This window comes from Gilvimarinus algae, assembly GCF_030518215.1.
Taxonomy (GTDB): Bacteria; Pseudomonadota; Gammaproteobacteria; order Pseudomonadales; family Cellvibrionaceae; genus Gilvimarinus; species Gilvimarinus algae.
The window spans coordinates 226,926-282,689 of the sequence record NZ_JAULRT010000035.1 but is presented as its reverse complement, the minus strand read 5'-3'; the positions used below and the strand labels follow the sequence as shown (position 1 = coordinate 282,689).

The following is a 55,764-nucleotide window of genomic DNA, read 5'->3' as shown; positions in this document are numbered from 1 at the left end:
ATAGAAACCGGTGGAGGCAATGGCAAAGGCAACCACCGGCTGGGCCCGATTGATCCAGCGAACCCAGGATCTGTGTTGGTTCACGGTTGCCCAGCCACTGAGCACCAGATAGCAGGTGAATACCCCCGCCATGGCGGCGATCAGCAGAGGCATTTGCAAAGCGATGACCGTACCGGCACAGGCCATGGACAGCATGCTCAGGACAAAGACTTTTCCGGCCCCCCGGTGCGGGCGCGAGCCTTTGACTGAAAAAAGCGCGAGGGCGCCGGATAAAACCGCGAGTGTGCCGGTGACAACATGAAAGAGCATTAACGTGGACATGGTTGTGCCTTTGGTAAGTCCCGCTGTGAATAATCCCTGAGACGCGCAATAATGCGCACAGGATGCACGGCGTCGCCGTTTTTCGGTCTACGCTGCTGGCAGAGAACGACGTTTGGACGTTGACGAGGAGTGATAGCGATGAAGCGGATGCTGTGGGTGTTAGTGGCGCTGGTGATGTCGGCCTGTGGCGGCAATAACGATCCGGTGCTCAATGCGGTCAATGATGAAATTCTCGATCTCGAGTACGAGAGCTTTTACGTGGACCGAACGGACGTCTATCCGGGGGAAACCATCTGGATCGAATGGCGCGCGGAAGGGGCTTTATATTTTGATGCCCGGCTCTATGTCAGCAAGGACGATCGCATCGATGAGGCCGATGTGTTGGTGGTGGATGAAGACTGCGGCGTCGAGCGGGGCGATCATTGTACCAGCGATGAGTATGTGGATTTTTTCTGCCACTATCAGTCCGACAATTCTTTTACCTGCCGCGAAGACGGTGAGATTTTGCAGCGCAATAACCTCACCGACTTCTTTGACGCCTTGCCGCAGGATGCGTTTTTGATTTTGCAGCTGTGCAATGGCAATGACTGCGAGCGCCGTTCCTGGCCTATGCTGTTTCGTTAATCGCGCGGCGGCTCAGTACTGGTTGTGTCAGTCCAGTTGCGAGCCGGCCCACTTGACGACATCCTTACCTAAGTCTGACACGCACTTTTCAATCGCGCCGCAAACAGTCACGCCGCCGCTGCCCAAGTCGAGCACATTGGAACTCGGGTTAAACTCATTGAGGGTGGCAATGGCGCAGCTTTGACGGGCCTGCACAAACCCCTCGCTAAAGCGGCTGGTGTCAATCAGCGCGGCGGTGACCTTGACGCTCGGCAGGTTGCTGTGCGAACGGGTACCGTAGCTGTGCTCATCACTGCCGAGTACCAGCGCTTCAATATCAATGGCCATCACCGGTATGCCCTGGTTGTAGATGTCGCCCTGGGCATTTGTGGCTTGAATGTTCAGCTGTTGTTCCTGGCCGCGCTCCAGAATTTTTTCTACCAGCAGTTTGTCGACCTCGCAGGGAAATTCCTCTTGCGCGTACTTATAACCTTCGACATTAAAGCCAATGTTTTCGTTGAGATAGATATCGGGCTTGTTGGCGGCCATAACCATAGAAGGTGCAATAAGGGCGAGCATCAATGAGCAGCCGGACAGCGAGCGAAAGATACGATAAGTCATAGTAAAAGCCTCAGTGTTACCAAGCGAATAGGCGTTAGCGCCTGCCACTGCACTATAGCGATTGCGACGGCGGCGGTGCTGACCCTGCCATGAAAAGCCTGTTACCTTTTTCTTACCTTGGTAAGCGTTTGTTTTTCATGGGTTTTTTGGCGGTGTGTGGTTCGCTCTGGGTTTGCCTGAAACCTTGCCGCTGGGGCAAAATGAACAGCGGGTAAACACTCGTTCATAATAATCAGCCATGGTAAGCAACGCCAATGGATCGACAAGAAGAAAGAGGCTTTAGTCTCGGTGAACTCACCGCCTTGCCCGCTCGCAATGAGATCATCCTCGGCGGGCGCAGCGAGCATGTACAGCCCAAAGTGATGGCGGTTTTTCTCTACTTGGCCGAACAATATCCGCGAGTGGTCAGTAACGATGAGCTGCTGGCCGAAGTCTGGTCGGGGCGCGTTGTGACCCACAGTTCGGTACAAAAAAGCATTAACTTTTTGCGCAAGGCCATCGCCGATTTGGCAGGCGATGAAGCCTACATCACCCACTACTCAAAAAAGGGCTACACCCTGACCAAGGCGCCGGTGTTTGCGCAGGCCGGCGCCAATGCTCTTGCCCCGCCTTTGGCTCGCCCCTATGCGCGTTTGCGGGCGGCGCTGCGCGCGCATCCCTTGGGGTATACCTTGGCTGGCGTGGCACTGTTTGTGTTGGCGCTGATGTATCTGCTGTTGGCGAGCGATCGTATCGTCTGGCAGCGCGCGCACAGCGTGTCACTGAGCCAGTACCAGGCACTGACCAGTGAGCAGGGCGCTGAGTTTGGCGCTGCCCCTCACCCGAACAATCGTCACTTTGCCTATATTCGCAGCGAACCCGAGGAAACCGTGATTCGGGTGGCTGAACACGGCAGCGAACCCTGGCCGGTGGCCAGCAGTGAGGGGGACTGGCAGTTACTCTCCTGGTCGCCCAGCGGACGTTACTTGGCGGCCGTTGAACGTGTTTACCTCGATGAGCGCAGCCGCACGCCGGGGTTTTATGGCCGCGGCGATGGCCTGTACAACTTGCAGGTGTTTGAATTGGATTTGGCCACTGGTCAGACGCTGGACAAACATCGCCTGAGTCAGTGGCAGGGTCATATTCGCAGCCTCAGTTGGTGGAGTGAGGACGCGCTGGAATTGGTGGCCAGCCAGGGCAGTGGCGCCATCAGCCAGCGCTATCGGTATCACCTGGGTCAGCAGCGTCTCGAGCGGGTCAAGGAGCTGGAGTTTGCGCAGAACCCTTTGGCGAGCGCTATTCATGACGGCAGAACGGCGTTGATGAATCGTCAGGACGGTCGCGTGCGTGTGCATTTTCTCAACCGCGAGCAGGAGAGGTTTGCCTCTGAGCTGCTGGCGACCGATCGGGCAGACATCAGTTGGCTGAGCGACGGCAGTGCTGTTTTGCTGTCTTCGCCCGACTTACCTTATTGGCTGGTGCTCTATCGCGACGGCGAGCGAGCCGTTATTCAGCCGCCGGCGCCCGCCGGCTCTGTGCTGCAAGCGCCGCGCTACAGCGCCGATGGCCAGCGAATCTACGCCAGTGCGCTCTCCCCGCGAACCACACTGCGCCAGCAGACGCCGGTTACGGATACAGCGCTCACCCGCGGCGCTCATTGGAATTACGCGGCCCGATGGTCCCCCGACGCCGGGGCGCTGGCCTATGTGTCGGTGCGCAACGGCGAGCATCAGATTTGGTTGATGCAAAATGGCGAGGAGCGGCTTTTGACCAAAGCGCCGGACGCCGACACCGTCGACGAGCTGATCTGGTCTGGCGATGGCAAAGCACTGGTCTTTAAGGCCGCTGGCCGTTTGTACCGCTATGCACTCAGCTCGGCCGAGCGCGGGGTGTTGTTGCAGGAGGCGGCCACGCTGACACCGGTTGCCGAACCGGTGGGCGGCGAGACACTGCTGGTGAAAAAAACCATTGCCGATGAAGACAATCTATGGCGTGTTGATCTGGCCAGTGCCGAGCAGCGCCAGCTCACCTTTGGCTCTGTGGGTGCGGCATTGGCAGACGCCCAGGGCCGCCTGTATTTTCAATACATTGGGCAGGCGGGGCTCTGGCGCATAACGGCCGCCGATCAGGAGCCCGAGCTTATCGAAAAAGCCCTGCCCGCGAACAGTGAGTTGTTGCACCTTGGCGATGAGGGCGTTTACTTCCTGACGGGCGGGCCGTGTCGCGAGTCCGCTATTCAGTTTATGGCGTTTAGCGATGCTCAGGTGCGGGACTTTTTAAGCCGCTCGCAAAGTGGCTTGGAGACGCAGAGCTTTCATCCGGAAGCCGGCGCGGTCTACCGCCAGTGTGAAACGCCGGATTCGGACATACTTCTGCTCACCGATTAGGCGGTTGTATCGGCGCGGTTAAGGATGTCCCCGGTCGAGGTGTGAGTCAGCAACGTGGTAAACGCGCAGGGTTTGTGCACGCCGTAACCCTGAACGGCGCTGACGCCCATCTTGCGCAAAATTTCCAGTGCCTCTTGGGTTTCGACAAATTCGGCGATGGTGGTTTTCCCCAGGGTTTGACCGACTTCGTTGATGGCTTTGACCATGGCAAGATCGGTTTTGTCCTTGGCAATATCCCGGACAAAAACACCGTCGATTTTCAGGGTATTTACCGGCAGCCGGCGCAGATAGCTGAACGACGAAAGACCGGTGCCAAAATCATCCAGCGCGAAGCTGCAGCCGAGCTCGCCCAAGGTGTTCATCAGGGCAATGGCGTCCACCAGATTGTTGACGGCGGCGGTCTCCGTGACTTCAAAGCAAATTTTGTGTGGCGGTACTGGGTACTTGTCAAAGCAGTCGGCCACGTAGATAAAAAAATCCGGTTGATCCAGCGAGACGCCCGATAAATTGATATGGCACTTGTTAAGTGCGGCCAAGTGCTCGGGGTGCCGAGCCAGTTGCGCGAGGGTGTGATTGATGACCCAGCGGTCGATTTGATGGGCGGCGCCAAAACGCTCGGCGGCGGGTAGAAACGCCGCCGGTGGCACTGTTTCGCCGGCTTCGTTTTTCAGACGCACCAGCACTTCGTAGTGCAGTTCTGAGTGGCCGTCGTTAATGGGTAAAATCAGTTGGGCGTCCAGTGTCAGCCGGTTGTCATTAATCGCTTCGCGTATGCGCGCAACCCACTGCATCTCGCCTTCGCGCTCGCGTTGCTGAATATCGTCGTCGCGGGAGACGTAAACGCGATTGCGGCCATTTTCCTTGGCGATGTAACAGGCGATGTCGGCGGCGCGCATCAGCGACTCTGTGTCTCGGTCAGCTTTTGAAATAGACACCACTCCGATGCTACAGCTGACATCGTACTGACGGCCGTCCCAACTGAAGCGAAAGCTCTCCAGTGCCGCGCGCAATTTTTCGGCAATTTTACCGGCGGTTTGTAAATTGCAATTTTCCAGAATCATGGCGAACTCGTCGCCGCCGAGGCGGGCGAGCATATCGCAGTCGCGCAGAGAGCTGCGAAACAGATCCACCACTTGCTGCAATAAGCGGTCGCCGGCAAAGTGGCCGGAGGTGTCGTTCACCACTTTGAACTGATCCAGATCAATAAAACACAGCGCGTGGGTGGCAGCTTCGCTGCGGGCGCGCTTGAGTGAATCGGTGAGTCGCCGTTCAAACGCCCGGCGGTTGTAGAGCCCGGTCAGGGCATCGTGGGTCGCCTGAAAACTGAGCTCGTTGGACAGGCGCCGTGACTCGGATATGTCTTCAATAATCAGGGTATAGAAACCGCCTTTGCTGTTGGTGCCGGCCCGCGAATAGGTCAGCCGCGCCCAGATAACTCTGCCGTGGGCCTGACTGAGCCGTTGTTCCACGGTATAACGTTCAATCCTGCCCTGGGCCATCTGGCTGCGCTGTTCTTCGTCCAGGCTCCAGTCGTCGGGGTGGACCAGTTCGCTGCAACTTAGTTGCAGCAGCTCGGTTCGTTTGAGTTTGAGAATGTCGCAAATGGCCGGGTTGACGTCGGCGATGCACCCCTTGCGATCCAGATGGACGATACCGACAGCGGCCTGTTCGAAAATGGCCCGGTACTTTTCCTGCGAGCCGCGCAGCAGGTGCGTCAGTCGCCAGATGAGCCAGGTGGCCAGTAGTGCAATCACCAAAAAAAACACCACGCTGGTGATTGTGAGCACGCCCGTAAGCCAGCGCGCGGTGTTGCTCATGACCGTGCGAAAGCGCGTGGTCATTTCCTGCAGTGGCTGATGGGTGCTGTGCAGCCGCGCCTGGAGCTGCTGGAGTTCGCCTGCCTCGGGTGTGCCGCTCGCCCAGCGCTCTCGCAGCTCTTCGCTAATGTGTGCGAGTTCGAGCACATAGGTGTCGGACTCGCGCCAGACCGAAAAGGCGTGCTGCAGCTGGCCGAGCTGGCCAAAGCGATTGAACAGCCAGATCATGCGATCCACATCGCCCGGGTGATTCCCTCCCAGCACCAGAAAGGCGGCCACCTCGGCATCTGGCTGGCCGGCTTCCATGGCGAGTCGTGCCTGCCGATCTGCCTCGAGCACCGCCAGGTGCCGTTGGGCTTCGAGCAAGTCTTCTCCTTGCCCGGTGCTGGCATAGCGATTGAGATGGTAGAGAATGCTGACCTGCGATTGGCTCCAGGCGCTCTGGCCGCTGAGATACCCGGCCACCGCCGCTTGCAGGCTGACCATGGTAATCGCCATGCTGGTTGCGAGCCCGAGCAGCGCCACGAGGCCTGCCACCAGCAGGGTCACCTTAACGGGCTTGATCAGGCGTTGGTGCGCTCTTTCATTATCCATGGCGCTACTTAACGGGTTCCGGCATGGTTAGCGACGGTTCTCGGTGTGGTTAGCGATCGATTGCAGAGTGAGTCGTATCTGTGATTGTTCAAACAGTAAAGCACCGATTGGCGCGACATGCCATTAATCGCTTTTCACGTCATTGAGCTCGGCAATGCCGGTGGCAAGCCCGTCGATGCTCCGCTGGTTTTTTCGCAGCCAGTAGTCACTGATGCCGTCTTGGCCTTTGCGCGTGGCCCAGTCGTTCAAAAGCTCCCGCTCGCCGGTGTAGTCAAAGTAGGGAACGGCCATGCCGCAGGAGCTTTGCACCAGCTCGACAGTCAGCTCAAAAATCTGCCTGGCACCGGGCAAGGGCGCGAACTGCTGATAGAGTTCGGCCCAGTCGGAATCGGTATGGTGTATGGCCCGCGCCTGTCCGTAGAGGCGCAGAATGACGGGGGCACCTTCAAAAGCACAAAACATGATGGTCATGCGTGGATCGATCTGCACGTGAGCGGCGGTCTCATTGCCCGAGCCGGTGACATTGAGCCAGATGACACGGTTGGGGCCTAACACGCGCAGTGAATCCATGCCTTTGGGCGAAATGTTTACCCGGCTGTCGGCCGTGGCTGTGCCGACGAAAAACAAACGCTGGTTTTCAATAAACTGGTGGTGAGCGTCGGTGATGCTGTCGAATTGTTGTCCCATGTGGGTGGCTCCTTGCGTTTAGCGGATGGGATGGTGTGCGGCTACTGCGGATCGCGCTCCAGTGCATAGAGTGCACCATAGGCGTCTTGATACAAAAGCGTAAAAGGGCCCAAGTAGCTGTTTCGGTCAAAGGCGGGGTAACGCTCCGACGATACGGCGATCATGCGGGCGTTAAAATTCAGCATGCGTTCACGCATTTTATCCGCGGGCAAAGGGGTGCACTTGCCGCGCTCGCAAGTGATGCTGTCTTTGTACCGGCCGGGGCCATACCAGTCACCGATGACGGTGCCGTTAAAAAAATACACGGCATTTTCAAACCCCAGCTGCATCAGCCTCGGTCCATAGGTGTCGGTGTAACCATTGGCCTGGGTAAACAATTGGTAGCCGGGCCGGTTTTGCAGCAGCGCTTCGGGCGTTTGCCCGGCGTAGAGCCCGAGCCTGCGCTTGAGCGCACCGGCGAGGTCGCGGTCGTGGTAGTGCGCAGCGATCAGCGCGGTACCGGCCAGAGAGACAATCATTCCTGCACCGATCACTACCTTTGGGTTTTCCAGTATTTTAAGCGCAGGGTAGCGCGAACTCAGCCACTGCCAAAAACGGTAGACAGTGTAGACAGACAGGAACATACCGATAGCAAACACGGGCGCGAGATAGCGACTGACTTGGGTGACAAAAAACCAGAAACAGAAATAACCCAGAAACAGCCATTGCAGCTGGCGAATGGCCGGGGGCACCTGTCGCAGTGCGATACCGATGAAGGCCAAGATCCAGCCGATGACACCTGCAGTGGCCAGCGCCGAAAACATATTCAGCGGATGGCGGCTGACGCCGTGGGATTGCTGCTCGCCTTTTTGGCTTGCCAGGTCTGCGGCGTCCCAGAGGTAGTGGCCAAACACCGGGCCGCCGGCAGGGTGAACCGGGTCTCCAGAGATTACAAAGCTGCGCAGGTACCAGCCGATGCCGACGATCGCGGTAGCGGCACAAAAGTAAACTACCGGCGCCAGCTGGCGCCGGCGAAGCAATACCCACAGGCCGAGCAGCGCGGCGTAGACACCGCCAAACAGTTTGGAGCCGGCGGCGGTGCCCGCCAGCAGACCGGCGATAAGCAGCCAGCCGCGAGCGCCGCGCCCGGTGCTCGGCGCCAATACCAGGACGATGGTGGCGGCAAAACAAAACAGTGCCAGGGCATTGTCTACATAGGCGTAGCCGAGGGTTTCGCGCACTGGCCGAATGACAAAAACAAGCGCGGCGGCCACAGCGCCCCACAGGCTGCGGCCACAGAACATCTGTGACAGGCCCATCAGCCCGAGGGCGATAATAAACAGTGGCAGGGTGACAAAGACCTGGGCGAGGCGGGCATCGCCGAACATCAGCCCGAGGCTCATTAACAGGTTGATGTTCTGCGGAAACAACGGGAAGCGCACAAATTCATGCAGCGCGAGTGAGCCTTGCTCAAGGTAGTGACGCGCCAGGGGCAGGTGGTACATGGTGTCGTCCCAGACGCCGGGCGGGTGATAGCACACCACGATCGCCAGCAGGAAAAAGCCGCCGGCCATGAGTGTACTCAGTGCATCTATAGGCTGCGCCAATGACAGCTTTGGGCGCCGCGCTGCGAGATAGCCGCCGCCGAGCAGGGCCAGCGCTGCGGCCAGGGTCATTACCGCCGGTGCCGTGAGTATGCCCAGCGCGGCCAGTAAAAAGAGCGCTGCGATGTCCACCGCCAGGCCGGTGGTAAACGCAAAGCATAATAAGAGAAGAGCATTGCCCGGTGACTGAGTTTGGGGCTGCGTCATACCCGCCAGGCCCAGCAGGGCCAGCCCCAGGATCGCCGCGTGGGCGAGCAGAAGCGAGGCGCCCGCCGCGAGTGTGAGCAGATCCAGAATCATAGAATGCCTTTATCAAAGTGCCTTTTAGGCGGTGTTACAATAGCGCCCCCAAGGAGAGCACCACGTATGACCAAACCAATGCCAACGATTGCCCTGATATTGCCCGCCTACAATGAGGCGGCCACTATCGCCCCCACCATTGAAGCGTTTTATCAGGCGCTGCCCGAGGCTCGTATTGTGGTGGTGAATAATAACTCCGCCGATGCCACCCGATCCATCGCCGAGCAAACCCTGGCCCAATTAGGCGCAAAGGGCGAGGTGGTGGATGAGCTGGCGCAGGGTAAGGGTAACGCGGTGCGTCGGGCCTTTTTGTCGGTGGATGCTGACGTTTACGTGCTGGCCGACGCGGATCTCACCTACCCCGCCGATCAGGTGCACGATTTGATTGCCCCCGTGCTTGAAGGGCGCGCCGATATGGTCGTTGGCGATCGCCGCTCAGGTGGCCACTACAACGCCGAAAACAAACGTCGTTTTCACAACTTCGGCAATGCGCTGGTGCAAAAACTGGTGAATCGGTTGTTTGCTGCGCGCTTGGCGGACATTATGAGCGGTTATCGCGCCTTTAGCCGCACGTTTGTTAAATCCTACCCGATCCTGGTGAGCGGTTTTCAGTTGGAAACCGACATGACCCTGCATTCTCTGCACCGGCGCATGCGCATTGTCGAAATTCCCATCGCCTACCGCGACCGGCCCGAGGGCAGTTACTCCAAGCTCAACACCTTCGCCGACGGCGCCAGTGTGATTTTTACCATTGCCCAGATTTTGCGTTACTACCGGCCGCTGTTGTTTTTTGTCAGCTTCAGCCTGCTGTTCGCCTTGGCGGGCTTTATTGCCGCCATCCCCGTCTTCCACGACTGGATCACCGAAAGGTACATTCACCACCTACCCTTGGCGGTCTTGGCTGCGGCCTTTGAAATTGTCGCCTTTTTGTTACTGGCGGTAGGCTTGATTCTCGACTCGATATCCCACCACGAGAAAATGCGCACCGAGCTGCATCAGTTGGATCTCGAGCGCCGGCAGGCGCGGCCTGAGCCGTGAAACGCGCGGCCTTTTACCTGTTGGTGGGCGGCATTGGTTTTGTCGTGGACGCCGCCGTGCTCACCGCCCTGGTGCGCTTGGCTGCTGTAGACCCCTATCTGGCCCGGCTGCTGTCCTTTCCACCGGCGGTGCTGGTCACCTGGTTGCTGAATCGGCAGTGGGTGTTTGTCAGCGGTGCGCGCTGCGCAAAGACCCGCGGCTGGGAATATGGCCGTTACTTTCTCGTACAATGCGCCGGCGCACTCATCAATCTCGCGGTGTACATGAGCTGCCTGGCGCTTTTTCCAGTACTCAAGCCTTGGCCGGTAGTAGCTCTGGCGGCGGGCTCGGCAGCCGCGCTGGTGTTCAATTACGCCGGCGCGCGTTTCTGGGTATTCCGCCTGCGCTGATTACGATGGGTTAATTGCTTTACAAAATTTTGTGGCAGAGGAGCGTTCAGTAGAAGGAAATGGGAATAATTTGTATTACAATGTTGCCCTCAATGCACCACCCAACCCATTGGTAAACGATTATGCGCTCCTTCATGCTTCGCCTGCACCGCTACATGGGGCTGACGATTGCGGTTTTTCTGGTCATCACCGGTGTTACCGGGGCGATCATTTCCTGGGATCACGAGCTGGACGAGTGGCTCAACCCGCACCTGAATGAAGTGCACACCGAGGGCGCGCCCCTGCCGGCGGCCGAGCTGGCCGCCATGGTCGAGCGCGAGTTTCCCAAAGTTGAGGTCACCTACTACGAGCTGGCCGCTGAGCCTGGCCACTCCCAGTATTTTTGGGTGGCGCCGCGGGTCAACCCGGAGACCGGCAAGCTCTACAAGCCGGGGTTTAACCAAGTGTATGTGGACCCGGTCAGCGGTGAGATTATCGGCAAGCGCGAGTGGGGTCAGGTCTGGCCGATCACTCGCGAAACCTTTATGTCGTTTCTCTACAAGTTGCACTTCAGCCTGCACATCCCCGAGTTTTTCGACATCGACCACTGGGGCATCTGGCTGCTGGGGGTGATCGCCCTGATCTGGACCTTCGACTGCTTTGTCGGGTTTTACCTGACCCTGCCGCGCAACAAGGGCAAGGAGCGCAAGAACGGCCGCAGCTGGATGGCCCGCTGGAAACCGGCCTGGAAAATCCGGCGCACCGCGGGCCCTGTGCGTTTTAATTTTGATTTGCACCGGGCCCTGGGGCTGTGGACCTGGGCGCTCTTGTTTGTTATCGCTTTTACCGCGTTTTCGCTCAATCTGTACCGCGAGGTGTTCTTCCCGATTATGTCGGCGGTGTCGGATGTGACGCCCTCGCCACTGGATGAACGGACCCCCAACGATCACAACAACCCGATCACCCCGACTTTAAGCTTTACCGATATTACCAGCCTCGCGCGCACCGAGGGCGATGCCATCGGTTGGACGCAGCCTGTGGGTTCGATTTGGTACGCCCGCGAGTGGGGGATGTATCGGGTGGAATACTTTGACGGTGCCGACAGTCACGGCGCCGGCGGTGTGGGGCACGAGGCGCTGTTTTTCGATGGCCACACCGGTGAAGTGCTCGGTGATTTTGTCCCCTGGCAGGGCACGGCCGCCGATATTTTTGTGCAGGCTCAGTTTCCTGTGCACTCGGGTCGTATTCTCGGTTTGCCCGGGCGCATTCTGATCTCGATTATGGGCCTGGTGGTGGCGGTGCTGAGCGTGACCGGCGTGATCATCTGGTGGCGCAAGGTCAAGGCCAAGGAAAAGCGCATCGCCGAGATGCGCGAGCAGCAGCTGGCCCCCTCCCTGTAATGCCCGCACCCGGCCGGATGATGCTCCGGCCGGGTCAGTCGGCCGGCGCCGGCATCAAGGATCCCGAACAGACATCCCCCTCTTCCACTCCCTCCAGCCATTGCTGCAAAAACGCAATACGCGCGTTTATCAGCTCGGTTCGATAACTGTTGAGACAGAGCGGGTAAGCGCTGCCGTAGACGGCTTGTTTCTCTGCGAGGGGGTACTTGAGCGCGAGGTCGGCTTCAAGGCTGGCGGCCCACTGGCTTTGGGCCTGGGTCAGCGCCTGCAAAAAAGCCTCGTCGTCGGCGTAGAGCCGGTGCAGGCTTGCCAGCACCTGGTGTAGTTGCTGCTGGGCGTCATCCGCCTGGGAGCAGGCGCAGCGGTTGAGCTCGGTCTGGGTGATGGCGTTGTCGTAGCAGTCGGCCAAACAGGGCGCCGTTGCCGACAGCAACACGCATAGGGTGAGAAGTGGCTTCATTGTGTTACTCCTTTGCCGTCGTCATGGTTTGGCTCAGGTGCTGGGCCAGGTACTGCCACACTGCTTCTACCGCCGGGCTGCGCGCCTCACGCCCCAGGCACACCAAGTGAATCGGCGAGCGGTCCGGGTGCTGCCAGCGTGAGAGTATGGGCACCAGTGTGCCACTGGCCAGCTCCGGTTGAATCAGCAGCGGGTCGACCCTGACGATGCCCATACCCAGACCCGCCATGGCGATTAACGTGCGGCCATCGTCCGTGGCCATGGCGGGCGTGACCTTGACGCTGGTAATGGCCCCTTCTTGCGCAAAACTCCAGTGATCCATGCACAGTTGCTGGTGGCGAAACACCAGGCATTGATGCTCGCTGAGCTCGGCTGGTACGGCAGGCTCGCCGCGCCGCTCAATGTACGCGGGGCTGGCGTAGCAGCCCCAGGATTTTTCCCCCACTTTGCGCGCCACCAGGGACGAGTCCGGCAGCTGCCCTACCCGTATCGCGATATCAATGCCCAACTCGATCAGATTGACGACCCGGTCGTCCAGATTGATGTCGATCACCACCTGGGGGTAGCGCTCCTGCAGAGCGGGTAGCAATGGCAGCAAATAGCGCTCGCCAATCAGGGTGGAACTGCTGATTTTTACCGTGCCCGCCGGTGTCTGCTGCGCCGTGTGACGGAGCCTGGCGGTGCTGGCGAGCAACTGCTCCAGGGCGCCGGTGGTGCCGAGCAGGGTCTGGCCTGCCTCGGTCAGGCGCAATTGGCGGGTAGAGCGCTGAAGCAAACGCTGATTCAAGTGTTGTTCAAGCTGCGCGACTTTTTTGCTGACCGCCGAGCGGGTCAGGTTCAAATACTCCGCAGCGGCCTGGAAACTCCCGAGTCTGGCCACTTGGTGGAACACATAGACATTGGGCAACTGCTGGTGCAAAAGCTCGCTCATGTGTCTTTCCCTATCGCTCCTTTTTTCGTTCTCTTATGGAAACAATGAATTTCCATTTTCGTGACTAATTTTCACTAATTGTCTGGCCTAAAGTGAGCCTCGTCAAGCCAAAGGCTTGCTGGTACATAGCCAATTAACGAGGAGAAGGATGTGAGTCAGAAACACTATTTGGTCACGGGCGCGACCGCGGGCATCGGTTTGGCCACCGCCCGGTCGCTGGTGAGCGCGGGGCACAAGGTCACTATCACCGGTCGCGATCAGGCGCGCTTGCGCTCGGCTGCCGCTGCCTTGGCAGAGGCGGGTTCGGGAGAGGTGGTTAGCCTGATGTGCGACAGCGGCGATCTCAACCAGATTCGCGCGATGGCGCAAAGCCTACAGCAGGCTCGGGTGCGCTTGGATGGTTTGGTACTGAACGCCGGCATTTTCTTCCCACAGATGTTCAGTGAGATGACGGAGGAAAATTTTGACCAAACCATGGCGGTTAATCACAAAGGGCCTTTCTTTAGCCTGCAAGCGCTCTTGCCCGTGCTGAATAACCCGGCGAGCGTGGTGTTTATCTCGTCGGTGGCGGTGCGCAAAGCCTTTGCCTCGGCAGCGGTCTACAGCGCGAGCAAAGCCGCTTTTGAGGGCGCGACGCGCGTGCTTAATCTGGAGCTGGCCGAGCGGGGTATCCGGATTAATTCGGTGCGCCCCGGCGTCACGGCGACTGAAATTCAGAGTAAGGCGGGCATGACGGACGAGCAGATCGCCGGGCTGGCCGAGGCCATGGCCGTGCAGCCTCTCGGGCGCATACTGACGCCCGCGGATATGGTGCCGGCCATTGATTACCTGCTCAGCGATGCGTCCATGGGTTTGCGCGACGCGCACCTGGATATCGATGGCGGCTTCGCGCTCTGAGCGCGCCGGGGCTGCCTGTTAATCTTCTGGCCTAACGCGCGGGCGCAGGTGCGCTGTTACCGGATAAAACGTTTGGCCCACAACACTGCGCGGCAGTCGCTTAGTGGTGCCGTACTCGGCGGGCCAGTGCTCGCCGGGCATGTGGTAGGTGCCAAACAGCCTGTCGAAGAGCACCGTGTGCGCGGAGTAGTTGGTGTCGATGGCGGGCTTTTCCGAGCTGTGGTGCCAGTGGTGAAACTGCGGCGTGACAAAAATGTATTTGAGCGGGCCAAAGGGTATGGCGGTGTTGCTGTGAATCAACACCGCCTGCAGGGCGGCAAAGGCCACGTAGAGATTGAGGGCCTGCTCGCTGGCGCCGAGCAAATAGAGCGGAATCATCACCATGGCGCGCTCGGAAAACACTTGAATAAAGTGCCCGCGTGAGCCCGCGAGCCAGTCCATGTGTTCCACCGAGTGGTGTACGGCGTGTATCGGCCAGAGCGCTTTCACTTCATGGTAAGCGCGATGCTCCCAATAGAGCACAAAATCGGCGCAGATAATAATAAGCGCCACCTGGATCAGAACGGGTATGGATTGAATGGCACTTTGCAGCTCGGCGCTCACCGCCCAGTGAAAATGGCTGGCGTGGTAGTTGGCAAAAATCAAAATGGCGGAAATGGCCAGATGATTAAAACAAAAGTAGAACAGATCCACGTCCCACTCCGGGCGCATAATCACCTGCTCTTTATATTTGGGCAGCAGCTTTTCCAGCAGCACAAAAATAACCACCGAGCCGAGAAAGGCGAGAATCAGCCAGTCGACGCCGAGCGAAAGCTCGCGCGGCTCTACCGGCCCCACGGGTATCCGGTATCCGCCGAGCAAAAACGCGATTAGCGTCAAGCCAATGCCCAAACTGCCCAGGTGCCGGTTGCGGCCGCGGTTGAGAATAAACGTCAGTGCACCGAAAGCGATGGAAAAATACATTCCGTATTTCAGCAGCCGTTGCAGCTGTTCGGCATCGTACACCTGGCGCAACTCGGTGGTGGTGAGGTAAGACGGATACAAATAGGCAAGCACCGCGAGCAGGCTTAACAGCCCCAGTGCCACCGAGCAGACACCGCTGATTTTCCCTTCGCCTATACGCAGTTCTTTATCGGTATCGGTGTGAACAACGCGTTTTTTGTAGGTGTAGTTTTGGTCCATGGTGAGGCAATCCTGCAAAGCGTTGGAGCGTCTTCTTAATCGGTCAAGGTGATATCGGCGGTGTACTGGCCAAGCGGCGTTCTCTCGGTGTTATCGGTAAACAGCTGAACCGTTACTTCACAATAGCCGGGGGCGGTGGTGTGGTGGTTGGCGTACCAGGCTTCGAAGTGCTCGCACCATAGCGCGGCCTGCTTTTCCAGCGCGGGCACGTTGTCCGTTTTTTCTGGCGGGGCGAAGACGACCGGCAGGCGCGCTTCGATGCTGGCGCTCAAGTCGTAGCAGTAGGCGATATTGGCGCTCACCCAGAGCGGAAAAGCCAGGGCCTCGGGTAACTCGCTCGTGATGGCGGTGATAAAGCGCGCTTGCAATGCTGTCATTTCAGCCCCTGGGCCTGTGGTTATAACGTCATCCGAATTTTGTGCCTGCCCTGCTCGAGCGGTTCGGCCACCATGGGCAGCCACTGCTCGGCCTGTACTTCGCGGGCGAAGGTGTCGGTCATGGCAAAGGTCGTGTCGATGTGAATGCCGCCTGTGAGGGGCATCACCACATTACCGGCCAGATCAACGGGCCCTTCGAGGGAAAAAATGTCGGCGCGAATATGACCCTCATCGGTAGCGGACAAGTCCGCGGCAAACGCGCCGAGGTTGAGCCAGCTCTGGCCGTTGTGCAGGCGCGCTTTGGTCCAGCTGAGGTTACCCTTGAGCGCGTTTATGCGCTGGCCTTTGAGTTTCAGGGTATCGATGTGCGCCGAGAGTTGACCGCTTATGCGGGTCGGCTCGGGCAGCCCCTGAATCAGACTGGCCGGTAAGCTGAGGTTGCTGTTTTTCAGCTGCAGCGCGCCACTGAGGCCGGCGCAGGCGGTGCCACTGATTTGCTGGCGCTCAAGATCGGTAGTGATCTCGGCGCAGGGGGCGAGCGTGAGCAGGCTCAGGGGTTTTAGGTTCCAGCGCAGGGCGCCGAGGGCGTAGTCGCGCCCGTCGATGCGCACCGAGGCCATGCCCGCCTGCCCCTGCCAGAGGGTACCGCTAATGCCCGACAGCGACAGGGCGTTGCCGCGGGTCATCAGGTAGCCACCCCAGGTGGCCGGTATCTGGGTAATGACAAACACCAGCCAGAAGGCAATGCCCAGTAAAATCCATCGAATCATAAGTCCAACCGTTACTCGTATTGCAATGAGGTGACAGGCACCCGAGTGATGTCTATGTCTTCTTTGCCGGTGGCGTAGGCGGTGTACACATAGCCCTCAAACAGCGTTGATTTTGGATAGCTGTAGCCCACCCGCTTGTAGCGCCCATCGTACTTTTGCGCCGGCAGTGCCTCGCCGCCCGCGCGCAGCAGCCAAGCCCGGTCAAACAGCTCGCCGTCGGCGCTGGTGCTCAGTACCAGGGGAAAGCGCGCCTTGCGCCCGCTGGGGTTATTGACGATAAACGCGGTGCCATCGGGCAGGTTACCGGCGCTCTGCTTGGCCCGCGAGTCGGGATAGTTGGTGATCACCGATGTGCTCCAGCTCTCGGCGCGGTCGCTGCTGGTGGCGGCGAGCAGGCGAAAGCTCGAGCCCTGATCGCGAAAGATCATCACCAACTCGTTGCCGCGCCGGTACCAGCTGGGCTCAAGCTCGCGGGTCACCGACCCGCTGTGGGGCAGGTTGCTGATTTTACCCGCCTGCCAGTCGCTGCGGCCGGTGGCGTCATCGGTGAAATAGGGTTTGAGGGTCAGCCCCGGCTGCTGGTGCACGGCCGAGACTAAACGGCCGTCGGGCAGCGCGCGAATGTCCTGCTCCATGATGCCTGCCAGTGGCTCGCCTTGATCATTGAGCACGGGCTTGGCCGCGCTCCAGTGCACGCCGTCCTTGCTGGTGCGGTATTCCACATAGCCGCCGCGCGGCTCCAGGTCGTGGGGCCAGACATTGATGTAGGCCACCAGAGTGTCGCCATAGGCCCACCAACCGCCGTTGGTGACTGCAGCATCGGCTCTGGGGCGCTCCAGGATAATGGCGTCGCTCCAGTGCTTGCCGTCCACGCTCATGGCGTAGCGTACCTCGGTCTCCGGCGCGTCTTCATCGGCCCGCGAGCTCTGCCACTGTACGTAGAGTTTGCCGTTAAAGGCAAAGGGCACGGCGCCGTGATTGTATTGGTAGCTCTGCTCTGTGGCCCGAAAAACCGTAAAGGTTTGAGTGCCGGGCGCCGGCTTCAGTCCGAGCTCGGCCGGGCGCGAGGTGTCGAGCAAATCTGGCGCCGCGCGCACCGGCGCCTGCTGCGCGGTGGCATAGCCGGCGCCTAGCAGGGTCAGGGCAACACAGAGCGAGGCGGCGCGTTGCATGAGGCTTAGCCGTTCTTGCCGAGGCGGATATTCGCGGTGACTTCACCGGGGTTGGTGGTCGCAGCCATGGACAAATCCTTGATGCTGACGTCGTGTTTGTACTCCAGATCGTAGAGCCACTGCATCATGGCGGCGTAAGAGACGTTGTCCAGGCGCACCCGGGCCTCGCCGCGGGTGCCGGGTTGAAAACCGCTCATCCGCAGGCCGTTGGCCTGCAGCGTCGAGTCCACCATCTGGCTGATGTTGGCGCTGTTGCCAGAGGCCTGCTGGCGGCTATCGGCCTCAGCTTTCTTTAACTTGGCGGTGAGCACTTTTACCCGCTCAAGCGCGGCGGCGGTAGAGGCATTGGTGACAATTTGCTGTTCGCGCTTGTCTTTCAGCGGCGCCAGAACGGCCATCCAGAGCAGGTAGAGCAGCACGGCGAGGGCGCCGACCAGCAAAATGGTCTGCTCGCGGCGGTTGTATTTGCTCAGGGCAGTAAAGAGGCGGTTCATGGCAGCTCCCTTTTGACTTTCATGCGGGCGGAGTGGGTATTGCCCTGGGCGCTGGCCGAGAGCAGCTCGGCCGACAGGCCCAGAGACTCCATGGCGCCGCGCAGCGACTCGATGGCATTAAAGGATTCGGCCTGCAGATTAAGACTCAGCTCGCCGTTCTCCGCCGTGTAGTAGACCCCCTTCAGGCTGACGTTACCCTGCTGGATTTGCGGCAATACCTCGCCCAAAAGGGCCACCACCTGGCTGCCACCGGCCTCCGGTGCCAAGTCCCGGGCCATAATGCGCAGGCGCCTTTCGGGGTCATTGGCCGGGCCGTTGGGCACCACGGTGCGGAACACCTGTTCGATATCGCGGCGGATTTCCAGGTTTTCATTTTGCAGCTGATTGAGCGAGATCAACAAGGTGGCGATATAAACCACCAGAGCCGCGGTGCCGGCGTAGGCGACTTTGCGCCAGTGACCCCACCAGCGCTCGATGGGCAGGCGCTGGGAGAACTCGCCCTGGCACAGATCGATGGTATCGGCGGCGGGTTCAAAGTCCCAGAGCGAGCAGATCTTGGTCTCGCCCTGAGCGCCCTCCAAACTGGGCGGCAGCTGTTGCTCCAGGGCCTCGAGCTGATTTTCATCCGGCGCACTCAGGGCGAGATGCGGCAGCTCGCTGACCCGGTTTTGCGCCTTGAGCAGCATGTCCAGGGCGGCGGGAAGATTGCTTGAGGCGACGGTAAAGCCCTGACTTTGCCCATAGTGAACGCTTACTTTTCCATCCTGCCAATGGATGGCCCAGCTATCGCTGGTCTGCTCGCCCTCTGCCGTGGGTCGCTCGGGCAAGAGGGCGGCGGGCAGACACTGAGTAATCTCGATGTGCTGTTCGGCGAGCGCGGCAAAGCACTCGGCCAGCCGGGCGCGCTCGGTATAGACCAAGCTCACCTGCCCCTCTTTGGGGGTGCCAAAGGCAAAGTGGAATTGGTCGATATCGCCGATGACTTCCTCTTCCAGCTGGAAGGGCATGAGCTTGCGCAAATGGCGCTTCTCTTTCTCGGCGTAGGAGAGTGTGCGCGCCACCAGTTGCGGGCCGCCGACAATCAGCCGGGCCTGATGGTTGCCCTCGCCCAGGCTGGCCGCCAGGGTGGCCAGCTCGCCACTGCCGAGCTCGTCGGGCAGATGCTCGCGGCGAATCAGCCAGGTGTAGTCACTGCCGTAGTGGCTGATGTATAGCGTGAGATGTTCACTCATTGTCAGTCGCTTGTCCCAGATTGGTCGCTGGCGCGCCGGCGCGCTCCAGGTTGAGAATGTAATCGTACACGTCTCTGCGTTTTACCACGGTAAAACTCTCACCGTCCCGCTGCAGCAGGCTCTGCATGCTGCGGCGCTGATCGCCCAGTTGCACGCGGGTGGTGACCAGAAAGTAGTCGGTTTTGACAGCGGCGTAGGCGGCGTCCAGCTCACCCGAGACGGCATTGCCCCAGCCGGTGTTCTGTGTGAATTCTTCGGTTGAGGCGTATTCGCCGCTTTCGGCCACAATACCACCGACCTCCTGGGTGCCGAGAGGCGCCAGTATATTCCCGTCGTTAAAGGTGCGCAGCAAATAGGGGTTCATGGTGTTGACGTTGAGCTTGCCGCCGCTGCCCTCTGCCGGCAATACCGTGATAAACGGGCGCAGCAACTGCATCAATTCGGGGGTGATGCCTCGCACCAGACGCAGCTCATCGACACTGCTGAGCGGGGCGTTGGCCGGCTGGTAGGCCGGGTCCAGGGATTGATAGTAATCGCGCTCGGCCCCGGTAAAGCCGGTAATTTCGTCGTCATCGTCCATCCAGTCTTCCAGGGCCTCGACAATGGCAATGGCCTCTTCCTGGGATAGAGGATAGATATCTTCAAAGCTCTGCAGTAGCCGCAAAAAATGCTTTTGCGCAGTGGTGAAGCGCGCCGGGTCATTGGGGTTTTCCACCTCTTGGTTGATGCCCGTGACGTCGTTCAGGTTGATTTTAGCCTGGGCGTCTTCAATCTCGGCGATGATCACCCCACCCTCAATGGGAAAGGGCGGCAGCTCCATGGCCCAAGGTTCCAGCAAACTGTCGACCTCGGGGTTTTCGTCCAGCTCGAGAAAGTAGATGGCCAGGGATTCGGCGCCGGACAAATACGCCTGCGCCTGGGCGCCGTGCCAGCGCGCCTCGGCCCGGGCCATGCTCAACTGGTAATCCCGCGAGGCCTTGATGGCAAAGCCGGCCACCAGAGTGACGACGAGAATGGCCAGAATCAGCACCGAGCCGCGCTGATGCCCAGGGCCTTTGAACGCAAGCTTAGCGGGCGAGATCATAGAGCCTCTCGCTGGTCAGGCCGTCTTCGAGCTCAATACGCACCAGCATGGCGACGGGCATACTGGTGTCCACGCCGGCGGAGCTGGTGGCGGGCCACACCTGGTCCCAGTCGCGGGCGTAGTCTTCGCCGTCGAGCACGCCGCTGCCCTGCTGCTGGGCCCGCTGGCTGGATAAGAACCGCACTTCAATGTCGCTGACGCCTTCCAGCATCGGCTGCTGAATCAGGTCCTCGGCGAACAGCCAGTCCTCGATAATAAAGTTGCGCTCCGGGCGGTAGTCGCGCCAGAGGGTGCCGTCTTCGATGCGGTAGATCACTTGCTGCAGGTCGCTGCGCGGTCGGTTCATGGGGTTGAGCCAGCCAGAGCGGGTAAATTGCAGCACCAGCCGGTCGCCTGAGGTGTCGCCGTAGAGGCTGGCGCCGCGGAAGGGCCGGCGCAGGCCGCCGGGTACATTGGGGTCTTCACCGGCATTGACTGGGGCGAGCAGATGGCGCGCGTCCTGATTGAGGATTTGCCAGGTGCGATCCAGATCGTTGATGCGCGCCATGACCTCGGCGCTAGCCTCGGCGCTGCGTGAGGCGGTGCTGAAGGATTGATAACTGAAGGTCATGATCACCGCGGTGATCGCCAGGGCAATCACTACTTCGATCAGGGTAAAACCCCCTTGCCGGCGAGAGGCCCTACTCATTGATAAACCCCGTCAGTGTCGCCAGGGTGGCGTCTTTGTCCGAGTCCAGGGCGACGCGCAAATCCAGCCGCAGGAAATCTTCCACCTCGGTGTCCTGGCTGGTGAGCTCCCAGTACCAGCGCACACCGTCGCGCGCAACCGTGCCGTTTTCGCTGTCGGGAATGTTGTACTGCTCGATCATGCGCTTGCGCATCTTGATGCGGGTGAGTTGGTTTTCGGCGATCCAGTAGGCCTGGGTTTTCTCGCGGGTAAACCCGGCGCCCTGCAGCTGGCTGGTGATCAGCATCATCAGTGCCGGCAGGGCCGTCGCGACAATGGCGAGGGCGACCATGACTTCGATCAGGGTAAAACCGCGCACCCGCTTCACAGCTCGGCCTCCCTGTCGGCCAGTTCCTGCTCGCGGTTGAGCCAGCGAATATCGCCCATCATGTCCACCTCTATGCGCTGGACCTCTTCACTGTCAAAACGCGCGAACAGCGCCAACTCCAGTCGGGTGGACTCGCCGCTGGGATAAAAAATCAACACCGGTTGAGGGGTGGTTTCGCGCTCGTCGTACTCATAGGCCTCGCCCTCGACGATCATCTCTATTTCCATGTCGGTGGCGAAGCACTGGTCGGGTAAAAAGTCGGAGACTGGTTGCCAGGCGCTGTTGCGAAAACGCCGCCACTGGTAGCACCACTGGGTACCCTCGCGGCTGGAGGTAGGGCGGATAAACAAGCCTATGACCTCACCGGTCAGGGCCGTTTGTTCGGCGACGAACTCCGCCTGGAGCATGAATTTATCAGCCGCCTCTTCCAGGCGACTGGTGTCATCCGGGGCAAAAGCGAGCGTTGCGATACCCGCGCTCAGACCGACGATCAGTACGACGATCATGATCTCGATGAGGGTGAAACCCCTCTGGCGCGGGCAGCAGGTCATTGGGCATTACTGATTCTGAGGCAGGTCCTGGTCCCAGACGCTGATGTCCGCCGCCTGGCCTTCACCACCGGCGACACCGTCGGCACCCTGGGTGTAGATGTCGTACTCGCGGGTCTCACCGGGGCTGATGTACAGGTACGGGCTGCCCCAGGGGTCCATGGGCAGCTGATCGAGATAGCCGCTCTGGCGATAGTTGCGCGGCACCGGTGTCAGGGTCGGCTTGGTCACCAGTGCCTCCAGGCCCTGCTCACTGGTGGGGTAGACGTAGTTGTCGATGCGATACAGGTTCAGGGCCGTCTGAATGTTTTTGAAATCGGCCTGTACCTTGTTGATCCGCGCCTCGTCGGCCCGGTCCAGCACCATGGGGGCGACGATACTGGCCAGCAGGCCAATGATCACCACGACCACCATAATCTCAATCAAACTAAAGCCTGTTTGGCGATTGGTTAGTTTCATTTGCTCTACTCCGTTGTCTGTAGTGCCCAGCCTTACGCTGAACAAATAGTAATTCAAGTCTGGTACTGGGCTCTGATGCCAAAGCGTCCGGCATCGGATTAACGCGCCTAGGCGCAGACCCCGCTGGCTCTAACCGACCATCTGGTTCATTTCAAAAATCGGCTGCAGAATGGCCAGCACGATGACCAGAACGGCGCCACCCATCAACACAATGGTGGCCGGCTCCATCAAACCGAGCGAGACCGCCAGCACCATTTCCAGTTCGCGCTGCTGATCGCGCGCCGCGTGCTCGAGCTGTGCCGGCAGGGTGCCGTTGGTTTCACCACTGGCCACCATTTGCACCAGTAGCGGGGGAAAACAATCGGCTTTCTCCATGGCGCGGTTCAGGGAGGTCCCTTCGTGGACCTGGCTGGCGATGTCTTCGCAGGCCTCTTGCAATACCCGGTTGGTCATGACCTGGCCGGCTATGCGCAGGGCCTGCAGCAGGGGGACACCGCTCGACATCAACAGGCTGAGGGTAGAGGCAAAGCGCGCCGAGTTGGACTGGTTGACCACATTACCGATGATCGGCAACTTTAATTGAATCTGGTGCCAGCGCCGCTGGCGGTCGGGGTTTTTCAGCAGTTGGCGTATGCCGTAGGCTGCGGCCACTGCCGCCGCCAGTACCCAGATGCCATAGCTGACAATAAAGTCGCTGGTGCCGATCAGCCCGCGGGTGAGCAGGGGCAGTTCGCGGTTGGAGTGGGCAAAGAGCTTGACCAGATCCGGCACCACAAAGGCCATCAGGCCGACAATCACCGCCAGACTCAGCACCAGCAGTGTTGCCGGGTAGATCATGGCGGTTTTCAGGCGCGATTTGAGCTGCTGGGCATTGAGGGTGTAATCGGCCAGGCGGTCGAGCACTGGGCCCAAAAAGCCCGAGCTCTCGCCAGCGCGCACCATGGCGCGGTACATATCGTCAAAGGAGCCGGGGTGTTCACCGAGCGCCTGGGCCAGGGAAAACCCCTCCAGCACCTTGGTACGGATTTGCAGCATCACCTGTTTGACGTTGGATTTCTGCGCCTGCTTGGCGGTGGCCTGCAGGGCCTCGTCCAGCGGCAGGCCGGAGCTGATCAGCGAGGCCAGCTGACGGGTGATCAGGCTCAGGTCGCGGCTTTTAAGCTTGGGCGCGCCGCCGAGCAGTGAAGAAAAACCGCTGCGCGCATCGCTGCTGCTGCGTACCTTGGCACGTCCGGCGTCGGAGACCTCGAGAGGCTTGAGTTTCTTGGCCCGCAGCTGGCTGCGCACCTGGCGCTCGGAGTCGCCCTCGAGGATGCCCTTGACGGTTTTGCCCGACTCGTTCAGCGCGCGATAGCTATATGCACCCATACTGGCCTCTAGCTTGCGGTGGTGACCCGCAAGACTTCCTCTAGGCTGGTGACGCCATTGACCACCTGGTAGCGGCCGTCGTCACTGATGGATTCGGAGTGTTTGCGGGCCTCGGCGATCAGCTCCTGCTCGCCGGCCTCTTCGTGTATCAGGTGGCGCATGTGCTCGTTGATCTCGATCAGCTCGTAGATCCCCTTACGTCCGCGATAGCCCATTTGGTTGCACTTGTTGCAGCCGCCAGCGCGGTAAATGGTCTGGCCCTCGGGCAACTGCAGCATGTGGCGCTCGGACTCGGTCGGCTCATAGGGCACTTTGCAGGCGTTGCAGAGCTTGCGCACCAGCCGCTGGGCCATGACCACCTCGACACTGGAAGCCAACAGAAAGGGCTCAACCCCCATGTCTTTCAGGCGCATGATGGCGCCAATGGCCGTGTTGGTGTGCAGGGTGGATAATACCAGGTGACCGGTCAAACTGGCCTGAATGGCGATGTCGGCGGTTTCTGAGTCGCGGATCTCACCCACCATCACCACGTCCGGGTCCTGCCGCAAAATCGCGCGCAGCCCGCGGGCAAAGGTCATGTCCACCTTGGCATTAACCTGGGTCTGGCCGATACCGGGCAGCAGGTATTCAATCGGATCCTCAATGGTGAGGATATTGCGGCTGGGCGCATTGATGTGGCTCAGGCCGGCATAAAGGGTGGTGGTTTTACCCGAGCCGGTGGGCCCGGTAACGAGAATAATGCCGTGGGGCCGGTGCAGGGCCTTGGCAAAGCGCTCCTGCACCAGCTTGGGCATTTGCAGCTCATCCAGTTTGAGTTGGCCGGCGGCCTGATCCAGCAGACGCAATACAATGCGCTCGCCGTGAGCCGAGGGAATGGTCGAGACACGGATATCCACTGCGTGACCAGCCAGGCGCACAGTGATCCGGCCGTCCTGAGGCAGGCGCTTTTCGGCGATATCGAGGCGCGCCATGACTTTTAAGCGTGAGACCAGCACCGGGGCCAGCTCCGGCTTGGGTGAGAGCACCTCGCTCAGCACACCGTCGATGCGAAAGCGTACGGAGACGCGGTCTTCAAAGGGCTCAAGGTGAATGTCCGAGGCTTGCTCGCGCACCGCCTGGGACAGAATGGCATTGATCAGCCGGATCACCGGCGCGTCGTCGTCGCCGGCGAGCAGGTCGGTGCGATCGGCCAGATCGTCGGCCATGGACGAGAGATCGAATTCGTTGCCGAGATCTTCCGCAGCGCGCTGGGCGGCGCCGTCGCTGCTTTGATACTCACGGGTGAGCTGGCGCTGGAAAGATTCGGCGTCCAGCTCCTCAAGCTGAAGCTCGCCGTCAAAATAACGGGCCAGCTCGGTGAGCACATCGAGGCGCAGGCCGGGCTTGTGCACCACGGTGCCGGGGCGCTCCGGGTCGAGCATCACGCCGTGGGCCGAGGCGAAGCTAAACGGCAGGCGCGGGCTCTCGCCCGCACTGGCCGCCAAGTGCTCTTCTTCCTCGGTGGCGCCCAGGGTTTCGTCAAACTCCTCGGGCAGTTTGGCCGGCTCAGAGATTTCGCTGTTCACTGCTTACTCTCCGGCCTCGCTGGTATCAGTGTTCGAAGTCGGTGTGCTGTTATAGCGCTCTTGCACTTTTTTCAGCTGCGCTTCCCATTCAGGCAACATGGGGATGTCTTCTTTGCGAGTCAACAAGTTGGTGTTGTTTTGCTTGTCGAGCAGCACTTCTCTTATGTGGCGATATTTCTCGGCGGTGGCGCCCATCAGCATTTCATCGTCCGGCACGACACTGGCGCGAATAAAGACCATCAGGTTGGTTTTGGTTTTGTTGCTGCTCTGGCTTTTAAACAGGTTACCCAGAATTGGTATATCCCCAAGAACAGGGACTTTACGTTCGAAAGTTCGAACGTCGTCTTGAATAAGACCACCTAGAACGACAATCTCTCCAGAGGCTGCCATTACCTGGGTGTTGATCTTGCGCTGGTTGGTGACGAGCCCGTTGCTGGAGGCAGCGGTATCGTCGACGCTTGAAATTTCCTGAGCGATGTCCATCACCACGGAATCGCCATCGTTCACGTGGGGGGTGACTTTCAGCAAAATACCTACGTCTTTGCGCTCAACGGTATTAAAGGGGTTGGTGGGGTTACTGCTGCCGCCGCCAGTGCTGGTGTAGGAGCCGCTGACAAAAGGTACGTTTTTACCTACCGAAATTTCCGCCTCGTGGTTGTCGGTGGTTAGCAGGCTCGGTGTGGAGAGTATGTTGGTGGCTCCGTTCGCTTTGAGCAGCTTGAGTACGGCCAGCATATCGGTGCTGTTACCCAGGCGGCCAATACCGAAAACCTGCCCGGCGATACCCGAGAGGCTGCCAGCCAGCCCTACCAGGGCCTCGTCGCTATCGCCAAAGGCGCCCGACAGAACGCCACCCATGGTGCCCATATCATCGCCGTCGTTGGCTGAACTACCAAAACCGATATCGTCATCGCGATACATCCACTCAATGCCAAGTTCAGCGGCATCGGAGTCCTCTAGTTCAACAATAATCGCTTCAACCAATACCTGCGCGCGGCGAATATCCAGACTCTCCACCAATACCAACAGCGACTGCATGGTATCGCCATCGGCGGTGATGAGAATGGCGTTGGTGTCTTCATCAGCCTGGACACTGGCTTTGATCTGATTGCGCGAGGCGCCGGCGGTGTTGCCGCCTTCGGCCTGCTCCACTTTTTGCATATTCTGCATGACGCCGTTGAGCACTTCGGCGACCTGTTCGGCCTTGGCGTACTTGAGGTAGATGACCCGCACGTTGGAGTTGGTGATCTGCGGGCGGTCCAGGCGGCGGATCAGCTGCTTGATGCGCTCGCGCTGCATATCATCGCCATTGATCAGCACGCCGTTAATGCGGGTGTCGGCCACCACCGTGACCGGCGCGCTGGCGTTGCCGCGCTGGGCATCGGGCTTTTCGAGTTGCTGGATCACTTTAACGATGGCATCGGCCTGGGCGTAGCGCAGCTCCACCAGCTCGGTGCTGATCACGGCGGCCTTGTCGATCTGGCGCACCACATCCAGTAGCCGGGTGATATTGGCCCGGGTGTCGGTGACAATGATGGCGTTGCTCGGATCATAGGCGGAGATGTGGCCGTGCTGGGGCACCAAAGGGCGCAGCACGGGGAGCAGTTTGGCGGCGCTGATGTTCTCCAGCTGAATGACTTGGGTCATATAGGCATCGGAGTCGCTGCTACCTTTTTCAGCGCTGGGAATGGGCAGGGACCGGGCGTCACGGTTGGGCACGATGCGCACCACCTCGCCGTTTTCCACCGCGGTAAACCCGTGTACATCCAAAATAGAGAGGAACAGGCCGTAGAGCTCTTTGCTGTTAACGGGCTTTTCCGAGATTACTTTGACCTGGCCGCGCACCTTGGGGTCGATGACAATGGTTTTGCCCGTGGCCTCGGCGATAAATTTGATGACTTCCTGAATATCGGAGTCTTTGAAGTTAACGGTCCAGGTTTGTTCGGCACCGGTGGCCAGTACCGGCAGTGCCAGGGAGATCACCAGCAAGGTGACCTGAATTCGCTTGAAACACGCTCTCACTACTAACCTCACTTATTCCAGCTCTACGTCAATGGTCACGACTTCACCATTGCGCTCGACTTCGAGGCTGGCGGATGTGGCTTGACCTAAATTGCGATAAATTTCCATGATACGGCCCGGGTTATCCAGTGGTGTGCCGTTGACGGCCGTGACCACATCGCCCGATTGCAAACCCACGGCGTCAAACGCGGCCGGGTTGCGCCCCGGGCGAACCCGGTAGCCTTTGATTTCGCCGTTTTCCCGATGAATATTAAAGGCGACCACATCGGACAAATTTTGGCCAATCTGTTCGATGGAAGCCTCTTCCGGCGCGGCCTCTTCGGCCGGCTGGGGAGTGTCTTGTTGCAGTGGCCCATTGGCGGCATCGCTGCCTTCGTTCATGGCTTCTGGGTCGCCCTCCCAGCTGCGGCTCGGGGTATCCACCGGCGGCGGGTTGTAGCGGCGCGTCATGCGCTGGGAGTTGGGGTCGTCTTTGTAAAGCCAGAGAGATTCGTACTGGCCCTTGTTGTCGAGGATAACGCGCAGGTCCAGCACCTTGGCGACCTTCACGCCGCGCATGTTTTCAATTTCATCGCCCGGGCCGTAGATCGCCTGGGCCTTGGCGTCGGCGATAATGGCCCGTGCCGAGGCCATGTCGCTGGAGTTGATCACGCCCTGCAAAACCAGTGACAGCTTGGTGTCCACGGCCTGGTCTTCAATTTGTGGCTCCAGGGGTTGCTGCTGCTCGGTGGCAACGGCATCGGCCGGAGCGTCACTGGTGCCAAACACGGTGAGTGCGCGCAGTGCATCAATATCTGCATCGCGCCGGCTGGCGCTGTTGTCGCCCTCAGCGAGCTGGTCGGCCGAGATTTGCGCGGCGGGAATTTCGGGTTGTGGCGATACCACCCAGAACAGCTGCGCCAGGGTATGCGCCAGCCAGAGTACGATCAGCAGCATCGCCAGTTGCTGCCAGCGGCGCAGAGGGACACGCGACAACGCCTGGCTCAGGCGTCGGCCCACTGAGCTCAGGCGGTCCCCGCCCGATGTGCCGGGTTCTTGCAATGTCAGATTCTGCATAGTGTCTGTCGTCGTTGTGCCCCGGCTCGACGGGGGGCTGCCTGCGGCGCTCGGTCCTTGCGCTCTGGCACTCTTATAAAAATCATCCAGGGCCTGTTGAGGCTCGCGAGAGTGGCGGTTACCGGCGGCCCTGAGCCGACCGATTGTACTGTATCAACCTGCTAAAAGCGAAGCAGGGCATAGGGGTCGGCTAGGCTACGGCAGCATTGTGACAGTTTTTTTGCGACGGCGATCCCCTCTTTTACTTGATGAGGGTGAATGGTAACGCTGTCAATTGACTTGCTATTCCAAACTGACGCGGCAAACTAGCTTTCTCCACCATAAATAAAAGAGGAAAAAGGGATGCGAGTGATTGACCGGGTGTTGCTGGTCGCAGCGGCACTGTTTTGTCTGGAGGCCCGAGGGGAAATGCTCTGGCGCGGAGATTTTGAAACCGGGGATCTGTCCCAGTGGCATTATCTGACCAACCCTCAGGGTATCGGTGTGCAAAGCGAGTGTGTGTATGAGGGTCGGTACGCGGGAGTGATCGAGATTACCGGCGCTGACGAATTTCTCTGGCACGGTAACGCCGCGCTTAATCGCAGCGAGTTCAATGTCAAGCCCAGTGACACCAGCGAGGGGGCCGACACCTTTTTGGGGTGGAGCTTTTACCTGCCCGAGCCCTGGTCCGAGGCCAAGCACGAACTCGGCTATTGGGAGTCCAGTGATTCCTGGCAGCAGCAAATGCGGTTTAACATTCACGGTGAGGCCCTGAGTTTTCAGAGCTCCAGTGCCGGCGATTATCACTGGCAGTTGGACAAGGGCGCCAGCGCCGGTGTCTGGCACGACCTGGCCATGCAGGTGCACTGGTCCAGCGATCCGCAAAAGGGCTTTATCGAAATCTGGCACGATGGCGAGAAAGTGGCCAGAACGCGGATGCAGACGCGGGTAAACGACAAGGACGCCATGTTCACACAAATCGGTATTTTGCGGCACCAACAAGACCGCGTGGAGCGTATTTATATCGACAACGCCCGCCAGGGCGAAACCCTGCAAGAGGTGCTGGCCGGTTACTCGGGTGCTTCTCGCTGCAACCATTAATACGGCAGTTGCCATTGTCAATTTACTGCCGTTAACAGACCAAGGCTGATACGACATCGGGGAATTTATGCAGTACCAGTGTCTTTCGTCGGTGCACGATCTGGGTGCCCAACAGTGGAACCGCTTGGCCGGGAGCGACTACCCGTTTACCCGCTTTGAATGGTTTGCGGCTTTGGAAGATTCCGGCGCGACCTCCCCTGACACTGGCTGGCAGCCACACCATTTAATAGTCGCTGACGAGGGTGTGCCGGTATTGCTTGTGCCGGCCTTTATCAAACATCACTCCTATGGCGAGTATGTGTTTGACTGGGCCTGGGCCGATGCCTATCGCCAGTACGGGCAAGACTACTACCCCAAGTTGCTGAGCGCTGTGCCCTTCACCCCCTGTTATGGGCCGCGCTTTCTCGGTCGCTGGTCGGAGCGCGAACGCGATTTTCTGTTGGCGGCGGTGCAGCGCGAGTGCCTGCGATTGCAGCTGTCGGGTTGGCACTGCCTGTTTCCTACACCGGAGTGCAGCGGCGAGTTAAGCCGGGCGGGCTTGGCGCAGCGCAGCGCCTGTCAGTTTCACTGGTACAACAGGGGTTTTGACAGTTTTGCTGATTTTGTCGCGGGTTTCGCCTCGCGCAAGCGTAAAAACGTCCTGAAAGAACGGCGGCGGGTGCGTGAGCAGGGTTTTGAGTGTGTGGCTTTGTCGGGACAGGATATCCGCGCTGAACACTGGACGTTTTTTTATCAGCTGTACCGGCGCACCTACCTCAAGCGCAGCGGCCATTCCGGGTATCTGCCCGAGGCGTTTTTCAGCCACTTGGGCGCGAGCATGGCCGAGCATTGTGTACTGGTGTTGGCCGAGCGAGACGGCCAGCCTGTGGCGGGGTCACTTTTTCTGCGCGACAGTACGACTCTCTACGGCCGCTATTGGGGCTGCCTGGCCGAGTACGATTTTCTGCATTTTGAAACCTGTTATTATCAGGGCATCGATTACGCCATAGCCGAGGGCCTGTCGCGCTTTGATGGCGGTGCACAAGGAGAGCACAAGCTGGCGCGGGGTTTTGAGCCCGTCATCACTTACTCCAACCACTGGCTGGCCGATGAACGTTTTAACGCCGCTATTGATGATTTTGTGTATCAAGAGGCGGACATGGTGCAAGAGTATTATGCCGAGGCTCGAGGTCACCTGCCGTTTTCGCAGACTGATAAAGGATAACCCTTGCTCGCGACACTCAACCCCGCCAGGATTTTGCGGCTGCTCGATGATATCGACAGCGCCCCGCCGTCTTATTCCCTGAATCGCCCGCAGTCGCTGCGCCGCATCATGGTGGTCTTGGCCTGCGTCTGCGTGTGTCTGCTGCTGGTTCACTACGGCAAATACTCCCGCAATTTGGTGGAGCTGCTGCGCCTGATGGGCGGCGGCGAGGAGACTTATCTCGCCGCCTTGCAGCGCAGTGGTTTTTTTGAATTGGCCGGCTACGCCTGGTGGAGTAGCGTGCACTTGCTGGGTTATGTGGTGCTCCCCTGGCTGGCGATTCGCTATCTTCTCAAGGCGCGGATGCGCGATATGGGCTGGCGCTTTGCCGATACCGCGGCCCATTGGCGCGGTTATGTGCTGCTGGTCACGCCCATCCTCTTTTTTGTTTACCTGGTAAGTCTGGGTGAGGACTTTGTTCACCACTACCCTTTTTACGATCAGGCCTCGCGCAGCTGGCTGGATTTGCTCGCCTGGGAGCTGCTCTACATTGCCCAGTTTGTGTTCCTGGAGTTTTTCTTCCGTGGCTTTATGCTGAACGCACTGCGCCCGGCGATGGGGGCCAACGCCATTTGGGTGATGTGCGTCCCCTACCTGATGATCCACTTTCCCAAGCTCTGGCTGGAGGCCACAGGGGCCATCCTCTTTGGGTTGTTTCTGGGCATACTGGCGCTGCGCTCGCGCTCCATTTGGGGTGGGGTCGCCGTTCATGTGAGCATCGCCCTGGCCATGGATCTTGCCGCCCTGGCGCGAAAGTCCGGCCTACCTGATCAGTGGTTGCCGTTTTAAGCAGGTTTGCGTCCCGGCCCAATAGGGGTAAAATCCGGCTTTTTACCACCCACTACAGGCAAGAGACAGGCATGGGCAGAGCTTTTCAAAACCGCAAAGAATCCATGGCGAAAACCGCCGCGGCCAAAACCAAGGTCTACAGCAAGTACGGTCGGGAGATTTACGTCTGTGCTAAGCAGGGCGGTACCGACCCCAACGGTAACCTGACGCTGCGCGGGTTAATCGACCGGGCCAAAAAAGACCAGGTGCCGAGCCATGTCATTGAAAAGGCCCTCGACAAAGCCACTGGCGGCGCCGGCGAAGATTTCTCACCCGCGCGCTACGAGGGTTTCGGGCCGGGCAACGTCATGGTGATTGTCGATTGTCTGACCGACAACCCCAACCGCACCATCGGCGATGTGCGCACCTGCTTCAACAAAACCAAGAGCAAGCTCGGCACCTCGGGTACCGTGAGTCATATGTTTGACCACAGCGCGATTTTTGTTTTTGACGGCGACGATGAAGAGGCGGTTCTCGAAGCGCTGATGATGGCCGATGTGGATGTCACGGACATCGAATCCGAAGACGGCAAGATCACCGTGTTTGCGCCCAACACCGAGTACGGGAAAGCGCGTACGGCCTTGACCGACGCTTTTGAAGGCATTGATTTTGACGTGGACGAAATTCAGTTTGTGCCGCAGACCATCACCGAAATCTCCGGCGAGGATGTGGACATGTTTGAAAAACTGCTGGATATGCTCAACGACGCCGATGATGTACAGCGTGTTTATCACAACGCCGAGATCAAGTGATACAAGGCGGGCATAGCCCGCCTTTTTTGTCTCTGACCATCTGACAAACACGGATAAAAAGAGGCCAATAACTGGCCCGCGACTCAGGATTTTTGCCCGCCGATTTATTTGGCGGCAACGACGAAAAGGAAGCCCGGTTGACTAACACACAAAGCCCCGCGGTGGACGACACTCAGGAATGTATCACGCCGCACGCGCTGAACATTAATCCCGCCTTGATCGGTTTGCCTTTGGCGACACCCGTCAAGCGCCTGTGTGCCCTGTTGCTGGATGGCCTGGCGCTGTTGTTGTTGAGCTCCCTGCCGGGCGGTTTTTTCCTGATGGTGCTGGCGGTGGCGTTTTTGCGCTATGGAAAGCGCTCCGGCGCTCGCATTGCCTTTCTTCCGCCAAGCAGCAAAAAGCGTGTGCTGGCGGTGCTCAAACCGCTGTTTATTGTATCGCTCAGTCTTGTCTTGGTGCTGATATTGGCCGCCGTGTTTTTATGGGTGCAGTACGGTGAACAAATTCGCCGCGCCTCGAACTCGGTGGTTTTTCACGGCCTGGACTTAAGCGAAGAGGTGCCTTCCGGTCAGGTGCTGGGGGTGAATGCCTTTTTACTGTTTGCGGAATCCTCGCAGGGCTTTTCCGATTGTGAAGACTTGGCTTGCTGGCAGACGGAGCTGTTTTATCTGTCGGCGTCCCTGCCCGATATGGGTATCTCAAAGCCCTCGGCTGAAAAGGTTTACGAGGTGTTTGCTCGGGGCACGAAGCTTTCAGATGAACAGCGCGAGCAACTGGTTGCTTATTTGCTCGAGCACTATGGCGCGTCTATGGCCGATCACCCGGCGGGTAACACCGGGGCTATAAAGGCGGGAGATATGGCCAACTCTTATTCGCTGGTCAGTTGGCTGATGATTTTCCTGAAGGATTTGGGCCTGGGTTTCAGTTGGACGGCCTTTTACTTCACGCTGTTTACCTGTGTGGCGCTGGGGCAGACACCGGGGAAGAAAATCATGGGCGTGCGCGTGATCAAACTCGATGGAACGGCGCTCAGTTTCTGGGACAGCTTTTTCCGCTACGGCGGTTATGCCGCCGGGATCACCACTGGTCTGCTCGGTTTTTTGCAAATTTACTGGGACCCGAATCGCCAGGCGATTCAGGACAAAATTTCGTCCACGGTGGTAGTGGACTGCAAGAAACACTCTCTCGATACCAGAACGGCCGAGCGCTTGGGTCCTTAGCCGGTTATTGTCGGTATTTCTTTTCGAAGCGCGCCGGGTTCCAGCCATTCATGGTGTCATTGCCAATCAGCAAAAACGGAATGCCGGAAGCGCCGAGTTGTTCGTATTCCTGCCGGGCCCGGGTTGAGGTTTCTATGTCCCTCTCGTTGTAGGCAATCCCTTGGCTTTCAAAGTACTGGCGCGCCTTTTTGCAGTAGCCACACCAGCTGGTGGAATACATGACAACCCGCTTTGGGTAGTCTATTGGCGGGGGAGTGTAATAGTGTGAATCGGGAACCGCTTGGTGGGTGTAGGAATTGATGGGTTTATCGACCTGCTCGGTGTCGTAGTTTTCGGGTTTGACGTTGCTGTAATGGACTTTGCCGTTTTCATCGGTCCACTTATAAATGTCAGCCTGGCACCAGCAAGCGGCGCAGAACCACAGGAAAACAACAGCGGGCAGTTTCATGGCGGGTCCCTCAGCGTCAATGCCGAGGCTATTCTGCCCGAGAGGGGTAAAAATGGCTACCCGCAGAGCGGGTAGCCAGAGTGCATCAGCAGTCGCCGACTTTTTGCCAGACTTGCCACTGGCCGGCGTTATCGGCCGGGTTTTGGTTTTGAGTCCACCACTGGGCCTCGTAGAGAGCGTTGTTGAACTTGGCCTGATCTCCTGCGGTGTAGACCGCGCTGGCCGTCCACTCGGGTGTGGAGGAGCAAAGTCCGCCATCGGTGGAGCTGCTGGAGGATGAGGACGAGCTGCTCACGCTCGAGGAGCTGGACGATGAGCTCGAAGAGCTGGCCGTTTCAAGATCCATTTGATAGGTGTAGCTGTCGTTCAGCACGTAGACGCGGTTGGCGTAGAGGTCGCCGCTGTTGTAGCTCACATTGCCACCGCTGAGAACACCCACGCGCACGGCGGTTTCGGTGTTGTTGATCTCGTTGGCAAGTTCGGCGGTCCAGCTGCCGAGCGCTTCATTGGCCGCTGTGATGTCGAATTGGTTGAACACCACTTCGCTGCCGAAATTGTCAAACACGCGGAACCAGATCTGGTCGCCGGCCGATGGATTGATACCTTGCTGTACGTAGGCACCGGCGTCGTTCCAGGTAGGCGGCTCAACATCGCCGAGCACAATGTCAGAGCAATTGTAGAAGCCCTCACCGGCGACGTCTTGCCGCTGCCAGCGGGTGTAAAGAATGGCATCGCCCGAGCGGTTGGTGGGCAGGGACACATTCATTACATAGAAGCGCTTGCCGTTAATGGTTTGCAGGCTGGCGCTGGATTTTTCATCCACCAGTTCCAGATCGCCCCAGGTGAGCACATCCGTGGCCGGGTTGAAGCCGGGCTTGCTCAGGTAGAACTTCCAGAAGCTCGGGTCGTGGGGAGTGGAGGCGTAAAACAGATACTCAAACTCGCCGGCACCATTCAATGTGATTTGCTGGGCGGGCCAGTCCGGGTGCGGTATGTCGATACCGGATTTGGCGGAATCGCCAGCGGCGCAGAGGGTGCCATTAGGAACACCGGCTTCAACCGCGGCCTGGCTGTTGTAGTTGGTCACATTCTTGGAAAACTCAATGGCCTGCACGAACTGGTAGGTTCCCGCTTCCAAAAAGGCCGCGCGGCAGGCCGCGTTGGGAATACCAGAGCCATCGGCAGGCCACCAGTAACCGCCGTCTTCTTCGCAGTAGGCTTGGCGCGCTTTGGGAAATTCGGCATAGCCGTGAGCGAGCGTTTGCTGCGCTGTAGCGGCCATTAATAAACAGGAGGTAAACAGTCCGGTTTTCACGGTCTGTGTCAGGATTTTTCGGGATGTCATGGTTGCACCTTTTTATAGTGATGTGTGTAAAGCAGCAGATTGCGGGCAACCAGCTCTGCATGGCTGAGACGTGAAAAGGCTCTTTGATCGTTATTATTGGTCTACGGGGAGCAAATGTTACCTCTTTTCCTGTTTATTAATAAATATTGATAGTAAATATCATAAATGTCTGATATTTCGATTTCTTTTATCCCTTGGGTACCTTCATTCCAATTTGCAGTTTTAAGCGCCATGACTTGAGGCGTTGTGCAAAAGAGGGAAAAATAGCGCCTCTTACGAACAGGCCTGACAGGAAACTGGTTATCAACAATCCAGAAGAGTGGTTGAAGTTACTGCTGGCGGCGTCACTGGCGCTCGGCCTGTGGGTGTGTCTGACCCTATTGCTCAATCGCACCGGCAACCAGCTGGCCAATCGTCTTTTGTTGGCTCTGGTGGCGCTTATGCTGTTGCCGCCGATCAATGTCTATGTCCAGATGGCGTTTGGCACCCTTGACTGGTGCTGGGTGCTGACCACCAATCTGACCTGGCTCTACGGGCCCTTGCTGCTCGGATTCATTCAGGCGCTGCGCGGTGCCGGTCTCTCGCCACTGTGGTGGTGCCACCTCTTGCCCTTTGGCGCCACACTCGCCTGGCGCTTATCCGGCCTGCCGGTGACGGCGCACTGGATTGCCACAGCATTGATCACCCAGATGCTGGTCTATCTGGCGATCAGTCTTTTGCTGACTGTGCGTCATCGGCGAACCCTGACCGCCAGGGTCAAAACTCACCAAACCGCGTATTTCTACTGGTTGCTCTATGTGATTGCCGGGGTGGCGGGGTTGATGCTGGTGGATGTCATGCTGATCGTTCGCTACGTCTGGTTTGAGCCTATGGCGACCTGGCCCTGGCGTTACCTGGTTATGCTGACTTCCCTTTACCTGCACGGCATGGCGTTTGTGTGCGTCTACCGCCCCAAGCTGCTGTTAAACGATGTTCGCCAGAGTCTGGAGCAGGTGGTGAGCAGTGTGGCTCCGGTTAAGGAGCCGGTGTTGGCCCCCTCCACTGCTGAGCAGTTAAAGCGCGCCTTGCAGCAGCTGATGGAGACCGACAAGCCCTATTTGGATAACGATCTGTCTCTGGCCAGCCTCGCGTTGCGGCTGGGTGTGACCACCCACCAGTTGTCCAGCCTGCTCAATGACAGCTTGCAGCAGAACTTTTACGACTACATCAATCGCTACCGCCTGGATGAAGCCCTGCGACTGTTGCGGGTGGATCAAGGCAAGCCGATCGTCGAGCTGGCCTATGACGCGGGCTTTAACAACAAGAACACCTTTTACCGGTTGTTCAAAGCGCGCACAGGTTTGACCCCCACCCAGTTTCGAAAACGCCCGCTTGCGGAAAAAGCCTCTGCCTAAACGTCATTATTGATCGAGAGTGACGCCTTGCTCACTGCCCTCTGACACAGTGACAGCCCCACACAGAGGGCTGACTCATGAAACGCTTCTATTCGCTGTTGCTGGCACCACTCGCGCTAGTACTCGCGGGCAGTTCGCTTGCTCAAGCAACTGACCCCAATGCCAGTGCGCGCGAGCGCCGCTACCTAAACCCCGTATTCACTGAGACGGTGCGCACCGCCGACATTGTCTACGGGCACAACCACAATGACACAACGAACGAAACCGAGGCGCTGACCCTGCGCCTGTTTGAGCCGCGCGACGATCTGCAAGAGGTGCGAGCTCTGCTGGTACTGACGCCCGGCGGTGGCTTTGTGCAAACCGACGACGCCTGGATGGATGATTTTGGTCATGCGCTTGCCCGAGCCGGCTATCTGGTGGCGATCAACCGCTACCGGCTGTCCGCTGCCATCGACACGCCCGAGCGGTTTTTCAATGCGCTGTTCAAGGCCACATCCGACCAAAAGGCGGTGATTCGCTATTTTGTCAAAGACGCGCAAACCGAGAATCGCTATCGGGTGGATACCGACAATATTTTTATTGGTGGGCACTCCGCCGGGGCCATTACCTCGCTCTACGTCGCCTATCTCGATAAGGCCGATGGGCAGATTCCGGCCATGACCGAAGCTATGCAGCGCCACGGCGGGCTTGAAGGTGACAGCGGCAACTCGGATGTGGATTTCACACTGCGTGGTGTGATCAACCTCAGTGGACTGGTGGGTGATCTGGGTATGCTCGACGCCAATGAGCCGGCGCTGCTGAGTTTGCACGGTGATCAAGATGCGGTGGTGCCCGCCGGACTGGGCGAGGGCATTTTTGGCTCCATTCCCCTGCATGACTATGCGCAGATCATCGGGCTGGATCATCGCCTGGTGATCATCCCGGGCGCCCTGCACAATGATACCGCCGACCCGGCTGTGTGCGAGGAATGCATCCCCATCATCAAGCGCTTTATGTTCAACCGGATTGAACAGACCGCTTCCCCCTAATGTTTGCTCGGCAAATGGGTTTCTCAATCGAGAGTGACGCCTTTGTATTATCGGCGCGATAGCGTGAGCGCCAACTCTAACTCAACCAAGGACAAAGCAAGTGACATTCTTATCTTATATGCGGCTGCTGTCGGCCGGAGTAGTAGCGGCGAACTTGGCGGCAATGCCCGCGCTCGCCGGTGATATCAAGCGTGTGAATTTTTCAGCGGGTCAGCGACTGTCTTTTGTGCTGCCGGACACTGGTGATGCCAGTAAGAAGGCGCGCGGACCGGTGTTGGCGGGCTTAACGGCACTGGCTGGGCAGGGCACTTTAACCCAAGTCTATAACTTTGCGGTTGATGAGGTATTGATCGGCGAGCACCAGCCCCAAGCACTGAGCCTGTACGCTTGGTCCAGTGCCGATGATGCACGCCAGGCGCGCGCTAGTGAGCATTATAAAAGTGAGTTGGCGAGCCTTATGCCCGCAACATGGAGCGAAGTTCATACCGTCGAGGTGGATCTGGTTGAGCCACTGACACTGGAGTTGGATTCAGATAAAACCTACACCTTGGCACTCGCATGGATTCGCAGTGAAGCGATGTTTGAAGGCTATGCGGCACTGTCCGCACCCTTGCGAGAGGTGTTGGGCGCCAAACCACTGATTAATTTACCGGTGGGCTACTTTGCTCAGATGGGCCTCGACGAGGCCGACTCACCCGATCGACTTGTGTTAATGGAATGGCGCCATGAGTCTCACCCAGAGGCCTACCGAACCTCGGCGTTGATACAGGAAAACGCCGAGGTCGTTGGGCAGGCCTTCGAAAAAATCCAATGGTATCGGCTGGCACATGGAGGTAATAACTAATGAAACACTGGATACTGTTTCTGATCCTTCTGTGCACGGCCTGTGCCCAGACCCCGTCGCCTGTCGCCAGCGCACCTGAGTCCGACCGAGACCCGGCGGCCATAGTGTCCAGTTACCTGGCGCTGTGGCAGGAGCCCGACCCACAGCAGCGCCTGCAGCAGATGGCAGCGCTCTGGCACAAAAGCGGAGAACACCGCACGCCGCGCACTCACTCCGTCGGCCTTGCCGAGTTTAACCAGGAAATCGGCGATTTTCAGGCGCAGTTCCCCGGTGCACAGGTGCGCGTCGGCAAGCTGCGACAAACCGGCCCTTACCTGAGTTTTGACTTTGCCCTGCTGGACACTAGCGGCCAACTGATCGTCGAGGGTCTGGATTACCTTGAGCTTGCCCCCAACGGCAAAATCCGGCGGGTGATTGGCTTTTTTTAACGTCTACTCTATGCGTACACCAGCGATTGGATATCGTTGGTCGGAGTTTGGCTTTGGCCGTGAATCTGCGGCCGCTCGCCGGAGCAAATGGCGGCGTAGACCGGTAAGGTGGCGGCACCGCGCACGGCCATGTCGGCCATTTGCGGGGCGCGGATAAAGCGCGGGATTTCCCTTTCGCCAAACTGCGCCACTGAGGGAATAAACGGCCGCAGGCGGCGTATGCACTGATCGATAAACCAGGCGGGCACATCGCCGCCGAGAATAACGGTTTGCGGGTTGATCAGGTTTTCCACCATGTTAAAGCCAATGCGCATGGGCTCGCTCATGCGTGTAAACCAAGGGTCCAGCAGAGCTTTGTGCTGTTCGGGGTCGGCCAGCAGGTCGCTGCATTTTTGTCCGGGACGCAGTTTGCTGCCAAAGGCCCGCGCCAATGAATTGAGTGAGGCGAACAGGTCCAGGCAGCCGCGGTTGCCGCAGTCGCACACTGGTCCGCCCGGCTGCACAATGACGTGGCCAATCCGGCCGGTGATGCCGTTGTAGCCGCTCAACAGCTGGCGGTTAAAGACAATGCCCGCTTCCAGGCTGTTGCCCATGTGCAGATAGACGAAACTCTCCAGGTCTCTGGCGGCGCCGTGCAGCATTTCCGAGGCCGCGACGGCGGCGGCGACACTCTCACTGACAATGGGGAGGCCCAGTCGCTCGGCCAGAGCTGCGCGAATGTCAGCGCAGACCATATCTGTCAGCACACCTGCAGGGTGTTTGTGGGTGTCCCGGTTAAACGATTGCGGCGGTGGCAGTACCAGGCCGACACCGAGGATTTTCTCGCGGGGCGTCTCGTGCAGGGATGTTTCGCACACCTGTGCCAGAGTGTCTGTCAGGGTTGCGGGGTCCAGAGTGGCCAGCGGAAACTGGCGCAGCTTTACCGCTTCGCCAGTAATGCTGTACAGGCCCGCTTCGATCTCTGTGCTGCCCACTTTTACACCTAGCGTAAAGGCGCCGCTCGGGTTGAGCTCCAGCATTTTTGAGGGCTTGCCCACGCCTTCGCGGCGGATACCGCTTTCGAGCACTAGCCCGGCTTCCACCAACTCGTCCGTCAAATTGGAAATGGTCTGTTTGGTGAGCGTGGTGCGCCGCGCAATTTCCACACGGGAAATGGGCCTGGAGGTGGTGATCAGGTTCAGCACCAGTCGCAAATTGGCGACCTTACTTTGTTTTGAGTTATTGCCTCGCAACGGCAGCTCCTTTGGGTGTGGGCCTACGGCTCTTGTGGGCGCAGATCACGCCATTTTATCGCAGAATATCCATACGCTTTCTATAAGTCAAATTGTTTGACTTATAATTTCAAATTCCCTGATAATTCTGTCATTCCCACCTCAATAACAACATGGCAAAAACATGACGATGCGTTTTCTAACGATATTTCTAGCGTTCTTGGCCAGCATCAGTGCGGTCAGTGCGGCCGAGCTCAGGGGCCCACTGGGCAATCCGGCAACCCCTGTCAGTGGTATTGCCTTGAGCGATAGCGAGCGGCAGACCATTCGCCAGGGTGGTTATAAGGCGGCGCTTGTCTGGCACGGCTCCAGCACCTGGGTGAACGCATTAACCGCGGGCGCCAAGGCGGCGTTTGACGAATTGGGTATCAGACTCGTGGGTCAAACTGATGCGCAGTTCGATCCGGCCAAGCAGGCTAGTGATCTTGAGAATGTTATGGCCCTTGAGCCGGACATGATCCTCACACTGGTCATCGACGGCGCGAGTGTGAAAAGCAGCTTTGATAAGGCAGTAAAAGCAGGCGCCGAGCTAGTGTTGTTGAGCAACCCCATCAGTGGTTATCAGCCGGGCAGAGAGTATGTGGGCATAGTCACCGACGATATGCAGGGCATGGGCGTGGCGGCGGCCGAGCTTATGGCCGAAGCGGTGCCCGGCGGCGGTAACATCGGAGTGATTTATCACGACGCCGATTACTTTATTACCAACACCCGAGACCGCGCCTTTATGAATGCTATCGACAGCGGCGAGCACGGTGCGTTTAGCGTAAAAGCCAAACGCGGTTTTACTAAAGAGAGTGAAACCAGCAGCATTGCCTCGGCTATGGTGCTGCAGTATCCGATGCTCGAAGCGGTTTATGTCTCCTGGGATGCGGCGGCCGAGGGCGTGATCGCCGGGCTGCGCGCGGCTGGGCGGCCGGATATCAAAGTCATCACTCACGATCTCGGAGTAAACAATCTGGTGGATATGGCGATGGGGGGTAACCTCTACGCCAGTGTCGCTGACCGACCCTACGAAATCGGCTACGCCATGGCGCTGCTCGGTGCCTACGGCATTCTCGATAAACCGGCACCGGCGTTTTCCGTTGTGGGGTTTGACAAGGTGCGCCGCGATTCTATTGCGCAAGTTTGGCAATCGACCTACCACACGCCACTGCCTCCGCTACTACAAAGAGCACTTCAACAATAAGACTGGAATCCACCATGCTGCCACCTGAAAAACTGAACAAACACGCTATCGCCAATGCGTTTTTACGGCGGGAGTACTTTGTCTATTATGTTTTTATACTCACTCTTTTATTCTTTACTGTGACCTTGCACGATGTCTCGTTTTTTTCCGTTACGAATTTTATGAATGTTATCCGGCAGACAACGCCGGTTACCATTATGGCCATTGGTCTCACCTTTGCGCTGGCCGGCGGACACATTGATTTGTCCATCGGTGCCGTGGTGGCGCTCGCCGCTTTGGTGGCGGCTCTCTTGTTGCAGATGGTACCCGTACCAGTGGCGGTGATTGGAGCGCTTATGGTCGGCGTGGCTGTCGGTTTAATCAATGGGTTATTGATTGAGTGGCTCAAAGTGTCATCGCTGCTGATTACTCTCGGCACTATGGGTGTAATTACCGGCGTTGCCCGGCAACTGACCAACCTGGAGTCGGTGCCGATCATTGAGCCGAGTTTTAACTTCGTATTTGGATCGGGCAGTTTCGGTCCGGTATCGGTATTGCTGCTTTGGACACTGGGCATTGCTGCGCTCGGCTACCTGCTGCTGCGCAAGTGCCGGTTTGGTCGGCACCTGCTCGCTGTCGGTGGCAACGAAAAGGGCGCGCGTGCTATGGGTATCAGTACCATTAAAGTGCGCATTATGGCACTGGTGCTGGCCTCCAGTGCGGCGGCTCTGGCGGGGCTTTTGTACGCCGGCCGGCTGCATGGCGCCCGCTACACGCTTGGAGAGGCGGACCTGCTTACCGTGATTGCGGCGGTGGCCATTGGTGGGACCAGTTTGTTTGGCGGCCGCGCGAGTATTTTAGGGGCGGTGATTGGCTCCTGGCTGATGGGGTTGATTAATAACGGCCTGATTCTCTCAGGTTTTTCCACCAACGAGCAGATGATCGCCCGCGGTGTGATTCTAGTTGTCGCTGTCGCTATTGGTGTCAAGGAGCAGCAAAAATGAGCAGTGAAGAGTTAAAGCAGCCTGCCCTTACCGTTAAGAATATCTCTAAGCGCTTTGGCGGTATTCAGGCGCTGCAAAATGTCAGCTTTAATATCAATAAAGGCGAAGTGGTGGCGCTTCTGGGAGACAATGGTGCGGGTAAGTCCACGCTGGTGCGCTGCGTATCGGGTATTCATCCGCCAGATGGCGGCGAAATTTTGGTCAACGACCAGCAAGTCACAGTTGCCTCACCGCAGGACGCGCGCGAGCTGGGTATTGAAACCGTGCATCAGGATCTGGCAGTGATTCCCGATTTTGATATCGCAGCCAATTTGTTTCTCAATCGCGAGATTTTGCACAAAAATCCCCTGCTGCGTTTGCTCGGTTGGTTGGACAACAAAGCCATGCGCGAACAGGCGCAAATCTCATTGCAGCGTTTGAACTCAAAGGTGCCGGATCTGACTGAAGCGATCAGCCGGCTGTCCGGCGGACAGCGCCAGGCGGTGGCCATTGCCCGGGCTGTCAACTCCGGTGCGGACGTGGTGATTATGGATGAGCCCACTGCGGCGCTCGGTGTGGAGCAGAGTGCGCAGGTGAATGAACTGATCAATCTCATCAGCTCGCAGGGCGTTGCCGTGCTGCTGATCAGCCACAACATGCAGCACGTGATGGAAACCTGTGACCGTGCCGTTGTGTTACTGCGCGGTGAAAGCATCGCTAATGTAAAAATTTCAGATGTCACGCCGCGGGATCTCGTGGGCTTTATCACCGGCGCACAAAGGTTGACGGCATAAATGATTCAGGATATTTCCCAGCGCGTGAGCGCTTTGATTGAACATATGTCGCTGGCTGAAAAAGTGGGTCAGCTGTTTGTGCTCGGTTTTGCCGGAGAGGATGTGGACTACGCCCGATCGCTGGTCAGGGATTGTCATGTAGGTGGATTTTATCTAACACAGGACAACAGCCCCACGCCTGAAAAAGCCAAAGCGCTGAACGATGTGCTCAGTTACGAATCTCAGCTTCGCGCATGCGATGCACCGCTGCTGTTGGCTGTGGACCAGGAAGGTGCCTGGGGTGTGCTGGTGGAGTACACCACCACAGGCCCGGGCAATCTTGCGCTGGGCGCAGCCGATGACGTTGAACTGACGCGGCAGATGCATCAAGTGCTTGCCAGCGAAATGCGCACGCTCGGTTACAACACAATTCTCGGGCCCTGCGCCGACATCAACGCGAATCCGGATAATCCGATCATCGGAGTGCGCTCTTTTGGCAGTGATACGCCAGTGGTGTGTCGGCACGTACAGGCTGCGGTAAAGGGGCTGCAAACGGCGGTGGTCAGTGCAGCCAAACACTTTCCCGGTCATGGTGATACAGGAGAAGATAGCCACCGTCTGTTGCCGAGTGTCGACAAGTCACTCAAGTCGCTGACGCAAACCGATCTGGCGCCCTTTCAGGCGGCCATTGATGCCGGTGTGCCGCTGATTATGACCAGCCACATTCTCTACCCACACATTGACCCGGCCAACCCGGCCACTTTGTCGAAGATTCTCTTGCGGGATATTTTGCGCAAAGAAATGGGGTTTCAGGGGCTGATCATTACCGACAGCATGAACATGTGGGCCATGCGTAAAAACTACGGCCCCGCTGAGGCGGCTGTCAAAGCGTTGGCCGCTGGTGCCGATTTAATTATGCTCAGCGAAGAGCACTATGAGAACAATCTCGGCGGCTACAAAGACAAGCAGCGCGAAACTATTGACGGTGTGATTCACGCGGTAAGAAACCGTGTGCTGGATGAGGCAATTGTCGATCAGGCGCTGGCAAGAGTATTGAGTTACAAGTACGCCAACGACGAGCTTTTCGCCCCGCCTACGGGCAATCGGACACTGGCAGCGACGGCGCATCGGATTGTCGCTGATAAAGCGGCAAAAGCCGCCATAAAAGTTATTCGCAATCGCCATCAGCTCTGGCCGCTGGCGGAGCGCCCCTTTCTGCTTGCCGGCGCGTCCAACCCCGATTTGCACCAAACGGTGATCGATACCCGCGGCATTGGCCCGAACGAGCCGCACGCCGCCTACCAGGTATTTGAACAAACCCTGATGTCCTCTGGCTGCGAACTAACCCGTGTGACCTATGAACAGTTCGATACCCTGCTTGCCAGCCACAAAGCGCGCGCGCTTGAGTTGCCACTGGTTATGGTGACAGAAGACTACCCGCTGCCCGGGCTTGACTACGATACTCAACAACAGCGTGAGCGCATTGCAAAAGCCTGGCAGGTGTTTGGTGATCAACTGGTGGTAGTCGCACTGCGCTCGGATTACGAATTAACGCACTTACCTGATCTGGCGACCTATATCTGCGCTTACTCCAGTCGTGCCTGTAGCGCCAAGGCGGCCGCTGAGCGGCTGCTGGGATTGTAGCCAAAACTAGGAAACCCTTTATAGAGCCGCCTTCGGGCGGCTTTTTTGTCTCTGCTCAATGGGTATTGACAGGCGCCGCAAAAACATCGATCCGGTTTTTTTGCTGAAGATGTTAATACCGCGTGTTGTGCGGGTGGTTATTGATCTGACCGGTGAAGTATGTCGCTCATTACGGTGGACTTTTCGCCGCGCATAAAAAAGCCGGCTGGTGTGCAGCCGGCTTCTGCCAATAAACGAGAGCAGACAGTTATGGGGAGGTTATGACGCCTTTCTTGATCAGAAATTCACACTGGCACCAATGTAGTAGCGCGCCCCAAACTCATCCACACTGTGCATAACGCCGTATTCGGGCTGGCGCTGTCTGAGTGTTTCATTGAGAATGTTGACCGCCTCAAAGGACAAATCCAGATAATCGGTGGCATGCCAGATCAGTGAGCCGTCCAGTTGATCGTAGTCGTCGTACATACTGGTCGGGCCGGAGTTGTTGTAAGTGTTGTGCCAGCCGTCGCGGAAGTTATAGGCAAGCCGCGCACTGAAGTAGCCGTTTTCAAAGTAGCCGGATAGGTTGTAGGAGTTTTGCGAAACTTCATCGACCACACTCTCCTTGCCATTTTGATCGGTCACCGAACTGTCGGTGTAGGTGTAGTTGGCCTGTACACCAAACCCGTTGCCAAAGTCGTGCTGATACTGCAGCTCAATACCGCTGATGTTGGCGGTGCCGACATTGCGCGCCCGTTTTACCTGACAGCGCTCGCCACAGCCTTCAAGCGTCTCGGTGTTAATGCTGACCTGGATGTAATCACTGATGTTCTTCTGGAAAACAGTGGCACCTATCAATGACGCCTCGCTGAAGTACCATTCAAGACCAACATCGTACTGGTCGGACTTATAAGGCTTGATCTCAGGGTTGCCGACGGTTGCTTCCGCAATGTTGATTTGTATGGTCTCGGCCATTTGCATGTCTTCGTAATCCGGGCGCGACACGGTGGAACCGGCGGCAAAGCGCAGCAGCAGGTTTTCGGTAATGTCGATCACCAGGTTGGCGCTTGGCAGCAGGTTGGTGTACTCCTGCGTGCCCTGGGCCGGTTCGCCGTCGATGCGCCCCTTGGACAGCACTTCGGTGTCCACTGCGCGCAGGCCGAGGTTACCGCGAAATCCATCGCCCTCGAAGTTGGCTTTCACGTAGGCGGCGGTGATTTCCTCGTCGATGGAAAAATCACTGGTCACAGTGGTGGTATCCGCCTGGTTGGCGTAGCCATAGTCCCAAATATCGCGATTGATAACGGCAAAAGCATCGAGAGTGCCGCTTCTACCATCCTGACTGAACAGGCCACTGACATGTCCACCGTTAAAGTCGGCCAGTGACAGACCGTCGGCCATGGCCGTCGGAACGTCTACGTTGCGGTTGTCCACTTGCCCGGCATACATCTGATCCTGATACTTCAAGCCCATCTCGACGGTGGTGAGAATGCCCATGTCCAAATCAAGGCTGAAGTCCGCCTGTGTGTAGCTGATTTCATTGTCGCGCAGATTGTTGAGAAAGGTGAACTCATTGAACAGATGCATGCGATCGTGGCTCATGGGGTAATCCGCATCGCTCGGCATCAGCTCGTGGGGCCCTTCAATATTAAAGGTAAACCCGGTGCTTTCGGGATTTTCAATATCCCCCCACCATGTGCTGGTTTGCATGGTACGGCTTTTGGCATCTGAGCGTCCGGTGATAAAACTGGCGCTCCAGCCGTCGCCCTCGTATTCAGCGGTAAAGTTAATCACGTCGGTTTCAATTTTCGGCGTGCGCAAGACCGAGTTATTGAACATCGGTATGCTGTAGGGGTGGTCGCTGGGAATCACTGTACCTTCGGTGGTTGCGCCAAACGCGTTGACCACGGCGGTATCCGCATCCAGGTAGGCGCCGTTGTAGGCGGGGATGGCGAACATAGCGGTATTGATATGGTCGTTATCCAGGCTGAACAAATGATAGTCCAGGGTAAAGGTCAGCGCCTCGATGGGGGCAAACTGCAAGGTGGCCTGGGTGCTTTCGCGCTCGCGCTCTTCGTCAAACAAAATGGATGACATCCCCCAGGTAACGGCGTGGGGGTTGCCCTCATCATCGACCAGTCCGTTTGCTGCATCGGGTACGCCAAAGGAGCTCAGGGTTTCGCGCACGACATTCTGCTGCTCGTTGGAGTAGGCGAGCAGAATACCGAAGTTTTCATTGTCATTTTTCCAGCTGGCCAGTCCTGAATAGGATGGCGCCCACTCCTCCGCCGATTCGCTGTAGCCAGCCTCGACAGAGCCAAAGAAAGTGAAGGCGTCCATATCCAGCGGACGTCGGGTTTTCAGGTTGACGGTACCGCCGATGGCGCCCTCGTTGACGTTGGCCTCCACGGATTTATAGATGTCCATACCGGAGATCTGCTCAGCGGACAGTAGCTCAAAATTAAAGCTGCGATTGGTGCCGCCCAGGTCAAACCAGCCGACACTGCCCACATTCTGTCCGTTGAGTAGTACCACGCTGTGCTGTGGGGCCGTGCCGCGAATGGTGACACCGGTGACCTCGCCAAAGCCGCGAATCACGGTCACGCCGGGTACACGCTGCAGTGCGTCACCGATGTTCTTGTCGGGGAATTTGCCAATGTCTTCGGCCGATACTGAGTCGAGAACCGAGCTGGCGTCGCGCTTGGTGTCCAGCGCAGTGGCCAGACTGCCGCGAATACCGCTGACTACCACCTCTTCAAGCAGGGGGTCATCGCTTTGTGCGAATGCCGGGGTGGCTGCGCCCATCAGGGCAGCTGTGCTGATGGAGCTGCAAACCAGCGTCAGTTTGCGCAGGGTGTTGTTTCGTTGCATAGCGAATCCTCATTTTTCTTATGGCAGTGACTGATCGCGCTCTTACTCGCGCAGCCTCAGGAATAAGCCCCTTCCATGCCGTTTGCGGGCCGGTGATAGAGCTGTAAATTTAGTCTAATCATTAGACTAATAATATGTCAATCTATTTTACTAATGCTTTGAGGCGAGGCAGCGTGCGCGCAGAGAGGGGGGGGTTAAAGGGATTCGAGAAGTAAGTGCAGGCCGGCGGGCAGGGACAGCAAGGGCGCTACCCAGAGTGTTATCAGCAGCACGCTGGCGGCCACAGGCGGTTGAAAGGCCAAGGGGTTATTCAGAGCTTCGAGCCTGGTGCGGTTGTGGTGGTGGCAGAAGCCTTGGTGTGATGTGCCCGGCTGTTGGCTGAGTTGCTGCAGTGCCTCACTGAGCGCCGCGCTCTGTCCCAGGCACTCGGCGGCAAAGCGGTCGCAGGTTTCTTCCGTTGCCAGGGAGAAGGCGCCCAACAAACGCTGCCGCCCGCCGGCGGGCCAGAGGCGGGTGGCAATATAGAGAGTGAGCCGGCGTAAGTTGTCGCGCCGCTGCCCGTGGCAGTGCTCATGCGCCAGCACGGCGCTTAATTGTTCGGGGCTCAGAGCCTGCTCCAGCGCGGAGGAGACAATGACTCGCGCTCGCCAAAGGCCAGCGCACCAAGCGAAGGCCCGGTCGGCCTCGACCCGGGTATAGGCCCGCTCGCGCTGCCAGCTGCCCAGCTGAGTCAATACTTGCAGGCGGGTGTGGGCGCAGGTCAAGCGGCTATGCAGCCAGAGCAGGCTTATACACAGGCCGAGCATGAAAATGCCGGCACCGGCCAGGCCCAGCGCTGGTGCCAGCTGAAACACCGGGCTGTGGGGCGAGCACTCCTCGCCGTGACAGTGACTGGGCACGAGAAAGCTTCCCGCCAGGGGCGACAGGGTGAGCCCGGCCAAGGCGAGCGCGCAGGCGGGCGGCATCAGGCCGTAAAGCCACAGAACAAGGGCGCGGCTCGCCGGGGCGGCGGTGGCTAGCAGCGGTAGTAACAATGCCAGCGCCCCGGCAAAGAGCCAGCCTAGTAGCAGGTGCAGGAGCAACCACAAAAGGCTGGCTTCGGCCAAGGCGATGGGGTCAGTCATGGTCCGGTTTGGTTTTGCCCGCGCCGGGGCTCTGCTCCAGGTAATCCATAAACCCGGATACCACCGGCGCCATATCGCCTCCGGCGATTTCGTCGGTAATGTCCTGCAAGAGCGTGCAAATCAGGTCTTCGCGCCGAAGGTTGGCGCTGTAGAGATAGGCGCGAGATAACTTGGTTCGGGTCACCACGGCTTTGCGTTGCAAGCGCTCCAGAGTGCTCTGTACCGTGCTAAGGGAGATGCTTTGGCCGGAGAGCTTGTCCAGCACTTGCTGGGCGCTCAGATTGTCGTGCCGCCAGAGAATATCGAGCACAGCGAGTTCGCGCGAGCCCAATGCCGGTGTACGCGAGCCGGTCCGCTTGATGTTTAGCCAGGCGAGCAAGCCGCTGTTGAGATCCATGGGGTGTCCCGGTCTTTTGCCAGAGCACTATTCTAACAGAGCCTAGCGAATCGCCGAATGCTCTCCGGGTATGCGGACAAAGGCACCGCTGCGCTTGCCTGTGCGGGTATTGACGTAACTGCGGCTGAAGCGAATCACGGAAAATGTCTCGGCCATAGGCGAGAAGAGCGTCAGCTCAGCGCGGCAGGGGTTAAGGTGCGCGTGCTGGCACTGATACTCGTAGCGCACATAAAATCCTGGCGCCGGCGCCTTTTCCGGGTCGAGATGCCAGCTGACCCGGGGTTCGGAGTAACCGGTATTGAGACCGGCCTGCTCGGCGAATTGCGCTTCGCCGGCGCGCCAGCTGGCGATATCCTGCGCGCTTTGCAGCGCCTCGCTGTGCAATTGGTAGGCGGTGGAATAGTCGGCCTCGCGCAGCGAGTTCACATAGAGATGGAACACCCGATCGGCGCTGGCACGCTCGGTGGGGCTTGGTTCATAGGCAGCCACCGATAGGCTGAGCAGCAGACCGGCAAGGACTGGAAGGACAAGGCCAGGAAAAAAGTGGCGAAAAAGCGGCATGGTCGTTCCCGTTAAAGATCGCCAGCTACTATAAACCAGCGCCTGTGTTGTACAAGCCGGACGCTGTGAAAGCGTGACCGGTGGGGCGAAAACAACACTCTTTTATCCGCGGCTACTGGTAAATGCGCCAAAAATTGGCTATTTTTCATCCTCCGGGGTGTGCCTTGAGCACACCAATGTCAGGCCCTGATCGGCAGCAGTGCAACAGGTTATTCAGTGATTCAAGCCGCCTCTCCTTTTCTTGCCAACCCGCCGGCCTCGCCCCTTGCAGTGCGCGGCCCCGAGCGCGCTGAGCTCAACCGCGTTAACGCCCCGGAGCCTGTCAGCCGGCCTGTGGTGCAAACCGAACCCGCCCGGCGCGAGAGCGCCGATAGCCGTAAAAATATCGAGCGCATCGACGGCGAACTCTTGCAGGCCGACGGGCCTCAGTTGGATGCGCTGGTGGAGCTGTTTTTACAGCGAGCCGGTGAGCGCTCTGGGAGCGAGTCGGAGCAGCGGGCGGATGATCAGCGTTTTGCCGCGGTCTTTGACGGCCCGCGCCAAGCGTCGGAAAACTCGGGCTCTGAGGCTGTTTTTCGTTCTTCCCTCGGCTTTGGCGATTTGCGTTCGGCGCTCAGCTACTGGGAGTCGCTTCAGCCCCAGCGCGAAGACACTTCCAATCTGCCGGCCCCCATCGCCGCCTATCGGCAGGTGGAATCGGGTCCCACCCCCACTTTGGGCTTGTCGGCCTACGCTTAAGTACCGCCTCAATACAGGGTTTTATCGGCGAACGCCTGCCACTGCATAAAGGGCCGGTCGCTGTTGGGCAGGTGCATGTGGGTAAACGGTATCTGGCGTTCGGCGGCCGGCCTTGCGGCCTCGCGGTAAATCAACGAGTCGTCAAAACCGGCCGCGGCGGCCTGAGCCTGACTGGCCGCGTAGAAAACGCCGTCCAATCGCGACCAGTAAATGGCGCCCAGGCACATGGGGCAGGGCTCGCAGCTGGAATAGAGCTGCGCCCCGGTCAGCTGGTGGCTGCCGAGGGCTTTACAGGCCTTGCGGATGGCGGTCACTTCGGCGTGAGCGGTGGGGTCGCAGTCGTTAGTGACGCGGTTGTAGGCCTCGGCCACCACCCGGCCATCTTTGACCACCAGTGCGCCGAAAGGGCCGCCGCCGGAAACGGCGGCCTCAGTGGCAAGTTCGATACAGCGGTTGAGAAAGTGGCGGTGCTTTTCGGCGGGCGATTCCATACAGACGTTTATCGGCCTATCAGGTGAGAGAGCTGCTCGGCCTTGGCCGCGTCGTTATCGACAAAGCGCAGTTGAATTTTAACCAGTCGGCTGTCAGGGCGGGACTCGGCCGCGGCCAAGCTAGAGACATAGGCATTGAGCTGCAGCATGTCGCTACCGCCCTCGCGCCCTAGGTCCACCACTACCTGATCAAACAACCCAGGCAGGCCGTTGTCGCGGGCAATGGCGGCGCTCAGAGCCTGTAGGTTCAGGTCGCGAATGACACAGGCGACCGGCGGTTTGTTGCTGTCAAAGCGCAGTTGCGCCCTGAGCTTGTTCTTTTTTGCTGCGGCCGGCGCCGGTGCTCTCGGCGCGGCCTCCTGGGCGCCGCCGGTCAGGACATCCACCGAGGCAAAGGCCACGCCGCGGGCACCGCCGTTGCCTGAACTGCCAGCGCCATCGGGCAATTTGTCGACCCGTTTGAGCTGCTTTAACACCTTGCGGATCAGCTCTTCCGGGGTAAAGGGTTTGGTGATGTAGTCCGATACGCCCGCCTGCACCGCCTTAACCACATGGGCGCGATCGCCGCGACTGGAAATCATAATAAAAGGCGTACTCTCGTAGCGCTCATCAGAGCGCAGACTGCGCAGCAGCTCCTCGCCGCTTAGATTGGGCATCTCCCAGTCGGAGAGCACCAGGTCCATGGTCTGGCCCTTGAGCGTCGCCAGTGCGCGGCTGCCGTCGGGGGCTTCATAGACTTCGACGCCGGGCAGTTTGTCACGTAGGTGCTTTTTCACCATGTCGCGGATAAAGCTGGCGTCATCGGCCACTAAAATTCTCAGCGCCATTGCCGGCCCTCTGAAGTGTGTATCAGACTGAGCATAGCTGATTTTTCCGCCGCCAGCCTCTGCGTGCCTCCTGGTTTTGTCGCCACAAGGCCAGACTCAGCCTTGCTTGCGGGTAAAGACCCACTCGCGTTCTTTGGACATCTCCGGAGCAAAGCGGTAACCCTCGACGTCAAACGCCTGGATGTCCTGGGCCTTTTTCAGACGGTTCTGAATAATGTAGGCGCTCATCAGGCCGCGGGCTTTTTTGGCGAAAAAGCTGATGATTTTGTACTGGCCGTTTTTCCAGTCTTTGAAGACCGGGGTGATGATCTCGCCGTTGATCTGCTTGGGCTGGATCGCTTTGAAATACTCGTTGGAAGCGAGGTTGATCAGCGTCTTGCTCTTGATGTGCGCGAGCTGCTCATTGACCGCCTGGGTCAGCTTGTCGCCCCAGAACTGGTACAGGTTATCGCCGCGGCTGTTGTGGAAACGGGTGCCCATCTCCAGCCGGTAGGGTTGAATCAAATCCAGCGGCCGCAGCAGGCCGTATAGGCCTGAGAGAATGCGCAGGTGCTGTTGGGCGAAGTCGAAATCCCGCGCCTTAAAGGTGTCGGCCGCCAACCCGGTGTAGACGTCGCCCTGAAAGGCCAGTGCCGCCTGTTTGGCGTTGGCCGGCGTAAAAGGCGTTTTAAACCCATGGTAGCGGTCGAAGTTGAGCGTGCCGAGTTTGTCGGAGATTTTCATCAGGCCGGAGATTTCCGCCGGCGACAGCTCGCGCAGCTCTTTGATCAGGGCGCGCGAGTCTTTGAGAAAGTCCGGCATGGTGTGCTTGTCAGTCACCGGGGCGGTGTCAAAATCCAGCGTTTTCGCCGGCGAAATTACAATCAACATAGAGGGGTCTCGTGAGTTACTCCGGTTTAAGCAGTTGCTGCCACCAGTTTAAGGGTGTCACGCCGTCGGCGGGATCGTAGACATTGCCGTACTGCCACATGGCCGTGTCGCTGTTGATGGGATTGAACACCTCTTCGATCGCGCTAAAGCCACAGCTGACGTGAATGCTGTAAATCAGCATACGCGGGGTTTCCATATCCAGATCGCCGCCAAGCTTGGCCACCGGGCCGTTCAACTGGTCGGCCAGCTGGCTGGCATCGTCTTTGCTGAAAACCCTGACGCTCAGGTTGCCGCTGTGTTCAATGATTTCAAACTCGCGCTTGTCCGGGTCGGCCCTGATAATATCGCCACTGGCGAGCCCCTTAACAAACGCCGGCGAGCGCACCAGTTGAAGAGTGTTGTCGGGTAGCATCTTGACCGGCAGCCGCTCGACCATGGGGTGGCCGTCGGGCTTGAGACCGGCGAACAGCTCGATCGCTTGCAGTGATTCCATGAAACCTCGGTGTCATTGTAAAAGCTACATTTTAAGTGACAGAACCGTGCGATTATAGGGGCTGTCTTCATAAACGACGATGGAGGAACCTTGTGAGCCAAGGTAAACAACGGTTGTTAATACTATTACTGACGCTGGCTGTGAGTGCGTGCAGCGTCAATCCCGTTACCGGACAGAAAGAGCTGACGCTGATGTCGCCGGAGCAGGAGGTGGCCATTGGCAAGCAACAGTATGGCCCCAGTCAGCAATCTCAGGGTGGGCGTTATGTGGTGGACCCGGATCTCAACGCCTATGTCAGCCAAGTGGGGCAAAAGCTCGCCCGGGTGAGTGACCGCCCCGATCTGCCCTACGAGTTTGTCGTACTCAACAACAATGTGCCCAACGCCTGGGCTCTGCCCGGCGGCAAGATCGCCATCAACCGTGGCCTGCTGGTGTTGTTGGATGATGAGTCGGAGCTGGCCGCTGTGCTCGGCCACGAGATTGTCCACGCCGCCGCCCGGCACGGGGCCCAGCAGCAGACACAGGGCACGGCCCTCAATGTCGGCCTGGTCCTGGCCGGGGTGGCCCTGGCATCGCAAGACCATCAGGCGGCCGGCTTGGCGATGGGAGCACTGGGTGTCGGCGCCCAGGCCTGGCAGGCCCAGTACGGCCAGGGGCAGGAGCTAGAGGCTGACCGCTACGGTGTAGAGTATATGGTGCGCGCCGGCTACGACCCGCAAGGTGCTGTTGAGCTGCAAAAAACCTTTGTCGAACTCTCCGAAGGTCAGCAGGCCAGCTGGCTCGAGAGCTTTTTTGCCAGCCACCCGCCCTCGCAAAAGCGGGTTGAAGCCAACCAGCGCCTGGCGGCTGAACACAGTGGTGGTGTGCGCAATCGGGCCGAATACCAGCGCGCTATTGCCCAGCTGAAAGAAGACGCCGACGCCTACAAGGCCTATCAACAGGCGCTAAATGCGGCCTCCAAAGAAGACTATGCCGAGGCGCGCAAGCACAATGAAAAGGCTCTGAAGGCACAGCCAAAAGAGCCGCTGTTCTGGGAGATGAAAGGTCGGCTCGAAGCCCAGGAAAAAGACTTTGACGGCGCGGCTGAGGCTTTTGGCCGGGCCATCAGTGCCAACCCGGAATTCTTCCGCCCGTATGTCTATCGCGGTATGGCCTACAAACAGCTGGAAAAGCCCGACCAGGCAGCGGTGGATTTCCAAAAGAGTATGGATCTGCTGCCCACCCAAATCAGTGCCTACTATCTGGGTGAATACGCGCTGCAAAACGGCGACCGGCAAAAAGCCATTCAGTATTTTCAGCTGGCCGCCCAGGGGGGCGGAGAGATTGGCGAGGCCGCCCAGGCGCAGTTGCAACGCCTGCAGCAACAAGGCGCTGTTCAATAGACTCCCGGGCCCGTTAACGCCATTAGACTCCATGGCTGGAAACCCCTTTTGTTTCCAGCCATAACCTAACGCGCTGGAGGCGAGAGAGGCTGCCCGGTATACTGGGCAGCCTTCGAACGCCTATAACAATAAGGTCAGTGCCCCGGGTCTATGAATCCCTCCACGAATGACACTCAGCGCTCTGTGCGCCTGCTCTATTGGCTGGACGCTGTTACCGAATGGACCGGCCGGGCGGTGTCCTGGCTCACCCTGCTGATGGTCGTGGTCACCTGTGCGGTGGTGGTGGTGCGCCGATTTCTCGGGCTGGGCTCCATTGGCTTGCAGGAGTCGGTGATCTACATGCACGCGGCGGTGTTTTTGCTCGGCGCCGGCTTTGCGCTAAAACACAGTGAACAGGTACGTGTGGATATTTTCTACCGCCGCTTTTCGCCGCGCGCCCGCGCCTGGGTGGATGCTCTGGGTACCTTGGTGTTTTTACTGCCGCTGTGCGGTTTTGTGGCGGCCATCAGTTGGTCTTTTGTGCTCGGCTCCTGGCAGGTGGGTGAAATTTCAACCGACGCCGGCGGCCTGCCCTACGTCTACCTGCTCAAATCACTGATTCTCGTGTTTGCCGCGAGCCTGACCCTGGCGGCACTGGCCGAGTTGCTGCGTGCGCTCTGTGTGCTGGTGTGGGAGCCCGTCCGTGATTGAGTATTTGCCCCTGATTATGTTCGCGGTGGTGTGCTTGGCTTTGATGCTGGGCTACCCGGTGGCCTTTACCTTGGGTGGTGTCGCCCTGCTCTTCGCCGGCGGCGGCATCGTTGCTGGCACCTTTGACCCGGCCCTGCTGCTCACCTTTCCGGGCCGGTTGTACGGCATCATGAGCAACTACACGCTGGTGGCCGTGCCCCTGTTTGTGTTTATGGGGGTGATGCTGGAAAAATCCCGCCTCGCCGAAGAGCTGCTGGACAACATGGCCCGCGCCTGCGGCCGGCTGCCCGGAGGGCTGGGCCTGTCGGTGATTCTGGTGGGTGCGCTGCTCGCGGCAAGCACCGGTATTGTCGGCGCCACGGTGGTGACCATGGGGCTGATGTCGCTGCCCACCATGCTGCGCCACGGCTATCAGCCAGCGCTGGCCACGGGCACGATTTGCGCTACCGGTACTCTCGGCCAGATTATCCCGCCTTCCATCGCGCTGGTGTTGCTTGGCGACGTGCTCTCCAGCGCCTACCAGCA

General features: G+C 58.6%; 56 protein-coding genes (2 of these 56 running past the window's edge). 23 read left to right on the top strand and 33 right to left on the bottom strand.

Features of this window, described 5'->3' with window-relative positions; all coding sequences use genetic code 11:
• On the bottom strand, positions 1-321 hold the beginning of the coding sequence (locus tag QWI16_RS04925) for a DUF2306 domain-containing protein (protein ID WP_302711640.1). Its footprint begins 357 nt before the window's first position; only the first 321 of its 678 coding nucleotides appear in the window; the start codon lies at positions 319-321; its stop codon lies beyond the left edge, outside the window.
• 138 nt (positions 322-459) lie between these two features.
• On the opposite strand from QWI16_RS04925, the gene QWI16_RS04920 reads away from it, so the two are divergent.
• A complete protein-coding gene (locus tag QWI16_RS04920) occupies positions 460-945 on the top strand; it encodes a hypothetical protein (protein ID WP_302711639.1) in 486 nt (161 codons plus the stop codon).
• 27 nt (positions 946-972) lie between these two features.
• Here QWI16_RS04920 and QWI16_RS04915 read toward each other — a convergent pair whose 3' ends face one another.
• Entirely contained in the window at positions 973-1,545 is a 573-nt protein-coding gene (locus QWI16_RS04915) for a hypothetical protein (protein WP_302711638.1), read from the bottom strand.
• A 254-nt stretch (positions 1,546-1,799) separates the two neighbouring features.
• On the opposite strand from QWI16_RS04915, the gene QWI16_RS04910 reads away from it, so the two are divergent.
• A complete protein-coding gene (locus QWI16_RS04910) occupies positions 1,800-3,911 on the top strand; it encodes a winged helix-turn-helix domain-containing protein (protein WP_302711637.1) in 2,112 nt (703 codons plus the stop codon).
• Here the strand turns inward: QWI16_RS04910 and QWI16_RS04905 are convergent.
• The 3 genes from QWI16_RS04905 to QWI16_RS04895 form a co-directional block, all read right to left on the bottom strand.
• A complete protein-coding gene (locus tag QWI16_RS04905; protein WP_302711636.1) occupies positions 3,908-6,322 on the bottom strand; it encodes a putative bifunctional diguanylate cyclase/phosphodiesterase in 2,415 nt (804 codons plus the stop codon). The two genes, QWI16_RS04910 and QWI16_RS04905, sit on opposite strands and share 4 nt — an antisense overlap.
• 123 nt (positions 6,323-6,445) lie before the next feature.
• Positions 6,446-7,009 (bottom strand): pyridoxamine 5'-phosphate oxidase family protein, encoded by a 564-nt coding sequence (locus QWI16_RS04900; RefSeq protein ID WP_302711635.1) that lies wholly within the window; start codon positions 7,007-7,009, stop codon positions 6,446-6,448.
• Between the two features lie 41 nt (positions 7,010-7,050).
• Positions 7,051-8,892, bottom strand: coding sequence for a glycosyltransferase family 87 protein (locus tag QWI16_RS04895; RefSeq protein WP_302711634.1), 1,842 nt, complete (start codon positions 8,890-8,892; stop codon positions 7,051-7,053).
• Positions 8,893-8,958: 66 nt separating this feature from the next.
• Here QWI16_RS04895 and QWI16_RS04890 point away from each other — a divergent pair, with 66 nt between their 5' ends.
• The 3 genes from QWI16_RS04890 (at position 8,959) to QWI16_RS04880 (ending at position 11,698) form a co-directional block, all read left to right on the top strand.
• Positions 8,959-9,930 carry a glycosyltransferase gene (locus QWI16_RS04890; RefSeq protein ID WP_302711633.1) on the top strand — a complete coding sequence of 324 codons (972 nt, stop codon included), beginning with the start codon at positions 8,959-8,961 and terminating at the stop codon, positions 9,928-9,930.
• Positions 9,927-10,319: a GtrA family protein gene (locus QWI16_RS04885; RefSeq protein ID WP_302711632.1), complete on the top strand. Its 393-nt coding sequence runs from the start codon at positions 9,927-9,929 to the stop codon at positions 10,317-10,319. Before QWI16_RS04890 ends, QWI16_RS04885 begins: the two co-directional genes overlap by 4 nt.
• A 122-nt stretch (positions 10,320-10,441) precedes the next feature.
• The gene (locus tag QWI16_RS04880) at positions 10,442-11,698 is read left to right on the top strand and encodes a PepSY-associated TM helix domain-containing protein (protein ID WP_302711631.1); all 1,257 of its coding nucleotides are present in this window, start codon (positions 10,442-10,444) and stop codon (positions 11,696-11,698) included.
• Between the two features lie 34 nt (positions 11,699-11,732).
• Here QWI16_RS04880 and QWI16_RS04875 read toward each other — a convergent pair whose 3' ends face one another.
• Both QWI16_RS04875 and QWI16_RS04870 read right to left on the bottom strand, forming a co-directional pair.
• Entirely contained in the window at positions 11,733-12,158 is a 426-nt protein-coding gene (locus tag QWI16_RS04875; protein WP_302711630.1) for a lysozyme inhibitor LprI family protein, read from the bottom strand.
• Positions 12,159-12,162: 4 nt separating this feature from the next.
• Positions 12,163-13,089: a LysR family transcriptional regulator gene (locus tag QWI16_RS04870; RefSeq protein WP_302711629.1), complete on the bottom strand. Its 927-nt coding sequence runs from the start codon at positions 13,087-13,089 to the stop codon at positions 12,163-12,165.
• Between the two features lie 150 nt (positions 13,090-13,239).
• Here QWI16_RS04870 and QWI16_RS04865 point away from each other — a divergent pair, with 150 nt between their 5' ends.
• A complete protein-coding gene (locus QWI16_RS04865) occupies positions 13,240-13,986 on the top strand; it encodes an SDR family NAD(P)-dependent oxidoreductase (protein WP_302711628.1) in 747 nt (248 codons plus the stop codon).
• A gap of 18 nt (positions 13,987-14,004) precedes the next feature.
• Here the strand turns inward: QWI16_RS04865 and QWI16_RS04860 are convergent, their stop codons facing one another.
• The 15 genes from QWI16_RS04860 to gspC form a co-directional block, all read right to left on the bottom strand.
• Positions 14,005-15,168 (bottom strand): sterol desaturase family protein, encoded by a 1,164-nt coding sequence (locus QWI16_RS04860; RefSeq protein ID WP_302711627.1) that lies wholly within the window; start codon positions 15,166-15,168, stop codon positions 14,005-14,007.
• A 35-nt stretch (positions 15,169-15,203) separates the two neighbouring features.
• Positions 15,204-15,545: a hypothetical protein gene (locus QWI16_RS04855; protein ID WP_302711626.1), complete on the bottom strand. Its 342-nt coding sequence runs from the start codon at positions 15,543-15,545 to the stop codon at positions 15,204-15,206.
• A 20-nt stretch (positions 15,546-15,565) separates the two neighbouring features.
• Positions 15,566-16,315: a type II secretion system protein N gene (locus QWI16_RS04850; RefSeq protein WP_302711625.1), complete on the bottom strand. Its 750-nt coding sequence runs from the start codon at positions 16,313-16,315 to the stop codon at positions 15,566-15,568.
• 11 nt (positions 16,316-16,326) lie between these two features.
• Positions 16,327-17,487: an exo-alpha-sialidase gene (locus QWI16_RS04845; RefSeq protein WP_302711624.1), complete on the bottom strand. Its 1,161-nt coding sequence runs from the start codon at positions 17,485-17,487 to the stop codon at positions 16,327-16,329.
• Between the two features lie 5 nt (positions 17,488-17,492).
• Positions 17,493-17,981 (bottom strand): type II secretion system protein M, encoded by a 489-nt coding sequence (locus QWI16_RS04840; RefSeq protein ID WP_302711623.1) that lies wholly within the window; start codon positions 17,979-17,981, stop codon positions 17,493-17,495.
• On the bottom strand, positions 17,978-19,213 hold the full coding sequence (gspL, locus tag QWI16_RS04835; protein WP_302711622.1) for a type II secretion system protein GspL: 1,236 nt from the start codon (positions 19,211-19,213) through the stop codon (positions 17,978-17,980). Before gspL ends, QWI16_RS04840 begins: the two co-directional genes overlap by 4 nt.
• Positions 19,206-20,297, bottom strand: a complete 1,092-nt coding sequence (gene gspK / locus QWI16_RS04830) for a type II secretion system minor pseudopilin GspK (RefSeq protein WP_302711621.1) — start codon at positions 20,295-20,297, stop codon at positions 19,206-19,208. Before gspK ends, gspL begins: the two co-directional genes overlap by 8 nt.
• Complete coding sequence (gene gspJ, locus QWI16_RS04825; RefSeq protein WP_302711620.1) at positions 20,281-20,985, bottom strand: type II secretion system minor pseudopilin GspJ; 705 nt, start codon at positions 20,983-20,985, stop codon at positions 20,281-20,283. Before gspJ ends, gspK begins: the two co-directional genes overlap by 17 nt.
• Positions 20,978-21,352: a type II secretion system minor pseudopilin GspI gene (gene gspI / locus QWI16_RS04820; RefSeq protein WP_302711619.1), complete on the bottom strand. Its 375-nt coding sequence runs from the start codon at positions 21,350-21,352 to the stop codon at positions 20,978-20,980. The genes gspJ and gspI overlap by 8 nt, the downstream gene beginning before the upstream one ends.
• Positions 21,349-21,903, bottom strand: a complete 555-nt coding sequence (locus tag QWI16_RS04815; protein WP_302711618.1) for a prepilin-type N-terminal cleavage/methylation domain-containing protein — start codon at positions 21,901-21,903, stop codon at positions 21,349-21,351. Before QWI16_RS04815 ends, gspI begins: the two co-directional genes overlap by 4 nt.
• A gap of 6 nt (positions 21,904-21,909) precedes the next feature.
• A complete protein-coding gene (gspG, locus tag QWI16_RS04810; RefSeq protein WP_302711617.1) occupies positions 21,910-22,359 on the bottom strand; it encodes a type II secretion system major pseudopilin GspG in 450 nt (149 codons plus the stop codon).
• Positions 22,360-22,488: 129 nt separating this feature from the next.
• A complete protein-coding gene (gene gspF / locus QWI16_RS04805; RefSeq protein WP_302711616.1) occupies positions 22,489-23,727 on the bottom strand; it encodes a type II secretion system inner membrane protein GspF in 1,239 nt (412 codons plus the stop codon).
• Between the two features lie 8 nt (positions 23,728-23,735).
• On the bottom strand, positions 23,736-25,238 hold the full coding sequence (gene gspE, locus QWI16_RS04800; RefSeq protein ID WP_302711898.1) for a type II secretion system ATPase GspE: 1,503 nt from the start codon (positions 25,236-25,238) through the stop codon (positions 23,736-23,738).
• Between the two features lie 57 nt (positions 25,239-25,295).
• Positions 25,296-27,314, bottom strand: a complete 2,019-nt coding sequence (gene gspD, locus QWI16_RS04795) for a type II secretion system secretin GspD (RefSeq protein WP_302711615.1) — start codon at positions 27,312-27,314, stop codon at positions 25,296-25,298.
• A 12-nt stretch (positions 27,315-27,326) separates the two neighbouring features.
• Positions 27,327-28,370, bottom strand: coding sequence for a type II secretion system protein GspC (gene gspC / locus QWI16_RS04790; protein WP_302711614.1), 1,044 nt, complete (start codon positions 28,368-28,370; stop codon positions 27,327-27,329).
• Positions 28,371-28,712: 342 nt separating this feature from the next.
• Between gspC and QWI16_RS04785 the strand changes: the two genes are divergently transcribed.
• The 5 genes from QWI16_RS04785 to QWI16_RS04765 all read left to right on the top strand — a co-directional run bounded on the left by QWI16_RS04785 (position 28,713) and on the right by QWI16_RS04765 (position 33,493).
• Positions 28,713-29,450, top strand: a complete 738-nt coding sequence (locus tag QWI16_RS04785) for a polysaccharide lyase family 20 protein (RefSeq protein WP_302711613.1) — start codon at positions 28,713-28,715, stop codon at positions 29,448-29,450.
• 67 nt (positions 29,451-29,517) lie between these two features.
• On the top strand, positions 29,518-30,654 hold the full coding sequence (locus QWI16_RS04780) for a GNAT family N-acetyltransferase (protein WP_302711612.1): 1,137 nt from the start codon (positions 29,518-29,520) through the stop codon (positions 30,652-30,654).
• Between the two features lie 3 nt (positions 30,655-30,657).
• Positions 30,658-31,482: a CPBP family intramembrane glutamic endopeptidase gene (locus QWI16_RS04775; RefSeq protein ID WP_302711611.1), complete on the top strand. Its 825-nt coding sequence runs from the start codon at positions 30,658-30,660 to the stop codon at positions 31,480-31,482.
• 71 nt (positions 31,483-31,553) lie between these two features.
• Complete coding sequence (locus tag QWI16_RS04770; protein WP_302711610.1) at positions 31,554-32,273, top strand: YebC/PmpR family DNA-binding transcriptional regulator; 720 nt, start codon at positions 31,554-31,556, stop codon at positions 32,271-32,273.
• A gap of 137 nt (positions 32,274-32,410) precedes the next feature.
• Positions 32,411-33,493: an RDD family protein gene (locus tag QWI16_RS04765; protein ID WP_302711609.1), complete on the top strand. Its 1,083-nt coding sequence runs from the start codon at positions 32,411-32,413 to the stop codon at positions 33,491-33,493.
• Between the two features lie 4 nt (positions 33,494-33,497).
• Here QWI16_RS04765 and QWI16_RS04760 read toward each other — a convergent pair whose 3' ends face one another.
• Together QWI16_RS04760 and QWI16_RS04755 are read right to left on the bottom strand one after the other, a co-directional pair.
• Entirely contained in the window at positions 33,498-33,941 is a 444-nt protein-coding gene (locus tag QWI16_RS04760; RefSeq protein ID WP_302711608.1) for a glutaredoxin family protein, read from the bottom strand.
• 85 nt (positions 33,942-34,026) lie between these two features.
• The gene (locus QWI16_RS04755) at positions 34,027-35,286 is read right to left on the bottom strand and encodes a lytic polysaccharide monooxygenase (RefSeq protein ID WP_302711607.1); all 1,260 of its coding nucleotides are present in this window, start codon (positions 35,284-35,286) and stop codon (positions 34,027-34,029) included.
• A gap of 323 nt (positions 35,287-35,609) precedes the next feature.
• On the opposite strand from QWI16_RS04755, the gene QWI16_RS04750 reads away from it, so the two are divergent.
• The 4 genes from QWI16_RS04750 (at position 35,610) to QWI16_RS04735 (ending at position 38,980) form a co-directional block, all read left to right on the top strand.
• Positions 35,610-36,680 carry an AraC family transcriptional regulator gene (locus QWI16_RS04750; protein ID WP_302711606.1) on the top strand — a complete coding sequence of 357 codons (1,071 nt, stop codon included), beginning with the start codon at positions 35,610-35,612 and terminating at the stop codon, positions 36,678-36,680.
• A gap of 77 nt (positions 36,681-36,757) precedes the next feature.
• Positions 36,758-37,708 carry an alpha/beta hydrolase gene (locus QWI16_RS04745; protein WP_302711605.1) on the top strand — a complete coding sequence of 317 codons (951 nt, stop codon included), beginning with the start codon at positions 36,758-36,760 and terminating at the stop codon, positions 37,706-37,708.
• A gap of 100 nt (positions 37,709-37,808) precedes the next feature.
• On the top strand, positions 37,809-38,552 hold the full coding sequence (locus tag QWI16_RS04740) for a hypothetical protein (RefSeq protein WP_302711604.1): 744 nt from the start codon (positions 37,809-37,811) through the stop codon (positions 38,550-38,552).
• Positions 38,552-38,980, top strand: coding sequence for a hypothetical protein (locus QWI16_RS04735; protein ID WP_302711603.1), 429 nt, complete (start codon positions 38,552-38,554; stop codon positions 38,978-38,980). The genes QWI16_RS04740 and QWI16_RS04735 overlap by 1 nt, the downstream gene beginning before the upstream one ends.
• An 8-nt stretch (positions 38,981-38,988) precedes the next feature.
• Here the strand turns inward: QWI16_RS04735 and QWI16_RS04730 are convergent, their stop codons facing one another.
• Positions 38,989-40,164, bottom strand: a complete 1,176-nt coding sequence (locus tag QWI16_RS04730) for an ROK family transcriptional regulator (RefSeq protein WP_302711897.1) — start codon at positions 40,162-40,164, stop codon at positions 38,989-38,991.
• Positions 40,165-40,375: 211 nt separating this feature from the next.
• On the opposite strand from QWI16_RS04730, the gene QWI16_RS04725 reads away from it, so the two are divergent.
• The 4 genes from QWI16_RS04725 to QWI16_RS04710 are packed head-to-tail and all read left to right on the top strand — an operon-like array spanning position 40,376 to position 44,816.
• The gene (locus QWI16_RS04725; RefSeq protein ID WP_302711602.1) at positions 40,376-41,437 is read left to right on the top strand and encodes a substrate-binding domain-containing protein; all 1,062 of its coding nucleotides are present in this window, start codon (positions 40,376-40,378) and stop codon (positions 41,435-41,437) included.
• Positions 41,438-41,451: 14 nt separating this feature from the next.
• Positions 41,452-42,420 (top strand): ABC transporter permease, encoded by a 969-nt coding sequence (locus QWI16_RS04720; RefSeq protein ID WP_302711601.1) that lies wholly within the window; start codon positions 41,452-41,454, stop codon positions 42,418-42,420.
• A complete protein-coding gene (locus QWI16_RS04715; RefSeq protein WP_302711600.1) occupies positions 42,417-43,193 on the top strand; it encodes an ATP-binding cassette domain-containing protein in 777 nt (258 codons plus the stop codon). Before QWI16_RS04720 ends, QWI16_RS04715 begins: the two co-directional genes overlap by 4 nt.
• Positions 43,194-44,816, top strand: coding sequence for a glycoside hydrolase family 3 protein (locus tag QWI16_RS04710; RefSeq protein WP_302711599.1), 1,623 nt, complete (start codon positions 43,194-43,196; stop codon positions 44,814-44,816).
• A 276-nt stretch (positions 44,817-45,092) separates the two neighbouring features.
• Here the strand turns inward: QWI16_RS04710 and QWI16_RS04705 are convergent, their stop codons facing one another.
• The 4 genes from QWI16_RS04705 to QWI16_RS04690 form a co-directional block, all read right to left on the bottom strand.
• On the bottom strand, positions 45,093-47,666 hold the full coding sequence (locus QWI16_RS04705; RefSeq protein ID WP_302711598.1) for a TonB-dependent receptor: 2,574 nt from the start codon (positions 47,664-47,666) through the stop codon (positions 45,093-45,095).
• A 194-nt stretch (positions 47,667-47,860) separates the two neighbouring features.
• The gene (locus tag QWI16_RS04700; protein ID WP_302711597.1) at positions 47,861-48,790 is read right to left on the bottom strand and encodes a M56 family metallopeptidase; all 930 of its coding nucleotides are present in this window, start codon (positions 48,788-48,790) and stop codon (positions 47,861-47,863) included.
• Entirely contained in the window at positions 48,783-49,187 is a 405-nt protein-coding gene (locus QWI16_RS04695) for a BlaI/MecI/CopY family transcriptional regulator (RefSeq protein WP_302711596.1), read from the bottom strand. Before QWI16_RS04695 ends, QWI16_RS04700 begins: the two co-directional genes overlap by 8 nt.
• A 42-nt stretch (positions 49,188-49,229) precedes the next feature.
• On the bottom strand, positions 49,230-49,748 hold the full coding sequence (locus QWI16_RS04690; protein WP_302711595.1) for a hypothetical protein: 519 nt from the start codon (positions 49,746-49,748) through the stop codon (positions 49,230-49,232).
• A gap of 216 nt (positions 49,749-49,964) precedes the next feature.
• On the opposite strand from QWI16_RS04690, the gene QWI16_RS04685 reads away from it, so the two are divergent.
• Positions 49,965-50,486: a hypothetical protein gene (locus QWI16_RS04685; protein ID WP_302711594.1), complete on the top strand. Its 522-nt coding sequence runs from the start codon at positions 49,965-49,967 to the stop codon at positions 50,484-50,486.
• Positions 50,487-50,494: 8 nt separating this feature from the next.
• On the opposite strand, the gene QWI16_RS04680 is transcribed toward QWI16_RS04685, so the two are convergent.
• From QWI16_RS04680 to QWI16_RS04665, 4 genes are all read right to left on the bottom strand, one after another.
• Positions 50,495-50,977, bottom strand: a complete 483-nt coding sequence (locus tag QWI16_RS04680; RefSeq protein ID WP_302711593.1) for a nucleoside deaminase — start codon at positions 50,975-50,977, stop codon at positions 50,495-50,497.
• Between the two features lie 8 nt (positions 50,978-50,985).
• The gene (locus QWI16_RS04675; protein WP_302711592.1) at positions 50,986-51,804 is read right to left on the bottom strand and encodes a response regulator; all 819 of its coding nucleotides are present in this window, start codon (positions 51,802-51,804) and stop codon (positions 50,986-50,988) included.
• Positions 51,805-51,900: 96 nt separating this feature from the next.
• On the bottom strand, positions 51,901-52,674 hold the full coding sequence (yaaA, locus tag QWI16_RS04670) for a peroxide stress protein YaaA (protein WP_302711591.1): 774 nt from the start codon (positions 52,672-52,674) through the stop codon (positions 51,901-51,903).
• Positions 52,675-52,690: 16 nt separating this feature from the next.
• Positions 52,691-53,167 (bottom strand): DUF4265 domain-containing protein, encoded by a 477-nt coding sequence (locus QWI16_RS04665; protein ID WP_302711590.1) that lies wholly within the window; start codon positions 53,165-53,167, stop codon positions 52,691-52,693.
• Positions 53,168-53,259: 92 nt separating this feature from the next.
• Between QWI16_RS04665 and QWI16_RS04660 the strand changes: the two genes are divergently transcribed.
• The 3 genes from QWI16_RS04660 to QWI16_RS04650 form a co-directional block, all read left to right on the top strand.
• Positions 53,260-54,549: a M48 family metalloprotease gene (locus QWI16_RS04660; protein WP_302711589.1), complete on the top strand. Its 1,290-nt coding sequence runs from the start codon at positions 53,260-53,262 to the stop codon at positions 54,547-54,549.
• 150 nt (positions 54,550-54,699) lie between these two features.
• Positions 54,700-55,239, top strand: a complete 540-nt coding sequence (locus tag QWI16_RS04655; protein ID WP_302711588.1) for a TRAP transporter small permease subunit — start codon at positions 54,700-54,702, stop codon at positions 55,237-55,239.
• Positions 55,232-55,764 carry the beginning of a TRAP transporter large permease gene (locus QWI16_RS04650; protein WP_302711587.1) on the top strand. The gene runs 826 nt beyond the window's last position, so only the first 533 of its 1,359 coding nucleotides appear in the window; the start codon lies at positions 55,232-55,234; its stop codon lies beyond the right edge, outside the window. Before QWI16_RS04655 ends, QWI16_RS04650 begins: the two co-directional genes overlap by 8 nt.

Excerpts from the sequence above, each read along its gene's own strand:
- QWI16_RS04700 (WP_302711597.1), bottom strand. The coding sequence starts at position 48,790 with ATGACTGACCCCATCGCCTTGGCCGAAGCCAGCCTTTTGTGGTTGCTC.
- QWI16_RS04680 (WP_302711593.1), bottom strand. The coding sequence starts at position 50,977 with ATGGAATCGCCCGCCGAAAAGCACCGCCACTTTCTCAACCGCTGTATC.
- gspC (WP_302711614.1), bottom strand. The coding sequence starts at position 28,370 with ATGCAGAATCTGACATTGCAAGAACCCGGCACATCGGGCGGGGACCGC.
- gspG (WP_302711617.1), bottom strand. The coding sequence starts at position 22,359 with ATGAAACTAACCAATCGCCAAACAGGCTTTAGTTTGATTGAGATTATG.
- QWI16_RS04695 (WP_302711596.1), bottom strand. The coding sequence starts at position 49,187 with ATGGATCTCAACAGCGGCTTGCTCGCCTGGCTAAACATCAAGCGGACC.
- QWI16_RS04785 (WP_302711613.1), top strand. The coding sequence starts at position 28,713 with ATGCGAGTGATTGACCGGGTGTTGCTGGTCGCAGCGGCACTGTTTTGT.
- QWI16_RS04845 (WP_302711624.1), bottom strand. The coding sequence starts at position 17,487 with ATGCAACGCGCCGCCTCGCTCTGTGTTGCCCTGACCCTGCTAGGCGCC.
- QWI16_RS04780 (WP_302711612.1), top strand. The coding sequence starts at position 29,518 with ATGCAGTACCAGTGTCTTTCGTCGGTGCACGATCTGGGTGCCCAACAG.
- QWI16_RS04920 (WP_302711639.1), top strand. The coding sequence starts at position 460 with ATGAAGCGGATGCTGTGGGTGTTAGTGGCGCTGGTGATGTCGGCCTGT.
- QWI16_RS04715 (WP_302711600.1), top strand. The coding sequence starts at position 42,417 with ATGAGCAGTGAAGAGTTAAAGCAGCCTGCCCTTACCGTTAAGAATATC.
- QWI16_RS04815 (WP_302711618.1), bottom strand. The coding sequence starts at position 21,903 with ATGACCTGCTGCCCGCGCCAGAGGGGTTTCACCCTCATCGAGATCATG.
- QWI16_RS04900 (WP_302711635.1), bottom strand. The coding sequence starts at position 7,009 with ATGGGACAACAATTCGACAGCATCACCGACGCTCACCACCAGTTTATT.
- QWI16_RS04665 (WP_302711590.1), bottom strand. The coding sequence starts at position 53,167 with ATGGAATCACTGCAAGCGATCGAGCTGTTCGCCGGTCTCAAGCCCGAC.
- QWI16_RS04915 (WP_302711638.1), bottom strand. The coding sequence starts at position 1,545 with ATGACTTATCGTATCTTTCGCTCGCTGTCCGGCTGCTCATTGATGCTC.
- QWI16_RS04875 (WP_302711630.1), bottom strand. The coding sequence starts at position 12,158 with ATGAAGCCACTTCTCACCCTATGCGTGTTGCTGTCGGCAACGGCGCCC.
- QWI16_RS04735 (WP_302711603.1), top strand. The coding sequence starts at position 38,552 with ATGAAACACTGGATACTGTTTCTGATCCTTCTGTGCACGGCCTGTGCC.
- gspJ (WP_302711620.1), bottom strand. The coding sequence starts at position 20,985 with ATGAGTAGGGCCTCTCGCCGGCAAGGGGGTTTTACCCTGATCGAAGTA.
- gspF (WP_302711616.1), bottom strand. The coding sequence starts at position 23,727 with ATGGGTGCATATAGCTATCGCGCGCTGAACGAGTCGGGCAAAACCGTC.
- QWI16_RS04755 (WP_302711607.1), bottom strand. The coding sequence starts at position 35,286 with ATGACATCCCGAAAAATCCTGACACAGACCGTGAAAACCGGACTGTTT.
- QWI16_RS04710 (WP_302711599.1), top strand. The coding sequence starts at position 43,194 with ATGATTCAGGATATTTCCCAGCGCGTGAGCGCTTTGATTGAACATATG.
- QWI16_RS04690 (WP_302711595.1), bottom strand. The coding sequence starts at position 49,748 with ATGCCGCTTTTTCGCCACTTTTTTCCTGGCCTTGTCCTTCCAGTCCTT.
- QWI16_RS04895 (WP_302711634.1), bottom strand. The coding sequence starts at position 8,892 with ATGATTCTGGATCTGCTCACACTCGCGGCGGGCGCCTCGCTTCTGCTC.
- QWI16_RS04890 (WP_302711633.1), top strand. The coding sequence starts at position 8,959 with ATGACCAAACCAATGCCAACGATTGCCCTGATATTGCCCGCCTACAAT.
- QWI16_RS04840 (WP_302711623.1), bottom strand. The coding sequence starts at position 17,981 with ATGAACCGCCTCTTTACTGCCCTGAGCAAATACAACCGCCGCGAGCAG.
- gspK (WP_302711621.1), bottom strand. The coding sequence starts at position 20,297 with ATGATCTCGCCCGCTAAGCTTGCGTTCAAAGGCCCTGGGCATCAGCGC.
- QWI16_RS04910 (WP_302711637.1), top strand. The coding sequence starts at position 1,800 with ATGGATCGACAAGAAGAAAGAGGCTTTAGTCTCGGTGAACTCACCGCC.
- yaaA (WP_302711591.1), bottom strand. The coding sequence starts at position 52,674 with ATGTTGATTGTAATTTCGCCGGCGAAAACGCTGGATTTTGACACCGCC.
- QWI16_RS04870 (WP_302711629.1), bottom strand. The coding sequence starts at position 13,089 with ATGAGCGAGCTTTTGCACCAGCAGTTGCCCAATGTCTATGTGTTCCAC.
- QWI16_RS04760 (WP_302711608.1), bottom strand. The coding sequence starts at position 33,941 with ATGAAACTGCCCGCTGTTGTTTTCCTGTGGTTCTGCGCCGCTTGCTGG.
- gspL (WP_302711622.1), bottom strand. The coding sequence starts at position 19,213 with ATGAGTGAACATCTCACGCTATACATCAGCCACTACGGCAGTGACTAC.
- QWI16_RS04850 (WP_302711625.1), bottom strand. The coding sequence starts at position 16,315 with ATGATTCGATGGATTTTACTGGGCATTGCCTTCTGGCTGGTGTTTGTC.
- QWI16_RS04880 (WP_302711631.1), top strand. The coding sequence starts at position 10,442 with ATGCGCTCCTTCATGCTTCGCCTGCACCGCTACATGGGGCTGACGATT.
- QWI16_RS04745 (WP_302711605.1), top strand. The coding sequence starts at position 36,758 with ATGAAACGCTTCTATTCGCTGTTGCTGGCACCACTCGCGCTAGTACTC.
- QWI16_RS04855 (WP_302711626.1), bottom strand. The coding sequence starts at position 15,545 with ATGACAGCATTGCAAGCGCGCTTTATCACCGCCATCACGAGCGAGTTA.
- QWI16_RS04905 (WP_302711636.1), bottom strand. The coding sequence starts at position 6,322 with ATGGATAATGAAAGAGCGCACCAACGCCTGATCAAGCCCGTTAAGGTG.
- QWI16_RS04725 (WP_302711602.1), top strand. The coding sequence starts at position 40,376 with ATGACGATGCGTTTTCTAACGATATTTCTAGCGTTCTTGGCCAGCATC.
- QWI16_RS04770 (WP_302711610.1), top strand. The coding sequence starts at position 31,554 with ATGGGCAGAGCTTTTCAAAACCGCAAAGAATCCATGGCGAAAACCGCC.
- QWI16_RS04655 (WP_302711588.1), top strand. The coding sequence starts at position 54,700 with ATGAATCCCTCCACGAATGACACTCAGCGCTCTGTGCGCCTGCTCTAT.
- QWI16_RS04675 (WP_302711592.1), bottom strand. The coding sequence starts at position 51,804 with ATGGCGCTGAGAATTTTAGTGGCCGATGACGCCAGCTTTATCCGCGAC.
- QWI16_RS04720 (WP_302711601.1), top strand. The coding sequence starts at position 41,452 with ATGCTGCCACCTGAAAAACTGAACAAACACGCTATCGCCAATGCGTTT.
- QWI16_RS04705 (WP_302711598.1), bottom strand. The coding sequence starts at position 47,666 with ATGCAACGAAACAACACCCTGCGCAAACTGACGCTGGTTTGCAGCTCC.
- QWI16_RS04860 (WP_302711627.1), bottom strand. The coding sequence starts at position 15,168 with ATGGACCAAAACTACACCTACAAAAAACGCGTTGTTCACACCGATACC.